Source organism: Gammaproteobacteria bacterium (assembly GCA_036381015.1).
Taxonomy (GTDB): domain Bacteria; phylum Pseudomonadota; class Gammaproteobacteria; order Steroidobacterales; family Rariloculaceae; genus ZC4RG20.
Map to the genome: position 1 here is coordinate 1 of DASVDR010000013.1, position 52,665 is coordinate 52,665.

Annotated in this window: 58 protein-coding genes and 1 riboswitch; of the genes, 25 read left to right on the top strand and 33 right to left on the bottom strand. The window is 67.8% G+C overall.

Annotated features, from left to right (window positions below):
* The first annotated feature begins 472 nt into the window (after positions 1-472).
* Entirely contained in the window at positions 473-910 is a 438-nt protein-coding gene (locus VF329_05125; GenBank protein ID HEX7080374.1) for a GFA family protein, read from the top strand.
* 190 nt (positions 911-1,100) lie between these two features.
* On the opposite strand, the gene VF329_05130 is transcribed toward VF329_05125, so the two are convergent.
* Both VF329_05130 and VF329_05135 read right to left on the bottom strand, forming a co-directional pair.
* Entirely contained in the window at positions 1,101-2,456 is a 1,356-nt protein-coding gene (locus VF329_05130) for a PQQ-dependent sugar dehydrogenase (protein HEX7080375.1), read from the bottom strand.
* 85 nt (positions 2,457-2,541) lie between these two features.
* Positions 2,542-2,721, bottom strand: coding sequence for a hypothetical protein (locus tag VF329_05135; protein HEX7080376.1), 180 nt, complete (start codon positions 2,719-2,721; stop codon positions 2,542-2,544).
* Between the two features lie 375 nt (positions 2,722-3,096).
* Between VF329_05135 and VF329_05140 the strand changes: the two genes are divergently transcribed.
* Complete coding sequence (locus tag VF329_05140; GenBank protein HEX7080377.1) at positions 3,097-3,762, top strand: class I SAM-dependent methyltransferase; 666 nt, start codon at positions 3,097-3,099, stop codon at positions 3,760-3,762.
* Between the two features lie 133 nt (positions 3,763-3,895).
* Here the strand turns inward: VF329_05140 and VF329_05145 are convergent, their stop codons facing one another.
* Entirely contained in the window at positions 3,896-5,101 is a 1,206-nt protein-coding gene (locus tag VF329_05145) for an amidohydrolase family protein (GenBank protein ID HEX7080378.1), read from the bottom strand.
* Positions 5,102-5,355: 254 nt separating this feature from the next.
* On the opposite strand from VF329_05145, the gene VF329_05150 reads away from it, so the two are divergent.
* Positions 5,356-5,901, top strand: coding sequence for a CHRD domain-containing protein (locus tag VF329_05150; GenBank protein ID HEX7080379.1), 546 nt, complete (start codon positions 5,356-5,358; stop codon positions 5,899-5,901).
* 115 nt (positions 5,902-6,016) lie between these two features.
* Here the strand turns inward: VF329_05150 and VF329_05155 are convergent, their stop codons facing one another.
* A complete protein-coding gene (locus tag VF329_05155) occupies positions 6,017-6,871 on the bottom strand; it encodes an MBL fold metallo-hydrolase (GenBank protein HEX7080380.1) in 855 nt (284 codons plus the stop codon).
* Between the two features lie 157 nt (positions 6,872-7,028).
* Here VF329_05155 and VF329_05160 point away from each other — a divergent pair, with 157 nt between their 5' ends.
* Positions 7,029-8,903 (top strand): alpha/beta hydrolase-fold protein, encoded by a 1,875-nt coding sequence (locus tag VF329_05160; protein ID HEX7080381.1) that lies wholly within the window; start codon positions 7,029-7,031, stop codon positions 8,901-8,903.
* A gap of 28 nt (positions 8,904-8,931) precedes the next feature.
* Here VF329_05160 and VF329_05165 read toward each other — a convergent pair whose 3' ends face one another.
* Entirely contained in the window at positions 8,932-9,759 is an 828-nt protein-coding gene (locus tag VF329_05165) for a GNAT family N-acetyltransferase (protein ID HEX7080382.1), read from the bottom strand.
* Positions 9,760-9,858: 99 nt separating this feature from the next.
* Positions 9,859-10,761, bottom strand: coding sequence for a hypothetical protein (locus VF329_05170; protein ID HEX7080383.1), 903 nt, complete (start codon positions 10,759-10,761; stop codon positions 9,859-9,861).
* Between the two features lie 141 nt (positions 10,762-10,902).
* Between VF329_05170 and VF329_05175 the strand changes: the two genes are divergently transcribed.
* From VF329_05175 to VF329_05195, 5 genes are all read left to right on the top strand, one after another.
* Positions 10,903-11,559, top strand: a complete 657-nt coding sequence (locus VF329_05175; GenBank protein ID HEX7080384.1) for a TetR/AcrR family transcriptional regulator — start codon at positions 10,903-10,905, stop codon at positions 11,557-11,559.
* Positions 11,560-11,679: 120 nt separating this feature from the next.
* Complete coding sequence (locus VF329_05180) at positions 11,680-13,749, top strand: FAD-dependent oxidoreductase (protein HEX7080385.1); 2,070 nt, start codon at positions 11,680-11,682, stop codon at positions 13,747-13,749.
* 73 nt (positions 13,750-13,822) lie between these two features.
* Positions 13,823-14,191: a hypothetical protein gene (locus VF329_05185; GenBank protein HEX7080386.1), complete on the top strand. Its 369-nt coding sequence runs from the start codon at positions 13,823-13,825 to the stop codon at positions 14,189-14,191.
* Positions 14,188-14,442 (top strand): hypothetical protein, encoded by a 255-nt coding sequence (locus tag VF329_05190; protein HEX7080387.1) that lies wholly within the window; start codon positions 14,188-14,190, stop codon positions 14,440-14,442. The genes VF329_05185 and VF329_05190 overlap by 4 nt, the downstream gene beginning before the upstream one ends.
* A 50-nt stretch (positions 14,443-14,492) precedes the next feature.
* Positions 14,493-14,978, top strand: a complete 486-nt coding sequence (locus tag VF329_05195; protein HEX7080388.1) for a cytochrome c — start codon at positions 14,493-14,495, stop codon at positions 14,976-14,978.
* Between the two features lie 16 nt (positions 14,979-14,994).
* Here the strand turns inward: VF329_05195 and VF329_05200 are convergent, their stop codons facing one another.
* Entirely contained in the window at positions 14,995-15,123 is a 129-nt protein-coding gene (locus tag VF329_05200) for a hypothetical protein (GenBank protein ID HEX7080389.1), read from the bottom strand.
* Positions 15,124-15,513: 390 nt separating this feature from the next.
* Between VF329_05200 and VF329_05205 the strand changes: the two genes are divergently transcribed.
* Positions 15,514-15,888 carry a DUF2237 domain-containing protein gene (locus VF329_05205; GenBank protein ID HEX7080390.1) on the top strand — a complete coding sequence of 125 codons (375 nt, stop codon included), beginning with the start codon at positions 15,514-15,516 and terminating at the stop codon, positions 15,886-15,888.
* Positions 15,889-15,960: 72 nt separating this feature from the next.
* On the opposite strand, the gene VF329_05210 is transcribed toward VF329_05205, so the two are convergent.
* Positions 15,961-16,785 carry a hypothetical protein gene (locus VF329_05210; GenBank protein ID HEX7080391.1) on the bottom strand — a complete coding sequence of 275 codons (825 nt, stop codon included), beginning with the start codon at positions 16,783-16,785 and terminating at the stop codon, positions 15,961-15,963.
* A gap of 237 nt (positions 16,786-17,022) precedes the next feature.
* Here VF329_05210 and VF329_05215 point away from each other — a divergent pair, with 237 nt between their 5' ends.
* Complete coding sequence (locus tag VF329_05215) at positions 17,023-17,418, top strand: RidA family protein (protein ID HEX7080392.1); 396 nt, start codon at positions 17,023-17,025, stop codon at positions 17,416-17,418.
* Between the two features lie 10 nt (positions 17,419-17,428).
* Here VF329_05215 and VF329_05220 read toward each other — a convergent pair whose 3' ends face one another.
* Positions 17,429-18,142: a cupin domain-containing protein gene (locus VF329_05220; GenBank protein HEX7080393.1), complete on the bottom strand. Its 714-nt coding sequence runs from the start codon at positions 18,140-18,142 to the stop codon at positions 17,429-17,431.
* An 89-nt stretch (positions 18,143-18,231) separates the two neighbouring features.
* On the opposite strand from VF329_05220, the gene VF329_05225 reads away from it, so the two are divergent.
* Positions 18,232-18,597, top strand: a complete 366-nt coding sequence (locus tag VF329_05225; GenBank protein HEX7080394.1) for a DUF6164 family protein — start codon at positions 18,232-18,234, stop codon at positions 18,595-18,597.
* Positions 18,598-18,785: 188 nt separating this feature from the next.
* Here VF329_05225 and VF329_05230 read toward each other — a convergent pair whose 3' ends face one another.
* The 4 genes from VF329_05230 to VF329_05245 form a co-directional block, all read right to left on the bottom strand.
* Positions 18,786-20,597 (bottom strand): putative Ig domain-containing protein, encoded by a 1,812-nt coding sequence (locus VF329_05230; protein HEX7080395.1) that lies wholly within the window; start codon positions 20,595-20,597, stop codon positions 18,786-18,788.
* 120 nt (positions 20,598-20,717) lie between these two features.
* A riboswitch (cyclic di-GMP riboswitch) is annotated at positions 20,718-20,795 on the bottom strand.
* A 183-nt stretch (positions 20,796-20,978) separates the two neighbouring features.
* Positions 20,979-21,416 carry a DUF6152 family protein gene (locus VF329_05235; GenBank protein HEX7080396.1) on the bottom strand — a complete coding sequence of 146 codons (438 nt, stop codon included), beginning with the start codon at positions 21,414-21,416 and terminating at the stop codon, positions 20,979-20,981.
* Positions 21,417-21,486: 70 nt separating this feature from the next.
* Positions 21,487-22,290, bottom strand: coding sequence for a hypothetical protein (locus tag VF329_05240; GenBank protein ID HEX7080397.1), 804 nt, complete (start codon positions 22,288-22,290; stop codon positions 21,487-21,489).
* Positions 22,291-22,415: 125 nt separating this feature from the next.
* On the bottom strand, positions 22,416-23,225 hold the full coding sequence (locus VF329_05245; protein HEX7080398.1) for an RMD1 family protein: 810 nt from the start codon (positions 23,223-23,225) through the stop codon (positions 22,416-22,418).
* A gap of 249 nt (positions 23,226-23,474) precedes the next feature.
* On the opposite strand from VF329_05245, the gene VF329_05250 reads away from it, so the two are divergent.
* Genes VF329_05250 through VF329_05260 form a run of 3 tightly spaced genes read left to right on the top strand, consistent with a single transcriptional unit; the run spans position 23,475 to position 26,184 of the window.
* Complete coding sequence (locus VF329_05250) at positions 23,475-25,061, top strand: FAD-binding oxidoreductase (GenBank protein HEX7080399.1); 1,587 nt, start codon at positions 23,475-23,477, stop codon at positions 25,059-25,061.
* Positions 25,058-25,516: a cytochrome c gene (locus VF329_05255; protein HEX7080400.1), complete on the top strand. Its 459-nt coding sequence runs from the start codon at positions 25,058-25,060 to the stop codon at positions 25,514-25,516. The genes VF329_05250 and VF329_05255 overlap by 4 nt, the downstream gene beginning before the upstream one ends.
* A 56-nt stretch (positions 25,517-25,572) precedes the next feature.
* Entirely contained in the window at positions 25,573-26,184 is a 612-nt protein-coding gene (locus tag VF329_05260; GenBank protein HEX7080401.1) for a VTT domain-containing protein, read from the top strand.
* A 76-nt stretch (positions 26,185-26,260) separates the two neighbouring features.
* Here VF329_05260 and VF329_05265 read toward each other — a convergent pair whose 3' ends face one another.
* The 9 genes from VF329_05265 to VF329_05305 form a co-directional block, all read right to left on the bottom strand.
* The gene (locus VF329_05265) at positions 26,261-27,772 is read right to left on the bottom strand and encodes a 4-hydroxyphenylacetate 3-hydroxylase N-terminal domain-containing protein (GenBank protein ID HEX7080402.1); all 1,512 of its coding nucleotides are present in this window, start codon (positions 27,770-27,772) and stop codon (positions 26,261-26,263) included.
* Between the two features lie 83 nt (positions 27,773-27,855).
* Positions 27,856-28,683: a metallophosphoesterase gene (locus VF329_05270; protein HEX7080403.1), complete on the bottom strand. Its 828-nt coding sequence runs from the start codon at positions 28,681-28,683 to the stop codon at positions 27,856-27,858.
* Entirely contained in the window at positions 28,635-28,883 is a 249-nt protein-coding gene (locus VF329_05275) for a BON domain-containing protein (protein ID HEX7080404.1), read from the bottom strand. Before VF329_05275 ends, VF329_05270 begins: the two co-directional genes overlap by 49 nt.
* Before the next feature lie 21 nt (positions 28,884-28,904).
* Complete coding sequence (locus VF329_05280; protein HEX7080405.1) at positions 28,905-29,576, bottom strand: nucleotidyltransferase; 672 nt, start codon at positions 29,574-29,576, stop codon at positions 28,905-28,907.
* Positions 29,577-29,681: 105 nt separating this feature from the next.
* Positions 29,682-30,104 (bottom strand): cupin domain-containing protein, encoded by a 423-nt coding sequence (locus VF329_05285; GenBank protein HEX7080406.1) that lies wholly within the window; start codon positions 30,102-30,104, stop codon positions 29,682-29,684.
* A 77-nt stretch (positions 30,105-30,181) separates the two neighbouring features.
* Positions 30,182-30,769, bottom strand: coding sequence for a nuclear transport factor 2 family protein (locus VF329_05290; GenBank protein ID HEX7080407.1), 588 nt, complete (start codon positions 30,767-30,769; stop codon positions 30,182-30,184).
* An 81-nt stretch (positions 30,770-30,850) separates the two neighbouring features.
* Positions 30,851-31,429: a nuclear transport factor 2 family protein gene (locus VF329_05295; GenBank protein ID HEX7080408.1), complete on the bottom strand. Its 579-nt coding sequence runs from the start codon at positions 31,427-31,429 to the stop codon at positions 30,851-30,853.
* Between the two features lie 110 nt (positions 31,430-31,539).
* Positions 31,540-32,712 (bottom strand): hypothetical protein, encoded by a 1,173-nt coding sequence (locus tag VF329_05300; GenBank protein HEX7080409.1) that lies wholly within the window; start codon positions 32,710-32,712, stop codon positions 31,540-31,542.
* 5 nt (positions 32,713-32,717) lie between these two features.
* On the bottom strand, positions 32,718-34,253 hold the full coding sequence (locus VF329_05305; GenBank protein ID HEX7080410.1) for a hypothetical protein: 1,536 nt from the start codon (positions 34,251-34,253) through the stop codon (positions 32,718-32,720).
* A 336-nt stretch (positions 34,254-34,589) separates the two neighbouring features.
* Between VF329_05305 and VF329_05310 the strand changes: the two genes are divergently transcribed.
* The 3 genes from VF329_05310 to VF329_05320 all read left to right on the top strand — a co-directional run bounded on the left by VF329_05310 (position 34,590) and on the right by VF329_05320 (position 36,924).
* Complete coding sequence (locus tag VF329_05310; protein HEX7080411.1) at positions 34,590-34,970, top strand: DUF6152 family protein; 381 nt, start codon at positions 34,590-34,592, stop codon at positions 34,968-34,970.
* 33 nt (positions 34,971-35,003) lie between these two features.
* Positions 35,004-35,981, top strand: coding sequence for a hypothetical protein (locus VF329_05315; protein ID HEX7080412.1), 978 nt, complete (start codon positions 35,004-35,006; stop codon positions 35,979-35,981).
* Between the two features lie 64 nt (positions 35,982-36,045).
* Positions 36,046-36,924 carry a hypothetical protein gene (locus VF329_05320; GenBank protein ID HEX7080413.1) on the top strand — a complete coding sequence of 293 codons (879 nt, stop codon included), beginning with the start codon at positions 36,046-36,048 and terminating at the stop codon, positions 36,922-36,924.
* 9 nt (positions 36,925-36,933) lie between these two features.
* Here the strand turns inward: VF329_05320 and VF329_05325 are convergent, their stop codons facing one another.
* Positions 36,934-38,196 (bottom strand): DUF6152 family protein, encoded by a 1,263-nt coding sequence (locus tag VF329_05325; protein HEX7080414.1) that lies wholly within the window; start codon positions 38,194-38,196, stop codon positions 36,934-36,936.
* 180 nt (positions 38,197-38,376) lie between these two features.
* On the opposite strand from VF329_05325, the gene VF329_05330 reads away from it, so the two are divergent.
* Positions 38,377-38,991, top strand: coding sequence for a DUF1080 domain-containing protein (locus VF329_05330; protein HEX7080415.1), 615 nt, complete (start codon positions 38,377-38,379; stop codon positions 38,989-38,991).
* Here the strand turns inward: VF329_05330 and VF329_05335 are convergent.
* Positions 38,988-40,031, bottom strand: coding sequence for an aldo/keto reductase (locus VF329_05335; GenBank protein HEX7080416.1), 1,044 nt, complete (start codon positions 40,029-40,031; stop codon positions 38,988-38,990). The genes VF329_05330 and VF329_05335 overlap by 4 nt on opposite strands.
* Positions 40,032-40,135: 104 nt before the next feature.
* On the opposite strand from VF329_05335, the gene VF329_05340 reads away from it, so the two are divergent.
* On the top strand, positions 40,136-41,074 hold the full coding sequence (locus tag VF329_05340; protein HEX7080417.1) for a LysR family transcriptional regulator: 939 nt from the start codon (positions 40,136-40,138) through the stop codon (positions 41,072-41,074).
* Positions 41,075-41,144: 70 nt separating this feature from the next.
* Here the strand turns inward: VF329_05340 and VF329_05345 are convergent, their stop codons facing one another.
* Positions 41,145-41,771 (bottom strand): amidohydrolase family protein, encoded by a 627-nt coding sequence (locus VF329_05345; protein HEX7080418.1) that lies wholly within the window; start codon positions 41,769-41,771, stop codon positions 41,145-41,147.
* 89 nt (positions 41,772-41,860) lie between these two features.
* Here VF329_05345 and VF329_05350 point away from each other — a divergent pair, with 89 nt between their 5' ends.
* Positions 41,861-42,721 carry an alpha/beta hydrolase-fold protein gene (locus VF329_05350; GenBank protein ID HEX7080419.1) on the top strand — a complete coding sequence of 287 codons (861 nt, stop codon included), beginning with the start codon at positions 41,861-41,863 and terminating at the stop codon, positions 42,719-42,721.
* A gap of 15 nt (positions 42,722-42,736) precedes the next feature.
* Here the strand turns inward: VF329_05350 and VF329_05355 are convergent, their stop codons facing one another.
* From VF329_05355 to VF329_05370, 4 genes are all read right to left on the bottom strand, one after another.
* Entirely contained in the window at positions 42,737-43,981 is a 1,245-nt protein-coding gene (locus VF329_05355) for a PQQ-dependent sugar dehydrogenase (GenBank protein HEX7080420.1), read from the bottom strand.
* A 95-nt stretch (positions 43,982-44,076) separates the two neighbouring features.
* Positions 44,077-44,700, bottom strand: a complete 624-nt coding sequence (locus tag VF329_05360; protein ID HEX7080421.1) for a Uma2 family endonuclease — start codon at positions 44,698-44,700, stop codon at positions 44,077-44,079.
* Between the two features lie 154 nt (positions 44,701-44,854).
* Complete coding sequence (locus tag VF329_05365) at positions 44,855-45,115, bottom strand: hypothetical protein (GenBank protein HEX7080422.1); 261 nt, start codon at positions 45,113-45,115, stop codon at positions 44,855-44,857.
* Complete coding sequence (locus tag VF329_05370) at positions 45,116-46,126, bottom strand: DUF6152 family protein (protein HEX7080423.1); 1,011 nt, start codon at positions 46,124-46,126, stop codon at positions 45,116-45,118. It lies immediately after the preceding gene.
* Between the two features lie 189 nt (positions 46,127-46,315).
* On the opposite strand from VF329_05370, the gene VF329_05375 reads away from it, so the two are divergent.
* The 4 genes from VF329_05375 (at position 46,316) to VF329_05390 (ending at position 50,042) form a co-directional block, all read left to right on the top strand.
* Complete coding sequence (locus tag VF329_05375) at positions 46,316-46,735, top strand: GntR family transcriptional regulator (GenBank protein HEX7080424.1); 420 nt, start codon at positions 46,316-46,318, stop codon at positions 46,733-46,735.
* Positions 46,689-47,567 (top strand): ABC transporter ATP-binding protein, encoded by an 879-nt coding sequence (locus VF329_05380; protein HEX7080425.1) that lies wholly within the window; start codon positions 46,689-46,691, stop codon positions 47,565-47,567. The genes VF329_05375 and VF329_05380 overlap by 47 nt, the downstream gene beginning before the upstream one ends.
* Positions 47,564-48,904 carry a hypothetical protein gene (locus tag VF329_05385; GenBank protein ID HEX7080426.1) on the top strand — a complete coding sequence of 447 codons (1,341 nt, stop codon included), beginning with the start codon at positions 47,564-47,566 and terminating at the stop codon, positions 48,902-48,904. Before VF329_05380 ends, VF329_05385 begins: the two co-directional genes overlap by 4 nt.
* 115 nt (positions 48,905-49,019) lie before the next feature.
* Entirely contained in the window at positions 49,020-50,042 is a 1,023-nt protein-coding gene (locus tag VF329_05390) for an LLM class flavin-dependent oxidoreductase (GenBank protein HEX7080427.1), read from the top strand.
* A 243-nt stretch (positions 50,043-50,285) separates the two neighbouring features.
* Here VF329_05390 and VF329_05395 read toward each other — a convergent pair whose 3' ends face one another.
* The 4 genes from VF329_05395 to VF329_05410 form a co-directional block, all read right to left on the bottom strand.
* Complete coding sequence (locus tag VF329_05395) at positions 50,286-50,657, bottom strand: DUF6152 family protein (protein ID HEX7080428.1); 372 nt, start codon at positions 50,655-50,657, stop codon at positions 50,286-50,288.
* A gap of 97 nt (positions 50,658-50,754) precedes the next feature.
* Positions 50,755-51,501: a nucleotidyl transferase AbiEii/AbiGii toxin family protein gene (locus tag VF329_05400; GenBank protein ID HEX7080429.1), complete on the bottom strand. Its 747-nt coding sequence runs from the start codon at positions 51,499-51,501 to the stop codon at positions 50,755-50,757.
* Positions 51,476-51,949 carry a hypothetical protein gene (locus tag VF329_05405; protein HEX7080430.1) on the bottom strand — a complete coding sequence of 158 codons (474 nt, stop codon included), beginning with the start codon at positions 51,947-51,949 and terminating at the stop codon, positions 51,476-51,478. The genes VF329_05400 and VF329_05405 overlap by 26 nt, the downstream gene beginning before the upstream one ends.
* Before the next feature lie 174 nt (positions 51,950-52,123).
* A complete protein-coding gene (locus VF329_05410) occupies positions 52,124-52,624 on the bottom strand; it encodes a VOC family protein (protein ID HEX7080431.1) in 501 nt (166 codons plus the stop codon).
* Between the last annotated feature and the right edge of the window lie 41 nt (positions 52,625-52,665).

Consider the following 52,665-nt stretch of genomic DNA (forward strand, 5'->3'; position numbering starts at 1 on the left):
CGGGCGGACGACGCTGCGCGAGCTCAACCGCCGTGCGGGTCTCTCGATCGATGCGGACACGGCGCGCTGCCGGTGGACCGGCGAGCGCATGGACTATCACTTCGCCGTCGGCTTGCTCTGCGACCGGATCGACGAGGCGCGGAGAAGGACGGCGCTGCCGCAAGCCTGACACACCCGCGGAGGCGTGACACTCCGGCGGAGTCGGTGACGCACTCGCAGGGACGGAGTGCACCGGCCGAGACGGCATTCTCGGGAAGCACCGGCGGGGGACGGAAGCACCGGCGGAGTCGGTGAACGCACCGGCAGAGTCAGACCGGCGGGGGACGGCGTGCATCCGCGCATCGGTGAACGCACCCGCGGGGGCAGTCGACGCGCCGCTGTCCGTCCCCTATATAATCGAGGCGCCAGGGTGCATTCCGTCGTCGGCCCATGGCCGGCGGAATCGACAACGACAAGACAAGGACAACCAACGATGGCACATAGATATGCTGGGGGTTGCGATCACGTTCACACCCACTCGGACAGCGAGCCGATCGACAACCACATTTGCCACTGCTCGGTCTGCAAGCGCGTCACGGGCCAGGAATCGACCCATGTCGTCTTCTTCAAGCATGGCGATCTGCAGGTCGACAACGGCGCGAGCCTGAAGCGCCAGCCGTTCAACGATCAGAACCCGAACGGGCCGCTCGAGCTTTGCACGTGCGCGACCTGCGGGGCGCCGATCATGCTCGACGACAAGCAGCGGCGGATCCGCGTGATCGTGCCGAACCTGATGGGGTACGACTCGGCTCGGCTGCAGCCGACGTATCACGCGTTCTTCGACGCGTCCTCAGGCGGTCAACGCCCGAACGACGGCCGCCCGGTCTACGAGGGCCTGCGCCCCGACTTCGTCTGGCCGGCTTCCGCCTGACCGTTCTCGTCTTCGGGCCGGGGCCGCGCGCGACGCCGAGCGGCCCCGGCGCCGAGCGACTCTGACGTGGAGACTCTGACGCCCCAGCGGCCCGGGCGCCGCGACTCCGCGCGTAGCGGCCCCCGCGTCGAGCAGCCCTCGGGTCGCCCTTGAGAGCCGGCCCCGGCTCCGAGGCGGCTCAGCGCGTACGTCAGCGCGTGTACGCGATCCGGTAAATCACGTCTCCGTCGTCGTCGCTCAAGAGCAGCGAGCCGTCGCTCGCCTGCACGAGGCTCGAAGGCCGCGCCCAGGGTGCGCCGTCCTCGGTGATGAAGCCGACCAGGAAGTCGACGTACTCGCCGGTCGGCACGCCGTTCTCGATCGGGACGCGCACGACCTTGTGGCCGGTGCGGTCCTCGCGGTTCCAGGAGCCGTGGAACACCGCGAAGGCATCGCCGACGTACTCGTCGGGAAACGCCGCGGGGCCCGAGCTCTCGGTGTAGAACGTGAACCCGACCGCGGCGGAATGCGCCTGATACGGCACGTCCGGCGTGATCGTCTTGCCGGCAAGGTCCGGCCGCTCGCCTTCGTGCCGCGGGTCCTCGTTGTCGCCCATGTAGTACCACGGCCAGCCGTAGAAGCCGCCTTCTCGTACTCGCGTGGAGTAGTCCGGGACGAGGTTGTCGCCGAGGCCGTCCCGCTCGTTCACGGTGCACCAGAGATCGCCGGTGTCGGGCTGAATCGCGAGCGCCACGCAGTTGCGGATGCCTGTGGCGAACATCTTGCCCGGCTCGTCGGAGCCGACCTCGAACACGAGCACGCCGGCCCGATTGGTCTCGTCGCCCCATGCGGCGCCGAGCCCGTGCTCGGCTTCCCACGCCTGGATCTCCTCCGGCGTCTTCTTCGGCATGTCCTCGGCCACGTTCGATTCCGACCCGACCGAGACGAACATGCGCTCGCCGTCCGGCGAAAAGACGAGATCGCGCGTGTAGTGCCCCTCCGTGGTCTCCGCGAGCTGCGGCACGACGACCTCCGGCTCGCCTGACGCCTCCGTGTCGCCGGCGTCGTAGGCGTATCGAACGACGCGGTTGTTCTCGGCGACGTACAGCCACTCGGGCTCGTCCGCGGGGTAGAACTGCATGCCGAACGGCCGCGTCAGGCCTTCCGCGAACGTCGTGGTGCTCGCGACGCTCGCCCCGTCGGCCGAAGGACGCAGCACCTTGATGCGCCCGGCGCGCGTCTCGGCCACGAAGATGTCGCCGTTCGGCGCGACGCGCATCGTGCGCGGACCGTCGACGTCGCGCGTGAAGACGTCGATCGTGAACCCGGACGGGAGCTCGAGGGAGGCGCTATCGGGCTTCGGCACGACGCGCGGAAAGTTCACGTTCGAAGGCGTCGCGAAGGGCTCGGGCAGCGCGGCGACGTCGATGCGGTGGACGCGGCCGGGCGCGTCGTTCGTCCAGTCGGGTGCGTTCTGCGAGCTTTGTGCCGAGGCGGGGCTCGAAAGGAGCATCGGCGCGATCAGCACGACGGCGGCGCCGGCGAGGGCGAAGCGTGGAATCAGCATGTCATCCCCCGATCGATTCGGAATTCGTGTTCGCGGAGCATTTTGACACAATCGGCCGGGTGGGGGATTCGCCGGCCCGCGTGGGTCACCGGCTTCGCAGCACGTCGACCGCATTCGCCCGGGCCGCCCGCCTGGCCGGCAGGAACGCGGCAAAAGCCGCCGCGGCCAGCAACAAGGCGACGCTGCCCGCGAACGTGACTCCGTCGAGTGGAGCGACGCCGAACAGCAAGCTTTCGAGCCCTCGCGCCGCGAGCACGGCCAGCACCAGGCCTCGAGGATCTCGGCGAGCGCTTCGCGGATCGCGATCTCACCGCTGCGGGAGATGCCGCGCGCCAGCAGGAGGTTCGCGAGATTGCTGCATGAGGAACGAGTACATGAGCGCAGCCTTCTCGAAGCGGTTTTCGACGCCGATCGTGTGACGTGCCCGCTCCGAGACGCAACGACCGTGCCAGCCCGCGGGCGCCCTCCAGGCCGTTGATTGTTCGCGATTCTCCGCGCCCACCGCGGCCGCCGCGCTCGGGCCGTCCCAGGAGCGGGCGCTGCCGTCCCGCATGCGGGACGAGGGGCCGTGTCTGCGTGCGGGGTCCCGGTCGAGCATCCCATATGGATATTTGCGGACCGCGCGACTAGAGTGCCGCGCATGGCGAAGCGAACCCGTTTGACCCACGGAGAGGTCTACGATTACGTGCTCCAGGCGTCGTCACGGGAGCCGGAGGTGCTCGCGCGGCTGCGCGAAGCCACGGCCCCCGTCGCGCAGAGCGAGATGCAAATCGGCCCGGATCAGGGGCAGCTGATGGCGCTGCTCGTGAGGCTGATCGGCGCGCGCCGCTGCCTCGAGATCGGGACGTACACGGGCTATTCGGCGCTGGCCGTTGCGCTCGCGCTGCCCGCCGACGGCGAGGTGATCACGTGCGACGTGAACGCCGAATGGACGGCGATCGGCCGGCGGTTCTGGCGCGAGGCGGGCGTCGAGTCGCGGATCGACCTGCGTCTCCGGCCGGCGCTCGAGACGCTCGACGAGCTGCTCGCGGCCGGCGAGGCCGGGCGGTTCGACTTCGCGTTCCTCGACGCCGACAAGCCGAACTATCTCGTGTACCACGAGAAGCTTCTGCAGCTGATCCGGCCCGGCGGACTGATCGCCGTCGACAACACGCTCGCGATCTCCGGCGCGCCGATCATTTCGCAGGAGACGGTGAACGCGAAGGCGCTGCGCGAGTTCAACGACTTCGTGCGCACGGACGAGCGCGTGGATCTCGCGATGCTCACCGTCGGCGAAGGCCTGACCCTGTTCCGCAAGCGCGGGTAGGCGCCGATCGGCCGGCGCCGCGGCCCGACGCCGCATGGCTGGCGCCGCGATTACCGCGGGCGCGCGCACTCGGTCGAGGTCAGAGGCGGCCGCGGGAGGATAGAGGCGCCCGCGGGCTCGGCCCGCGCGCCGGTCAGCGCTTGTCGACGACGACGACCCCTTCCTTCAGAACGACCTTCGCGTTCAGCATGTTCCAGTAGCCTTCCATCGGGTTGCCGTCGACGAGCACGATGTCGGCGAGCTTGCCGGCCTCGAGCGTGCCGAGCTCGTCCGCCATGTTGATGTAGGCGGCCGTGTTCGGCCCCATCAGCCGGACGATGTCCTGCATCGAGAACATCACGTTGTAGGACTCGAGCTCATGCCGAAGCCCCGCGAGCGGGTCGTAGCGCGAGTCCGTGCAGTAGCCGAGCACGGCGCCCTCGTCCCAGACGGTTCTCGCGTTGACGATCGTGTAGCCGATCTCCGTGCCGAGCGCGCGGCCCTGCGCGTCGCGATTCGCGCCGGCAATCGATTCCGGCCACGGCTCCCCGTTGCGAAAGCGCGGCTCGTTGTCCTCGGCGAACACGCCGAAGATCGGCGCGCCGAAGCCGATCGTCGCGAGGATCAGCGTGTCGGTGTCGGCGAGCATCCTGGCCGCGTCGCGGTCGACGAAGTCCTTGTTCGGGAGGTGGACCAGGCGCCGCACGCCCGCCTCGACGGCCGCGACCATCGCGGCCGTGCTGACCGCGTGCACCTGCACCGTGACGCCGGCCTTCGCGGCCTCGTCGACGACCGCCTGGAGCACCTCGATCTCGTGCAGGCTCGGGCGCGGCAACGGCGTGAGCGCGATCTCGCCGGTGAACTTCACGCCCATGGCCGCCATCTCGCGAACGGCCGCCCGGGCCGATTCCGGCGTCTCGTCCGCGAGCCGGATCCGCCCCGACGGGATGATCCGCGGCCCGTTGATCTCGCCGCTCTCGATCCGGTCGCGCAGCACGATGTTGCCGTCGGCCGGCCCGCCGCCGGAGAGGATGGTCGTGTAGCCCGCTTCGAGCAGCGCCTGCATTTCCTCCTTCTCGTTCGGGCCGGTGTTGATGTGGCGGTGCGCATCGATGAAGCCGGGCATCGCCGTCATGCCGCGCGCGTCGATCGTCGTCAACCCTCCGGTGTCGGTCCCGCCGCTCGCGACCTCGGCGATTCTCCCGTCGCGGACGACGATCGTTCCGGACTCGATCACACTGCCGTTGCCGACGATGATCCGCGCGTTCGTGATCGCGACGTCCTGCGCGGCCGCGAAGCTCGGGCAGAGCGCGAAGAGGAAGGCGGCGACGGCGAGCGGGGCTTGGGGCGTGCTCTTCATTATTTCTCTCCCCCGAGAGTCGAGTTGAGGCTCCGCGAGCCCTCGCGTATCAAAGCCGGAGCGCCGGGGGGGCGTCAAGTCGCGCGCCGGCGAGAGCGCCGCGACGCGCGAGGTGCGCCCGCGGAGCGCAAGGCGCACCCGCGAAGCGCGAGCACACCCGCGAAGCGCCAGGCGCACCGATGAACCTATTCGCCCGCGGAGGGCACATACGACCGCCGTTCGATGCCAAAGAACAAGAGGGGAGGATCGGAAACATGTGCAGACGGCTCGTCGTGCTCGCTCTCGGCCTCGGCTTGGCCGGCGTCGCCGCCGGGGCGCCCCCGCAGCGCTTCTCGGCCCAGCTCTTCGGCTTCGACCTGAACGGCCGGCCGGTGACCACCAACGCGGTCGGCCACGCGGTCGTCGAGGTGATCGACGGCGGCACGGCGCTGTCCTTTCGAGTGGAGGTTGCGGGGATCGAGAATCTCCTGATGGCGCACATTCACGTGGCCCCCGAGCCGGTCGAGGTCACCGATCCGGCCGGCCCGATCGCCTACTGGATCACCGGCGGGCCGCCGCCGGAGACGACGGTGACGGAGCGCGTGAACGGCAGCCTCGGCGCCGGCTTCGTCATCACGGACGGCCAGGTCGACGACTGGAACCCGCTCGAAGAAGGCAGCGGCACCGTGCAAGGGCTGATCGACGCGATCTTGCAGGGACGCGCGTCCGTGGTCGTGCATACCGACGACCTCGACCCGTCGACGCCCACGGGCAGGGCCGGCGATTCGCGCGCGGGGGAGATCCGCGGCACGCTGCGGTAACGCGCGCCGCGCTCGTCCCTCGCGGCCGTTTTCTTGCCTTTCGCGCTTGCGTCGGCGCCAGCCTCGGCGCCGGCGCTGGCCTTCGCGTCGGCGCCGGCCTCGACGCGATTCGCGATCAACGGAACTCGTCGATCAGGCCGTCGAGCGACATCTGCACGTGAAAGTCTTCCCAGTCGAATTCCGAGCGCACGACGGCTTCGACGTCCTCGCGCGACTTGCCCTGGCTCACGAGCTCCGAAAGCGTCTCGCTGAAACGCTTCGCGCGCTCGAGATACGCCTCGAGATCCGCCCGGGTCGAGACCAGCCCGTGGCCCGGGACGACCGTCTCGAAGTCGAGCTCGAGCGCCGCTTCGATCGCCTTCGGCCACTCCTTCGCGCTGCCGCCGCCCGCATAGTCGACGAGCTGCGCGGAGGTGCCCTCGCCGTTCGCGAAGATGTCGCCGGTGGCGAGCACGCCGTGATCCGGGAAGAGCACGACGAGGTCGCCGTCGGTGTGTGCCCGGCCCACCTTGTGGAGCTCGACGGTCTTCCCGCCGATGTAGATCGTCGCGCGGTCGCTCACCGTCATGTCCGGCAGCCCGGGCTGATTCAGCGCGACCATCCGCGCCCGTGCTTCGTCGGACGCGACCGCGATGGCGTCGAGCGCCTGGAGCTTGGCGTTGCCGCCGCTGTGATCCGCATGGTGGTGCGTATTGATCACATACACGACCGGCTGATCCGTCACCGTTCGCAGCATCGCCATGATGTTGTCGTGATCGATCTCGAACTTGTCGTCGACGAGCAGCACCCCTTCGTCGGTGATCAGCGCGGTGACGAGACCCGGCACCGCCGGGTTGCTGATGACGTACATGTCGTCGCGCAGCTCGATCAGCTCGAGCGGCGCGGGCTCGGTGCCGAATTGCGCCAGCGCGAGCTGCGAGGCCAGCAGCGCTGGAGCAGCGCTGCACCATCGCCGAACGTTCTCGTTCATGGTTCCTCCCACGGCCGACCGCTCGCCGGCCCGAGCGGCGATGGTACTACAGGGGACGGAATCCACGGCCGCCGCGCGAAGCTGCCAAGTCTTGCGTCCGGCCGAGATGCTGGACGATGATGGGGCCGGGATCGATCCAGGCGGGGGAGCTTCAGTCATGCCTAGAACGTCGCTGATCCTTGGTTGCGTCGCGTCCCTCGGGTTTGCCGCCGCGGCGAGCGCTCAGCCGCCCGGCATCACGCCCGAGATGATCGCCACGGCCCTGCCCCTCGAGGGTGCGCCGAAAGCGGTGCCCGGGCCTTACGACGTCGTCTCGGAGCCGGCCTTCGGCTCGCCGGGCCACGTCGTCTTCCGCCCCGCCGATCTCGACGCGTTTCCCGAGCAGGACACGCTGCCGGTGATGGCGTGGGGGAACGGGGGCTGCGCGATCAACAGCCGCCGCTACTCCGGGTATCTGACGACGATCGCCTCGCACGGCTTCCTCGTGATCGCCACGGCCGCCGAGGAAGGCGCGGAGCGCCGGCGCGCCACCGACGACGACCTCCGCGCGGCGCTCGATTGGGCGGAAGCCGAGAACGCGCGTGACGGGTCGCCGCTCGAAGGCAAGATCGCCACCGATCGCATGGCCGTGATGGGCCAGTCCTGCGGCGGCTTCCTCGCGATCAGCCTCGGCGCCGATCCCCGCGTCGACACGATCGGCGTCTTCAACTCCGGCGTTCAGGCCGCGCGCCCCGACGCGCCGCCGTCGGCGTTTCCGACGGCCGACGCGCTTCCCGCTCTGCACGGGCCGGTGCTGCTCGTGAACGGCCACGAGCGCGACTTCATGATGGAAGCCTCGGCCGCGACCTTCGACGCGATCGACCACGTGCCCGCCTTCTACGGCGCCCGGCACAACGCCGGCCACACGGCGACCGTCGATCACCCGGGCGGCGGCGAGTTCGCGAACGTCGCGTCGAGCTGGCTGCGCTACACGCTGAAGGGCGACGCGGAGGCCGCCGCGATGTTCGTCGGCGAGAACTGCGAGCTCTGCACGAATCCGAACTGGGACACCCGCTCGAAGGGGCTGAGCGCGCCGACGGCGGCGACTGCACCGGCGAAGGGCACGCTCGAGCGGATCACCGTGCACGGCGCCTCGCTCGAAGGCAACCTCGAAGGCGACGATCCGAACCGCGAGGTGTTCGTCTATCTGCCGCCGAGCTACGCGTCGTCGCCGGCGCGCCGTTATCCGGTCGTCTATTTCCTGCACGGCTACGGCGTCGGCGCCGAAAGGTACGTCGATCTTCTCGGCTGGCCCGAGTCGCTCGACGCGGCGATCGCAGACGGTGCGCGCGAGATGATCGTCGTGCTGCCGGACGCGTACACGCGCTACAACGGCAGCATGTACTCGAGCTCGCCGACCACCGGGGATTGGGAATCGTTCGTCACGAAGGATCTCGTCGCGTATGTCGACGAGCATTACCGGACGGTCGCGAGCCCCGGGAGCCGGGGCCTTTCGGGGCACTCGATGGGCGGCTACGGCACGATGCGGATCGGCATGAAGCACCCGGGCGTCTTCGGCGCGCTGTATGCGATGAGCTCGTGCTGTCTGATGAACCGCGCGCCGTCCGAGGAGGCCGTGCAGGCGCAGCTCGAGCGCACGGCCGACGGCACTCCGTCCTCCGGCGGCGGCTTCGGCAACGTCCTGCTCGCGCAGGCGGCTGCGTGGGCGCCGAACCCGCAAAACCCGCCGCTCTATCTCGACTGGCCGTACGTGGACGGCGAGCCGCAGCCGATCGTGCAGGCCAAATGGGCAGCCAACTCGCCGCTGGTGCTCGTCGATCAGTACGTGACGAGCTTGAACGGCTACCGCGCGATCGCGCTCGACGTCGGCAACGAGGACCGGCTCAGCGAGAGCAACGAGCAGCTGGACGAAGCGCTCACGCGCCTCGGCATCGAGCACACGTTCGAGATCTACGAAGGCAACCACGGCAATCGCGTCGCGCAGCGCTTCCGCGAGAACGTGCTGCCGTTCTTCGCGCGCTATCTCGATTAGCCGAGGCAGGCGGCGCGGGCGGACTACCTCATCCGAAATCGATGTCGACCTCGTCGTGCCGCGCTTCGTAGCCGATGCGGCGGTAAATGGCGTTGGAGGTCGCATTGCTTAGGTCGGTGTAGAGGCAGCAGAAGCGATAACCGTCGGCGAGCAGCAATCGGCTCAGCACCGCCACGGCGACGGTCGCATAGCCCCGCCGCCTCTCCTCGCGAGGCGTGTACACGGCGTTGACGCACACGCCGCTCGGCGTATCGCGCGCCGCCGCCACCATGCATCGCGGTCCGCCGTCGTCCCAGAAATAGAGCCGGCCGGACGCGAGAAGCCGTAACGCGAGCCTCTCCGGGTCTTCGAGGACGTCGACGTCGCGCACGAAATTGCGCGTCCATTCGAGAACGAGCGGCAATTCCTCGGCAGCCGCCGGGCGAAGCTCGCCGTCGGGCGGATGCTCGGGGAAGATCACGCGCGTCAGGACGTGAAGCCTGAGGCGCATTCGCACCCTCCACTCCGCACGGAAGCGAAGCGCCCACTCTTCGGCGAACCGCTCCGCCTCGGCGACCGGACCGCCGACGCCCGTAACGCGGCCGCAAGCCTCGTGCACGTCTTCGACGAGGCAGGCAGCCGCGTCCGGCGGTAGCGTGGTGATTCTGACGCGGTGCGGCGGCGTCCGAAACGCGCAGCCGACGACGTCGCCGTTGCGCTCGACCGTCGCCCAGTAGATGCTCGATGCGTCGTCCGCCTCGGCGCGGACGCGCCGCGCGATGCCGAGCGCCACGTTGTTCTCGGCCTCGGCGCGCAACAGCCAGGGCTCCGCCGCGCCGAGAAACGCCGACGCGCTCGAGTATCTTCGTATTCGCACAGTCGGCATGATCGGATGCTTGCGGCGACGAGAGAAACCAAGTCTACGCTGCGGCCGCGGCGCCGGCGATTCCGGCCGGCGCCGCGGCCGAGGTCTCGGCTACAGCGCCAGGAAAGGCACGCCGCGCAGCGCCTGCACGAACGTGTAGCCGACGAGGGCCACCCAGCCGAGCGCACCGAGCAGGACCGCGCCACACGCGCGCGGCCGGCCGAGCGCGACGGCGAGCAGACCGAGCGCGGGCATGGCCTGCTGCGCATGCAGCGCGAAGAAGTGCGCGACGCGAAGGTCGCCGCCCGTGCGCGACCAGCCGAGCAGCGGCAGACCCTGCGCGTCGGACGCCACGCCGCCGACCCAGTGCGCGCCGCTCGTCGACATGTAGCCGGCGGTGATCAGCGTCGCGCCGAACGCGATCACCGCGCCGGCGACGATCCCCCAGCGCAGCGCCGGCGCGATCGGCACGGCGCGCTGGCGCGCGATCATGACGCCCTGCACGAGAATCGCGCCGATCAGCACGAGCGAGGCGAGACCGCCGACGGCGTACGCCGCCTGTGAGAGCAGCGACGACGTGTTGAAGTGCGACGTCGTGCCGTTCGCGGCGGCGGCCACGATCCAGGTCATCTCGTAGACCGCGGCCGCGATCGCGCCGCGGATCACGAGCTTACCGGCAAGGGTGCGCTGCGCGGCGCGCGGCAGGTAGCCGAACGCCCACGCGAGCGTCGCGAAGTAGACGGTCAGCGACACGAAGAACTTCGTCGGCTTGATCCACACATCCACTCCGTTGACGGTGCGCGCATCGACGAGCATCGCAAGAAGGCACGGGACGGCGCCTAGCAGCGCGATCGCGGCCGCGGCCGCGAGCGCCGGCTGGCGCCGGTGCAGGATGCGGAACGAGTGTGCGGCCGCGCGCAGGCGCGCGACCGGCGCACGAGCTTCGACACGGCTGTCGGCGACGCGGGGCGCGGCGTCGGCGGCGGAGAACGGCGTTTCGCAGACGGATGACATGCTCGGGCCTCTCCATGTAGACAATGTCTAGTTTGTGAGAGGCCACGGTAGACGCTAAACTAGACAATGTCAAGTTAGAGCGGTGGACGAGAGGGCGGGCCGCCGCTCGGAACGGAAACCTGCCGCCCGGATCGGGGACTCATGGCCGAATCGAAGAAGCGGGCGCCGGCGCGGAAGAACGCGAAGCGCCATTACCACCACGGCGACCTGCGCCGCGCGCTGCTCGGGGCCACCGAGGCGCTGCTCGAATCCTCGGGCGTCGAAGGCTTCACGCTGCGCGAGGTCGCCCGGCGGGCGGGCGTCTCTCACGGTGCTCCCGCGCATCATTTCGGCGACGTGCGCGGTCTCTTGTCCGAATTCACGGCCGAGTCGTTCGCGCAGCTTTCGGAGTCGATGCGCCGGCGGCGCGCCGAGGCGGCCTCCGGCGCCTTCGAGCAGCTCGTCGCGAGCGGGATCGGCTACGTCGAGTACGCGCTGGCGCATCCGGCCCGCTTCCAGCTCATGTTCCGCAGCGAGCGGCTCGATTCGAACCGTGCGTCGTTGGCCGCGGCCGGCGCCGGTGCCTTCGGTCAGCTCGTCGAGTGCATCGATCGGGTGAGCCGCGAAGCCGGCGCGCCGCCCGACCTGGACACGGACAAGATCGCGCTCGCTTGGTCGATCGTGCACGGCTTCGCGACGCTCGCGATCGACAACCGAAACTTCGCCGAACGCGTCTCCGGCGGATCGCGCGCCCGCGCGCTCGCAACGGTGCGGCGGCTGCTCGAATCGAGCAGAGCCGCGTTCGAGCGGCGCGGCTAGCACGCCCGCCCCGACGCTCGCCGCGTCGCTCGGCGGGTTGCGCTCCGGTGCGCGATCGGGGGTGCCCGCGGCGGCCTTTGTCTGCTAACGTCGCGAGAAGGTCGCTCCGGGGGGAATATCATGACCGATCGGAAACGAGACGAGCGGCGAGCCGATCCCACGCGCGAGAAGGGCCTGAGCCGGCGAGAGTTCGTCACGGGAAGCGCCGCGGGCCTCGGCGCGGCCGCGCTCTTCGAAGCGGGCGGCGCCGCCGCGCAACGCGCCTCGGGCGTCGACGGCATCGAGTGGCACTACGAGTTCGACGTGGTCGTCGCCGGCGCGGGGTGCGCCGGGCTCACGGCGGCGATCCGCGCGCGCGATCTCGGCGCGAGCGTCCTCGTCGTCGAGCAGAACTTCGACGTCGGCGGCCGGATGCTGCATAGCGGGTCGTTCGTCTCCCTCGGCGGCGGCGACCCGGTTCAGCTCCGGGACATGAAGGGCGAAAGCGACAAGGAAGGCTTCGTCACGATGGCGCCGGTGGAAGCGCCGGAAGAGCTCGACGACGACGTGGAGCTCTTGTTCAAGGACATCACCGACTGGTCGATCGTCGATCATCGGGGCGCGGCGCCCTACCGCTACAACGAGCCCGAGCTCGTCCGCGCCTGGGCGGAGAACTGTCCCGCGACGCGCCAGTTCCTGATGGAGAACTACGTCCGTTTCGGGCGGATCAACGGCACGCACGTGGGCGGCGGCATGTCGCGCGCGAGGGGAGCCGTCTGCTTCCTGATGCTCGGCGACGAGACGGACATCAAGGCGGGCACGATCACGAAGGAAGATGCGGGGCTCGCCGATCCGGAGCGCACGAGCCCGTTTGCGCCGGTGCAGATGAACAACGCGACGCGCTTCGTCGCCCCGAACGCGGTCAGCAACGGCGTCGCGCTCGCGCGCCCGCTCGAGTTCTCCGCGCGCGAGAAGGGCGTGCGGTTCATGTTGAACCGCCGCTTCGCCGAGCTCGTGCGCGAGCAGCCGTTCGCGGGCAGGGTGATCGGCATCCGCGCGCACTACTCGCCGCGCTTTCATCCGGAGACCGGCGAGCGCCTCGAAAGCTACTGGCGCAACGGCAACATCGACGAGCGGCGCGACGTCGTGCACATCCGGGCGCGCAAGGCCGTGATCCTCGCGAGCGGCGGGCATGCCGGGAATCCCGAAGTGCGCAGCATGTTCTACCCGGCGCTGCGGGAGCCCGCGTTCCCGACGAGCGGCTTCGCGCTGCTCGGCCCGCACAGCCAGGACGCGAGCGCGCTGATCGCGGGGCTGAGGATCGGCGCGAACCTCGCCGGGATGCAGCAAAATCTCTGCGGCCTCACTTATCACATCTCGACGCGCCTCGGCACGCGCGATGCGTACACCGGCATGATGCCGGGACACCCGACGTTCGGCTTTCGCGGCTCCGCCGGGCTCAACGTCGGCAGCGCGGGCTTCGAGGAGCTGATCGCCGTGAATCAGGTCGGCAAGCGCTTCTTCAACGAGGTGCGCCTGCCGCGAAGAGCCGGCGGCGGCCAGTATCCGGGCGGCGGCGTCGCGCCGCACGCCGGGATCGAGCACAAGCCGACGGACTGGCGCAACTGCCGGCACGAGTGGCTCCAGCAGACGTACAGCTACGACCACGGCCTCGAAGCGGCGCTCGCGCTGAACGAGGGCTCGCAGCCGCCGCACTATTACTCGGGGCCGCTTTGGGCGATCTTCGACCAGGCCGCGGTCGATCGAAACGAGTGGACGCTCCGCTATCCGTACGTCGCGGACAACGGCTATTTCTTCAAGGCCGACACGATCGAGGAGCTCGCGCGGAAGATCGAAGCCGGCCACGAGTTCCAGCGCGTGCCGCTGAAGTATCTGGCCGAGACCGTGGCCAAGTGGAACGGCTACGTGGACGCGGGCGCCGATCCCGACTTCGAGCGCGAGGCCGATGCGCCGATGCAGCGCATCGACACGCCGCCGTTCTACGCGCTCTCGATCATGGTCATCTGGCACGACTCTTACGGCGGCTTGCGCTGCAACGGCAAGCAGCAGGTCATCGATTTGCAAGGGCAGCCGATCCCGGGCCTGTACGCGGGCGGCGAGGCGGTCGGCGGCTTCAACAAGCACGGGCTCGGCAAGGGACACGTGCACGGATTCATCGCCGGCACGAACGCGGCGCAGGAGCCCGCCTGACGGCGCGCGCCGGCGGAAGCGCCGGCGCGCTCGAAGCTTCGCGATCCGGATCATCGATGCGGAGGGCCCGAAAATGACCGCAGAGAGCCATCGTCGAACTCTCGTCGTGTGGGACGTGCCGAGCGCGATCGAGCGCGGCGCGACGTTCAACGTCAAGGTCGGCCTGAAGTGCGCCGCGGAGTGCGAGCCGGACACGTGGGTGATCGGGATTCGCGACGCCGACGGCCGCGTGCTCGCCTCGAGAAGGGTCGGCAGCGAGCCGTGGCTCGGTACCGCGCTCTATTACGCCGAAGCCGAGCTCACGGCCCCGACGCCGAGGGGCTTCACGCCTGGGAAGCGATCGCGCCGGCCGTCGAGGGCGGCGGCGAAGACGACGGCGGACACGACGAGGCGCGTGCGGGCTTCAACGTCCGAGTCGTGCCGGCGCCAGAGTGCCGCTTGACCGTCGTCGCCGTCGACAGGCAGAGCGGGTTACCCGTGAAGGGCGCCCGCGTCGTCGCTCACCCGTACCGCGCGGTGACGGACGAGCGCGGCGTCGCGGAGCTGCACGTACCGAAGGGCGCTTATCGGCTCTTCGTCTCCAGCCGCGCCTACTTTCCGTTCCGCCGCGACGCCGAGGCCACGGCGGACGCGACGATCAGGGCGGAGCTCGAGGCGGATTCGGGGCCGAGCGACGCGGAGCTCTGGCCCTGATTCCGCCGCGAGCGGCACGCCTGCCGACGACCGCGAGGCGGCTCGGCGCCGTGACCGCCGCGTGGCTCGCCGCGGCCGCGGCGCTCGGCATGGATGCGCGCCCCGCCGGAGCCGACGAGCCGGCCGCGCAGGCCCATGCCGCGGAGCGCCGGCGCGAGCGCGGCGCTCGCGCCTCGATATGGGACGGCGTCTACACCGAGGCGCAGGCGAGGAGGGGCGAGTACGTGTACCCGGGCCCGTGCGGCCGCTGTCACGGCGTGCGCTTGAACGGCGCGCCCGACGACCCGGACATGCTCCCGGCGCCGCCGATCGCGGGCCGGAAGTTCTTGCGCAAGTGGGACGGACGATCGCTCGCCGCGTTGCTCGAGTACGTCCGCACGACGATGCCCGAGAACAATCCGCGCTCGCTTTCCGACGGCGAGTACGCGGACCTCGTCGCCTACATGCTTCTCGTCAGCGGCGCACCGGCCGGAACCGCGGAGCTGCGGCCCGAGCCCGGCGCGCTGTCGGGAATCGAAATACGCAACGCCCCGTAGGCGGCGACGCTGCGCGTCAACTGACGTCGTGCCTCGGTGCGGGCGTCGAGCGGCGGACGGTCGTGAGCCGCTGTGCGCGCCTGACCGCCTTGACCTCTTTGCCCTCGATGCGCAGCCGCTGCCGCGCTTCCTCGATGCGTCTCATCAGTGATTCGTCGACCGGATTCACGGGACGACGAAGCTCTCGGTGACCGCCGATGAACAACCGGGTCATGGTCGTTACCCCCTTTGTTGTTTTCGCAAGCTCGCTTTTGCAATCGGCATGCCACGCTGCAGCGAGCCGCACGAGCTCGCCCCTCCGTTCTCGGTCCGGGTAATGTGCCTGTAATGAGCCCGTCCCAAGGCCGGAAATCATCCGGTAAGCCCGCCCCTCCTCGGCGGCCGCCGCGGCTTTCCAAGATTTTGGTTCTGTCTCTGCAATTTTTGCGTACCCGGACGGGGCCGAGGCGGAAGAACCCGGCGGCTCCGCCGGCCGCGCCCATCGCCGGGGGCCGCATCCGGGCGTAACCGCGTCGTGATATGGTTAGGACCGAGGATGATGGACGAATCGGTCAACGTATTCGGCGAGCCGCTCGAAAGCTGCAGCGAGCGTCCGCGCACCGGCTTCTTCCGCGACGGGTGCTGCAACACCGGCGCGCAGGACATCGGCTCGCATACCGTCTGCGTCGAGGTGACGAAGGAGTTTCTCGAGTTCTCCCGCTTCCGCGGCAACGATCTTTCGACCCCGATGCCCCAGTTCGATTTCCCGGGCCTACGTCCCGGCGACCGCTGGTGCCTGTGCGCCGCCCGCTGGCTCGAGGCCTACGAGCACGGCATGGCGCCTCGCGTTCTGTTGAAGAGCACGCATGCGCGTGCGCTCGAGATCGTGCCGCTCGCCGTGCTGAAGCAGTTCGCCGTGGACCTGAGCTGACGCCGTCCGCGACGCGTGCGGCCATTCGGAACGCTCGTCGATCGGAGCCGAGGCTCACGCTCCTGCGGCGGGCTACTCGAACTCGTACAAGGCGAAGGTCGTGCCCCGCTCGGCGTCGACCTCGAGCGTGCACGAGCCCCAGTCCTCGGGAATCGTCCACTCCGCGCCGACTTCCCACTGAAGCTGCTCCTCGTGCCCGTCGCAGTGGACCGCGATCTCGCGGATCGTGCCGTAGACCCGTGCAATCGTGAACGTGCGCTCGGTGAGCTCGTGCGTCCACGGCTCGCGTTCGATGCGCACCTCCGCCATCAGCGACGCGCCGTAAGGCAGCGTGTGGTCTCCGGCCGTGCTGACGCGTGCCGCCGTGACTCGAGGCACGCGGCCCCCGTCGAGCGCGATCTTGAGGTTCGCGAGGCGAAGCAGCGCCTTCAAAAGCTGATCGTCCTCTCGGGCCAGCCGCCGCATCTCGTCCTCGAGAAGCTCGCCTTTGTACATCGCTTCGCCGAGAACGGCGGCAACCGGCGTCGACGGCGAACCCTGCATCGCGCGAACCGTCTCTTCGGCTGCCCGGGCCTGCGCATTGCGCCAAAACTCGGGCTGACAGACGCGGCGAAGGATTCGGGAGCCGGTCACCGGCTCCCGCAGGCAATGGATGTCGAATTCGTCGCTGCTGTTGATCTCGTTGAAGCGCGCGTACACGGCCTCTTCGGCGAGCTGCATCTGCAGCCTGAGCTCCGCTCGGCTGCGCCCGCGCACGACGACCTCGTCGTCGACGGTGCTCGGCGGCTCGCGGCGGGCTGCATCCGGCGCGCTTTCCTGGCCCGTGGCCGCTCCGGCGAGCAACGCGATGCAGCAAAGAACGGCGACCGTGGCGACTTCTTTCGTTGCAGCGTGCATACAGGGCCGAACGCGAGAAGACCTCGCGGATCGTACCGGAGGCGTCCGCATCGCGGAAGGGTGTCGGGCGGCCCGCCTCGGCAGGCTCGCCGGTCGTCGCTTGCGCACGCATGCGTTCCGGCGGGCGCCGCGGATCGAGACGCCGCCGCGATCGCGGGCGTCCTCGCGCCGGTTGACGCCCGGTCGGCCCGACGTTATCAGTGGCTCGGGCACTCGAGCCGCGGTGAGGGCTTCACGATGGACATGAAAGCGGTCAACCCTTGGACCTGGCAGAACCGGTTCGATTTCTCGCACGCGATCGACGTCCGGGGGGCGGGGCGCGTGCTTTTTTGCGCCGGTCAGACTTCCGTGGACGCGGAAGGACGCGTGCTTCATCCCGGCGACATGGCCGCGCAGCTCGACCGCGCGTTCGACAACCTGGAGACGGTGCTGTCGCGCGCGGGCCTCGGGCTCGAGAACGTCGTTCGGTTGAACTACTACGTCACGGACATGGAGGCCTTCGCCGGCGCGCGGCAGACGGTCGCGGCGCGTCTCGCGTCGTTGCCCGTGAAGCCCTCCGGCACGCTGCTCGGCATCACGCGCCTCGCTCAGCCCGAGCTTCTCGTCGAGATCGAAGCGACGGCGGTGGCGTGAAGCGGCGGCCTCAGCCGCTCGAATCGTCGCGCTTGCTCGCGTCGCGGCCGTCGCGGAGGTACGCGAGGCCGCCGCGCTTGACATAGAGCGTGCAGCCGGTCGCCGTGAACGGCGTGTGCGTGGCGCCGGCCGGCAGCCGCAGCCACGCATACCGGCCGTGCTCGCCCGTCTCGTCGACGAAGTCCCCGTCGAGGACGAATATCTCGGCGCCCTGCGGATAGGTCGTCGGGCCGAGCGCCGCGCCGTGCTGCCAGCGCTCGAGATGGACCGAGTCGCTGAAGCCCTGCTGTGCGTAAAGCAGCTTCACGTCGACGTCGGGGCTCGCTCCGGGCTGCCACTCGAGCTCGCCGGTGTCGATCGCGACGTGCTCGCGGTCGCGCCCCGGGAACTGCCGGAGCTTCACGAACAGCACGCAGCCCTCCCGCGAGAACGGCGCGTGCCGAAAACCCTCCGGGTTCAACAGAAACGTGCCGGCCGGCCAGTCCCCGTGCTCGTCCGAGAACACGCCCTCGAGAACGAGAATCTCCTCGCCCTCCGGGTGGTCGTGCGCCGGGAAGGTCGCCCCGGGCTCGTAGCGAACGATCGACGTGACCTGACCGGACTCGGGCGGGCCGACGAGATGCACGCGCTTGCGCCAGACCGTCCGACTCGGGCTCGGCGTCCAGTCCATCGCGCGCGTGTCGGCCGTGGCGATCACGCTCAAGTCGCCGTTGATCGATTCCATCCCGCGCCTCCGTGGCGGCGATCGAGAGGTCGAGTCTACCGCGCGCGCCCCGGCGCGCGTACCTCACGCCGTCCGCTATCATCTCGGGCATGCCCAAGCTGCTGATGAATCTGCGCAACGTCCCCGACGACGAGGCGGACGAGATTCGCGCGCTGCTCGAGGCGCGGCAGATCCCGTATTACGAAACCGAGCCGAGCTTCTGGGGCGTCTCGGGCGGCGGCATCTGGATCCGCCGTCGAGAGGACTTCGCGGAGGCCGAGCGGGTGCTGATCGAGTACCACCACGAACGCTGGTCGAAGGCGCGTGCCGAGCACCGTGCGGCGCTGCGCGAAGGCAAGGTCGGGACGGTGTGGGCCGCGGTGCGCGAGAGTCCGTTGCGAGCAGCCGTGGTGCTGCTCGGCATCGCCTTTGCGGTGCTGCTGCTGGTGCTTCCTTTGCTGATGTTGGCCGGGTGACGCGGCGGGCGAGGATCGTCTCCCGCAAACACCGATACATGATGCTGCCGGGAACGCCGTGTGTTGGTTACCTCGCGCGCGTCCCTGGCCGGGGTCCGCAGCGCAAACGGAGTGAGCGCTGGGCTGGCGTGCGCGAGCGTCCCGGCAAGCACCATGTATAGGCACTTGCCGGGACGCCGCCATTGGCGTCACTCGATCGTCTTCGACGCCTCGTTCGAGTACTCGCTTTCGAGGCCGTTCGAGTCGACAGCGGTCATCACGAAATAGTACGTGCCCGGGCCCAGGTTCTCGACGACGTGCGTCGTGACGCCGGGACTCATGACCTCCACCGACTCCGTGTAGTTCCCGGACTCGGTCCCCCAATACACGCGATAGCCGGCCAGGTCGGTCAGCGGACTGCCGTCCGTCCGCTCCGTCGGCGCGGTCCAGCTCAACGTCGCCGCGCCGTTCGCAACCGCTTCGACGCTGATCGCGAACGGTTCGAGCTCGGCCGTCGCCTCGCCGTCGCTCACGCTGATCACGATGTCCGAATACGTGCCGACGTGCCCGTCGTCGGGCGTGCCGGTCAACGCGCCGGTGGCCGTGTCGAACTCGGCCCACTCCGGAAGGTTTTGGATCTCGAACGTCAGCGAGTCGCCGTCGTCGTCGCTCGCGCTCGGCTCGAACCGATAGGACGAGCCGATGACGACGGACGTGGCCGGCGCGCCCGAGATGACCGGCGGCGTATTCGTCTCGGGGTCGGGGTTCGAGCCGTCATCCGACGAGCCGTCGTCCTGCGAGCCGTCGTCCGTCGAGCCGTCATCCGCCGAGCCGTCGTCCTGCGAGCCGTCGTCCGACGAGCCGTCGTCCGACGAGCCGTCGTCTTCCGACGAGCCCCCGTCCTGCGACGCCCACGCGGCAATCGCCGCGGCCGTCGTCGTGTCCGAGGCGCTCGCCATCGCGGCAAGCGCGGGATCGAGCGCGGCGGGCGCGTCTTCGGGCAACACGTCGGCTGCTTCGCTCGCCGGCGTGCCGGCGTCGAGCGCGTCGAGCGCGGAGGCGAGCGTCTCGAGCGACGCGGAGTCCGCCACGGCACGCGCGGCGGCGACGCCCGTCCGCGCGTGCGCGATCATCGGCGCGGTCACGGGCTGTGCGTCCGTGAGCTCCGGAGCGTCGCCGGACGCGAGCCGGGCGACGACGTCGTCGAGCACCGGCGTCACGACTCGACCGTCGACGCGAAGCTCGTTCGTCATCGCTTCGATCATGACCTGAGCGCTCGCGACCATCGCGGTCGCCGCGATCTGCGGGCTGCTGCCGTCCGCGCCTTCGCCGTCGAGCGCGCCGTCGACGAGATCCGCCGCGAGCGCCGCGACGACGCCGTCGACCGTGAGCTCGGGATCGGCCGCGAGCGCGATGGTCTGCGTGCGGCGCAGGATCTCGGCGAGAGTCTCCGACGCCTTCACGATCATCGCGAGATCGTCGTCGTCGACGGGCGTCTTCATCGGGTTGAACACCGAGAGCGGCCGAAGGCCGGTATCGAGCTCCGCGACGACCGTTTCGAGGGCGATGGACAGCGTCGACTCGCTGAGACCGTCGCTCATCCGCTGCGCCGTCGCTACCGCGAGGGTGCTGAACGGATTGAGGTTCGCGACCGACTTCCTGCCCGGGCTCGCCGAGGCGGTGTAGAGCACGAAGTCGGGCGCGCGGTTCGTGACGAGATCGGTGCCGCCGCGCGCTTCGACGACGAGCGGGTAGTGCTTGCCTTTCGCCTTGAGCCGGATGTTGTAGCCGGCGTTCTGGTCGCTGACCGCGTTCTCGAGCGTCGCGCCGCTTCGAGACATCACGGTAAGCTCGGCGTCGACGATCGGCCCGTCGCCGACGCTGCCGCTCAGTGCCGTCTCGATCTCCGTTTCCGGCCCGATCGAGGCCGACGAGTCGTCTTCATCCGAGCCGCAGCTCGAGAGGGTTGCCGCGAGAAAAAGAGGGGCGGCGAAGCGCAGAAAGGACCTTCCCAGGTTCATGCCGGTATCTCCTTTTTCGTTGTCGGCAAACCGGAACGAAGAGGGCCGGCAGTGGGAGTCGCAAAGCCTGCACCGGGCGGTGCCCGGGCGCGATCGGATGAGGCCGAAGCCTTCTGCTCGACCGGCAGCCCCGCTGTCTTCCCCAAAAGACCGGAGGCTTTGCGTCCCGACCTCGCGATCGGTTTGCCTTTAGCAGTCGCTGAACGAGCCGTCGATCACGTTGTAGCAGTCGACGAGAGAACGTTCCAACTGTCGCGAGAGCGAGACGGAGAGGCGGGATGAGAGAAGCGCGGCGCGCGCGATGCGGCGTGAAAGCTTCGCGCGCGCCGCGAAGACTAGGAACCGGACGATCGAGCCGGTTCTAGCGTGTGCTCGCGGAGATCAGTCGCCGGACTTCGAAGCGGCGCCGGCGCCCGACGCGCCGTCGACGCGCTCGCCCGTTTCGGGCGACAGCCCGCCGAAGCCCACGGTGCGTCCGTTCACGGTGAACGCCTGGATGAAGCCGCCGTCCTTACCGTCGCCGCGCGGCGCGATCAGAATCGCGATCTTGTCGCCGGCCTTCACCATGTCGCGCGTGTAGCCCGCACGATAGAAGTGGCTTGCGCTGTGGCCTTCGTATTCCACGTCGCGAGTGCCTTTCTCGTCGGTGACCTCGACGATGGCCGACGTGTGCGGATTCCTGACGTTGAATTCCTTGACCACGCCTTCGATCGTCACCCGCTTGCTGAAGTCGAACTGCGCCGCGGAGTGATGCGCGGCCGCGGCGACGGCCCAAAGCAAGAGCGCGGGAGCGCTGACTGCAACGACGATTGTTCTCATGGCTGCCGACAACATGGGAGTCTCCTCGTTTTATGCGCGCGATCCGATCGTGCGCCGCAGAAATACCGGGTCATTCCTTCGCTTCGCGGGCTTCATAGACGTCGCTCATCCGGGCGTCGACCGGCTCGCCCGCTCGCAATTGCTCGCGCCGCATCTCGATCAGCTCGTACCAGAACTCGTCCGGGCAGCGGTACGGGAGGATGAAGCCGTCCTCGAGCGGCTGATACTTGCGTTCGATCCTGACCGGCTCCGTGTAGTAGATAGGATCGACGATCGCGGCCTCGTACGTGATGATCTTCGTGCCGTTCGCGTCCGTTCCGAGCGAGAAGCGCTCGTGGATCGTGGCCTGGTCGCTGTGCGGATGCGCGGCCTGATCTTGGCCATCGAGCAAGTCCGTGGTCTCGACGACGAGCACGTCGCCTTCCCAGTGCCCCTGCGAGTACCCGGCGCGGCTCGGGATTCGCCGATCCGGCGGCAGCTGCCGGTCGCCGATGTAGATTCGGCGCGTTTCGTTCTCGACCTCGTAGATGATCGTGAGCTGATCGGGTTTTTGGATGAATTCGATCGGATAGCCGCCGGGCAGCTCCATCATCGTCGGCACGCCGTAGTCGACACAGTAGGCGGCCGGGTTCGCCCTCTCGGGGCCGAGAAGCTTCTGGTATTCCTCGATTCGGCGCCGGCCCTCCTCCGTGAGCGGCAGATCGGCCCGCGGGCCGCCGAACCCGGACGTGCGCTGCTGGCCCGGCTCCCGGTAAGCCGTCCAGAGGCCGGTGAAGTCGGGATGCTCGGGCTCCGCGGCCGAGGCGGCGGCGCAGGCCAGGATGGCGGCGGCGGAAGGGACGGCTTTGCAGATCGCGCGTAGCTTTGGCGGCATTACTCTGGTTCCCCCGGGGTTCGGCACGATGCACTCTACAACTTCGGGCCCATTAAGGGTAACCGGTCGCGCCGGGCAATGGGAGCGGGGCTCGGGGGGCGGAAGAGCGAGGCCCCGCCCCGGGCTCAACGCAGGAACAGCTGGTACAGCGTCAGCACGATCTCGACGAGGATCAGAATCACGATGTACCACTCGACCCGCAGCGAATGCTTGCTCGAGAGGAGCTGCATCACGGTCTGCGCCGTTTGGGCGATCAGGTTCAGCTTCCGCTCGAGCGCCGCATGCCGCGCCGAAATCTCGAACTCGTCCTCGACCTTCACGAACAGCGCTTCCAGGGACGGGTTGTCCCACAGGATCTCGGGCTTGTCCGCGATCTCCGCGCGGCCGACCATCCGCTGCTCGACGAGCACCATCGAGCCGATCATCTTCAGCAGCTCCTTGCTGTGCCGGGGGATACGGCCGGAGCTGCCGAGCTCGGCGGCGAGGGGCTCGATGCGGTCGAACTCGCCGGCCACCTTTCGCTCGTAGAGCGAAAGCAAGACGCTCTTGCTCAGCACGTCCGCGAGCACTTGCAGGCGCTCGACTCCGGCGTCGGCCAGCAGCACGACGCCGCCGGCGAGGCCTTCCCGCTCCGCGCCCTCGATGCGCGCATCGAGCTCCTCGATCTCCGGCTGCGGGTAAGGATGGATCACGAACGGCTCGAGCTGCGCGAGGAACGCCGCCTCCTCCGCGCCGTGAACGCCGAACAGCACGACGACCCCGTGGCGGTACAGCGTGGCGACGCCGCCTCCTCGGACCTTCACGGTCAGCGGATTGGTCGTCAGAGCGTCCACGGCCTTCCACGCGCGGAGATCCAGCCGCTCGCCCAAGAGGAGCGCACGCGCCTTGAACGTCGAATCGGCGATCGGCGAGAGCTCGCGTTCGGCGGCTTGCATGGCCGTGATGATACCCGGGAGCCTGTCCGAGTAATGATGCGCCAACTGCGGCCGCCCCACAGCGGCATGTTGCGGAGCAGGATCGGGAGAACGCAATGCGCAAGGGAACAGCGGGTTACGACGCGCCGGCACGCTCGAGTTCTCGATCGACGCCTGTGCGCTTGAGGCGGCACCGGCCCCCTTATAGCATCCGAGCATCGCCGAGCGGCGCAACCGTGCTCCGCGGCGAGGAGTAGGGGGGAACGAGCGATGGCCACACCGCCGGGAGTCAGCGCGGCCGATTTCGAAGCCGCGATCTCGGAGTTCGCCGACGTGGTCGGCACGGAGTGGGTGTTCACGGACGAAGAGACGATGGACACCTACCGCGACGCGTATTCTCCGCTGCGCGGCGAGGAAGAGGAGAAATACGCGTCGGCCGCGGTCGCACCGACGACCGTCGAGCAGGTGCAGAAGATCGTGCGCATCGCGAATCGCTACTCGATTCCGCTCTACACGATCTCGACCGGCCGCAATCTCGCTTACGGCGGCTCCGCGCCGGTGTACTCGGGCAGCGTCGTGCTCGACTTGAAGCGCATGAACCGGATCATCGAGGTCAACGAGGATCTCGCCTATGCGCTCGTCGAGCCGGGCGTGAGCTACTTCGATCTCTACCGCTACATCCGCGAGCGCGGCATGAAGCTCTGGATCGACTGCCCGGACCCGGGGTGGGGCAGCCCGATCGGCAATGCCCTCGACCGCGGCGCCGGGCGCACGCCGCTGCCGTACCGCGACCACTTCGGCGCGCACTGCGGCATGGAGGTCGTGCTCGCGAACGGCGACGTGCTGCGCACGGGGATGGGCGCGCTGCCGAACGCGGGCCCGAACTGGCAGGCGTTTCCGTACGGCGCCGGCCCGCTCGCCGACGGGCTGTTCGCGCAGTCGAACTACGGCATCGTCACGAAGATGGGCTTTTGGCTCATGCCCGAGCCCGAAGCTTCGATGACGGGATCGATCCGCGCTCGGCGCCACGATGACGTCATTCCGCTCGTGCGGACCCTCGCGCACCTTCAGTACTCGGGGATCGTGAATTGCCTGTTCTCGCTGAACAGCCCCGTGTTCACGGGCCCGATGGACGAGAGGAAGTCGGCGCTGCTCGACCGCCCGAACGGCGGCTCGGCCGCCGAGTGGGACGACTACGCGGCCTCGCTCGGAACGCATTTCTGGCAAACGGAGCTGCGGTTCTACGGTCCGCTCAGCGTGATTCAGGCGCAATGGGCATACGTGAAGGAACGGTTGCGTGCCATCGAAGGTATCGAGCTCGACGACGGCGACGTGATCCGCTTTCCGCTCACGGACGATCAGATCCGCCGCCTCGGCGATCCCGGCTCCTTCGGTGTGCCGAGCTTGAGCGTTTTCTCGAGCCAGCAGGGCAGCACCGGGCATCTCGATACCTCGCCGATGCTGCCGCACTCGGGTGAAGCCCTGCTCGAGGCACACAAGGTGTACCTGCGCGAGTACCGCGACGCCGGCATCCCGCTGTCGCTCGGCTTCGCGATGAGCTACCACACGCGCGCGTTCATCATGTTCCAGGGCATCAGCTTGACATCGGACAAGGAAGAGAACGCCCGGGCTCGGGAGTTCTACGCACGCTTGATCCGGATCTCCGGCGAGCGCGGGTGGGGCGTCTACCGCGCCCATGCCGCGTTCATGGACCAGCTGATGGCGACCTATTCGTACAACAACAACGCGCTGATGCGGTTCAACGAGACGCTGAAGGATGCGCTCGACCCGAACGGCATTCTCTCGGCCGGCCGCTACGGCATATGGCCGCGGCATCTGCGGGGGAACCGCGCATGAGCGCGCGCCGCCCGTTGCTCGCGATCGCCGCGATCGGGTTCCTCGGGCGGCTCGGCGTGACGGCCGTCTCGGCGGACCCCGCTTCGTCGGCCGACTCCGCCTGGTCGCCGCTGCCGGCCGAGCGCGACGGGGCGCCGAGCGATCCGCTCGAGCGCCGCGGCCGGGAAGTCTTCGACCAGCGGTGCGCCGCATGCCACGGAGAGATTCCCGAGGAGACCTTCGGCCCGCGATTCCTGCCGTCGATGCCCGGGACGCAGGCGCTGCGCGACCGCTACGGCGATGCGCTGCCCGCCGCGCTCGAGAGGCGCACGGATCTCACGCCGGAGTACATCGAAGCCGTCGTGCGCGACGGCCTGCGCTCGATGCCGTTCTTCCGCCCGACCGAGGTCAGCGACGAGGATCTCGAGGCGCTCGCGGCGTACCTGACGAGGGACCGAGCCGGGGCCGGGGAGTGATCGATGCGCGATCACGGTTACAATGCCGCGCTGCTCGAGGGTGACGAGACCATTGAATGGACGCGGAGCGAGTCGATGCAAAGAGGGCGAAGCCGGGAAGTGCCAATGTTTACGGCGTTTGCACGTGGGCAGCCTTCGTCGCCGTGTGCCTGTCCTTCTACCTCTTCGCGCCCGAGCTCTTCGACCCGCGTCGGCTCCGCGAGCTCTTCGCCGGAAATCTCGAGACCGGGCTGCTCGTCTACTTCGTCATCGCCACGCTGCGCGGCTTCACGTTCATTCCGCTGACGCCGATCTTGCTGGCCGGCGTGCTGGTCTTTCCGCCGCTCCCGCTGTTCCTCGTGAACCAAGCGGCGGTGGGTACCTCCTCCGCGATCGTTTACGGGATGGCCCGCATCGTCGGCTCGGATCGATTTGCAAGGAACCATTATCCGGAGCAGGTCGAGCGCCTGGCCGGGTTGCTCGAGAAGCGCGAGCTGCCGGTGATCGGCCTGTGGGGCGCCGCGCCGTTCACGCCGTCGGACCTGATCGTCTACGTCTGCAGCGTCTTGCGCATCTCGCTGTGGAAGACGTTGCTCGGCATCTCGATCGGCGAGGGACTCGTCTGCGCGATCTACATTTTCGGCGGCGCATCGGTCCTCGAGGCCGCCCTCGATCTCTTCGGCCGCTGAGCGCGGCCGAGAGGTGTGGAGCGGGGGTGCCGCGGCGGCCGACGCCCGGCGGTGCTCGCCGAGCGCGCAGGCCGAATCACGTGCGCCAGGTGTCCGCGCTCCAGCCGTCGAGATCGTAGTCGGCGAGGCACCGGTCGACGAGCTCGATGCATCGGTCGAGCGCGCCGGTGCGGCGCGCGAACTTCAGCGCGTCCATTCGCACTTGCTCGTGGTTGCCGGCGTAGTTCCGCTCGTAGAGCTCGTGGCGCCCGCCGAACTCCGTGCCGATCGCGTCCCATACGAGCTTGAACAGCTTCACGCGATCGAGCGCGGAGGCCCCGGTGCCGCGGTAGTAGCGGTCGATCAGCGGCCGCAGCGACGGGTCGAGGAGATCCTCGCACCCCGACGGCGTGACGAGCGGCGCGCCGCCCAGCACGTTCTCGAAAATCGCCTTCACGGCCGGCCACGCCGAGGTCGAGAAGACGCGCATCGTCGCGGCATAGTCCGCGCGCGGGATCGCGGAGCCGCCGGGGCCCTCCTGCGGCTCCGTGCACATCGCGGTCGTCATCGCCCAGAGCATCGTCCGCCACGCGACGACCTCGCCGAGCGCGGCCTGCACGCCGCGGAACTGGTCCGTGCCGTTCATCTCGAGGCCGCGTGCGAGGAGCCCCGTCATGAACTCGAGCTTCACGGCGAGCCGGGTGCCCGCCTGGAGGTTGTAGCGGTTGAAGAACCCGGACGCCGGATAAAACGCGTTGGCGCGCTCGACGTCGCGGTAAACGAGAAAATTCTCCCAGGGGATCAGCGCCTCGTCGAAGATCAGCACCGCGTCGTTCTCGTCGAAGCGGCTCGAGAGCGGATGATCGAACGGGCTGTGCGCGTTCTGCTCGTAGGAGGCGCGGCACAGCAGCCGCGTGCCGGGCGTGTCGAGCGGTGCGATGAAGACGAGCGCGTAGTCCTCCGCCTTGCCCGCCTCGAGCGTCACGGAGCTGTTCTGCGCGACGAACGTCGCATGCGTCAGCGCGGAGCCGGTGGCGAGCATCTTGGCGCCGCTCACGATCGCGCCCGCATCCGTCTCCCTGACCACGTGCAAATACACGTCGGCGACCTCGTGCACGGGCTTGTTGCGGTCGACCGGAGGATTGACGAGCACGTGGTTCAGGAAGAGACCCTGCGAGGCGTAGCGGCGATACCACCGCCGCGCGTTCTCGTCGAACGGCGCGTAGAACTCGGGATTCGCGCCGAGCGTCGCCATGAAGGAGGCCTTGTAGTCGGGCGTGCGGCCCATGAAGCCGTAGGTGAGGCGCGACCACGCGGCGATCGCTTCGCGCGCCGCGAGCAGCTCCTCCGCGGAGTAGCTCGGCGTGAAGAAGCGGTGCGTGCGGATGCCGAAGCGGTCGACCGTCGTCAGCCGCTCGCGCTCGGCCGGGTCGTGCAGCGCGTCGTAAAGCCGCGCGAGCGAGCGCGCGGAGTTGCGGAACGCCGGATGCGCGGCGACGTCGTCGACGCGCTCGCCATAGAGATAGACCTCTCGCGCATCGCGAAGGCTCGCGAGGTAGGCCTCGCCCGTCATGAGCTCGTCGCTCGACGCGTGTGGCTCTGCTTTCATCTCCGTTCGCGGATGATCCTAACCCCGATAGGCCGGCTTCGCGAGCAGTTTACAACCGAGATCGCGAGTTGGGGGACGCTACACTAGACGGGAGTGGACGTCAGCTCGTCATCGCTGACCGAAGCCCGCGCCGAGGCGGCCTCCCGATCTTCGTGCGTGCGCACCGCGTAGAGCTGATAGGCGCTGCGGATCAGCGGCTTCGCGACGTTGCGGACCGGCACGCCGCCCGGCGTGATGCCGCGCTCCGAGCCGTGATGGGCGTGGCCGTGCAGGGCGAGATCGCATTTGCCCTCGTCGACGGCCTCGCCGAGCAGGTGGGAACCGAGGAACGGGTAGATTTCGAGCTTCTCGCCGAGCAGGGTGTCCTTGGTCGGCGCGTAATGCGTCAACGCCACGCGGACGTCGCACTGAATCGCCTTCAGACAGTGCAGCAGCTGGCGGGCCTTGTCCTTGGTGTGGCGGATGAACGCCTTCATCTCGAGCTCGCCGAACTCCGAGCCGCAGGCGCCGGCGAAACCGCCGCCGAAGCCTTTCACCCCGGCGATGCCGACGCGGTGCCCCGCGAGCTCGAGCACGACGCTCTCGCCCTCGAGGACGGTCACCCCCACCGCTTCCAGGTCCGCACGAATGGCGTCCTGCGCATCCTGGTGGTAGTCGTGATTGCCCAGCACGGCGACCGTGGGTATGCCGACCTCCGCCACCTCTTCGGCCACCAGCCTCCCTTCCTCTCGGGAGCCGTGCTGCGTCAGGTCGCCGGCGAGCAGCAGCACGTCGGCATGCCGGCCGAGCGCGGAGAACGAGCGGCGCAGCTCGCCGCGCATGTCGAGGCCGACGTGCACGTCGCCGACGGCGGCGATCCGCACTAGCCCAGCGTCTCCGGTCTTCCCGGTTCGTCGTACTTCGCGATCCATAGCTCGTCGACCAGCTCGATATCCGGGGGCAGCACCTCGGTGACGACTTTCCGCGCCGCCTGCTTGCGCTCGTCCGACGTCACCTCGCCGATGATGAAGGCCTTGCCGCCCGCGACCTTGATCGTGACGTCCAGCACGTTGGTCCGCGGGTCGGTCGCCAACGCCTCGCGGATGCGGCCTACCAGGTGCTTCGCTTCCATCGTGCGCGGCTCCTGTCGCCCTCAGCTTTCATAAATCTCTCGGTACAGCTCGCGCACGATCTGGTTCGGGACGTTCATGTCCAGCGAGTGCGCGTACACCAAGAGGCTCAGCACGCGGCGCGGCGCCTTTCGGGCGCGCCGGAGGAGATAGTCCCAGTCGAGACGGCTCACGCCGATGACGCCGAGCGCGTCGTGCCAGTGCCGCGGTCCCTGCTCGTCGTGCACGGCCGCCTTGATGACCAGCAGATCCTCGGGTGAGATCAGCCGCACGCGATGCCCGAGGAACTCGCGCTCGACCGACCGCGCGATCATTTCGTCGTCGAGGTAAAAGCCCCCGGTCGAGCGAAAGATCACGTCCACGAGCACGCCGTGCTTGAAACCCTTGAACAACCACGTAGGATCGGTGCGTTCGGTCTCGAAGCCCGCCTGCGCGAGGGCATCGAGCGCGGCATCGGCGCCGGCGGGACGCACGAAGACGTCGATGTCGTGCGTCCAGCGCGGTCTGCCGAGCCCGGTCGACGCGATGCCGCCCATCAGCACGTACTGGACGCCGGCCCGCTCGATCGCTGCGACGACCTCTCCGAGCACCTGCTCGAACGCGCCGTTCTGCGTGCAGCGCAGCTGCTCCTCGCTCTCGGGATCCCAGCCGGCCAGACGCTCGAGCGGAATGCCGACCGCGTGCTTGCGTTCCATGGCGCGTACCTCGGCACGCAGTCTTGCAAAGCGCGTGCCGGAAGGCGCGCCGCCGGCCTATCCACTTGATTTGCCGGCGTATCCGCTTACAGAGGGATCGCGCGATCAGCCTGCGGCGAGCGGCCGGTGCTGCGTGCCGAGCCCGTCGGTCAGCGCAAGCAGCACGCACGGCTTGCTCAGGCGCGCGGTATGCCACACGCCTTTCGGCACGATCGCGAGCTTGCCGGCCGTGAGCTCGACGCAGCGCTCGTTGCCGTCTTCGTCGAGCACGAGCGTGAGCTCGCCGCTGACCAGAAACAGAATCTCGTCGCCCGCGGGATGCATCTCCCAGCTCGTCCAGGTCGTGTCCATCGACAACAGCGAGAGCAGCCGTCCGTGGACGGCATTCATGAGGCGCTGCACGCCCGGATCGGTGGGGCGGCCGGACATCAACTGCTTCCAGAACGTCTCGCCGCCCGGCAGCGTCACGGCCGTGCCGTCCGTTTCGAGCAGCAGGTAGTTTTGCATCGGGTCGAGCGGCTGCGGCATGGCTACCTTCCTTTCAAGAGGACTGCGAGCGGGCTGTCGATCGCGCGGTCCTCCCAGAGGAGAGGACCGCCGGCCGGCTATCGGTCGCCCAGCGGGTTGTCGCGCGGCTTGTAGGTGGCGTCGAAACGGTCCGGCAAGCCGCTGTCCGAGCTGATGTAGCGGCGGCTGATGAGCCACTTGCCGTCGCGCTTGACGAGCTCGGTGTCCTCACGGCCTTGCTCGTAGAGCCGGGGCGGCTTCCCGACGCCCTCGTTCATGACACCCGTCCAGATCACGTGGGCAATGGCGATATCGCCATGCACTTCGATGACCGGGTTCGTGAGGAGCATGTGGTTGTGCGGGCGCGGCTCGTCGCTCGCGCTGTCCTCGTCCGAGTCGGGCCGCTCGTACAGCGCGGCAATCTCTTCACGGCCTCTCGCGATCGTGCCGTCGACGTCGAGCAGCGCATCCTCGGTGAAGTATTCGGAGAGGGCGTGGCTCTCGCCCTGCGCGAGATCGTAGTAGTAGCGCGTGAGGAGATCCTCGATCTGGATGCGGTCCAGGAGCGTCTCCATCGTCACCTGCTGTGCCGGCGCCGGCGCACTCGACAGTGACAGGGCCGCTGCGGCCGCGAAAGCGCGCACGGCCGCGCCGGCTACCTTGGATGCCGATGAACGACTCGACATGGCGATTCTCCTCCCGTTATTCGAACGGCTGCAGCCGGTTTTACCCCGTTTGCCGACGCTCGCACAAGCTCGGCACGCCCGTCACTCGTCGAGTTGCCTCACGGGGTTGTCTTGCCCGGCCGTGAAGGTTCTCGGATTGCCCTCGTTGTGAATCCTGTGGAGGCTGAAGAACCACTCGCCGTCGATCTTCACGAATTCGTCGTACCAGGAGCCGAACAGCATCCACTCCACCTTCCGGCGGTCTGCGTTGTTGTTGAACTGTATCCAGTACGTCACCGCCCTGGCGGTGTCGCCGTCGACGTCGATGACCTGGTTCGTGATGAGGTGGCGCACGGTGGAAGGCCAGTTCCGCCCGTCGGGTGTCTTCGCTTCGGCGGCGCCGCGGGTGAGATCGTAGGTGCCGTTCGCCATGAACTCGCGGATGGCCTCCCGGCCTTCCACGATGCCGCGGGCCCAGTCGAGCACGCCGTCTTCCGCGAACACGGCGGCGTAGCCGTCGGCGTCGAAATAATCCATGGCCATCACGTAGCGAGCCTGCAGGTCGACGATGGCGGCGCGGTCGTCGGCATAGCCTTCCGGGTAGCGCGCGGCCTGGGCGCCGACGGCAACGAGCAACAGCGGGAGCAGCGCGAGCGTCTTCATGCGTGGTAAACGAGCCATGGTCGTATCCTCCCGAATCCGGATGTGCTCCTCCAGATCATAAACGAAGTGGCCGAGGCTCGGCGCGTCCCGCCTGGCGGCGAGCCGCGCGTAAGATGCTGGATGCGAAGCTATTGAAGCGCGCTGTGCAGATGGACCGCCGGCTCTATGACCAGCCCGAACCCGTTCACTGCATAGACGTATTCGTCGGTCGCGAAGACATCTTTGACGACGCCGCTGATCGGGTACTGTCCCACCAGCGTAGGGTGCGTCTTGTCGAGAATGTCGTACACCTCGACCATGCCGAATTCGTTGGCGACGTATGCGACATCGCCCGCCACCGAAACGGCGTTGCCGATACCGAGGCTCAGGGTACCGCCGAACAAGACCGGGTCTCTCGCGTCCGCGACGTTCAATATCGATAAGCCCGCCGTGTCCGACGTCGTGTAGACGTAGCTCCCCTCGAGCTCCAAGGCCCTCGCGAGCAGGTCCATGGTCGCCAAGTGTTCCGGCCCGTTTTCGGCGGCGATCGTGTAGAAGGCCCGGCTTTCCGGCCCCGTAGCCACTCCATAGAGCGTGGTGCCATTGATGGCGATGTCTTCAAGCGGGAAAGGATAGGGCGCGTCGTGCACGACGCTCGGCGCCGTTTGATCGGCGACATCGAATACGCCGATCGTCACGTCGGGGAACCCGCCTATGACCGTGTAGGCCGTCGAATCCTGCACGGCTATCGCCACCATTTCTCGGACAACTTCTTGTCCGTCCACCTCCAAACGAATCAGCTCGGCATTGCTGCCGACGATCCGGAGATCCGCGGGGTCGCTGATATCGACGATCTTGATGCCTTCGGTCGCGTTCGCCAGGTACGCGTAGCCGTCGACGATCTGCATGTCGTTGATCCAGTCGATCACGTCCACGCCGTCGAGGATCGCCGGCGCGCCGGCAGGATCGGCGACATCGATCGCCAGCAATTCGGTGTCGTTGGCCACATAGGCGACGCCGTCGACGACCTCGACGAGATTCGCGGACTTGTCGGTGGCGACGAAGGCCAAATGGTCCGTCTTGTTGTTCAGCGCGTCTGCGTCGTATGCGGTGAGCTGGAGGCTGCTGGCCAAATACACTCTGCCGTCTTCGTATTGCAGATGGAACGCGACCGGCGAAGATCGAGAATCGATCACCTGCAGCTTGCCGTCGGTGCCGATTTCGAAGGAAACGAGCATGTAGCTGAAATCGGAGCCGGAGCCGGTAGAAGCCGTGGCATAAAGCGTCTGCTCGTGAACGGCGATCTCCGTGATGAAGCCCATGCCCGCTACGTCGTCGATACGCTGCGGGTTTGCGGGTCGCGCACGTCGACGATCGTCATTCCCTGGAGGTCCGCGGCGGTATCGCTGATAGGGGCGTAAATGAAGCCGTTGCTGTAGGCGATATTCCTGTCGCTGACGGTAGGAAACGAAATATTGCCCATGGGCAAAAGGTCGGCGGCCGACGAGGCGTCGAGCACGGCGATGCCGGGGCCGTAGACGTACAAAATGCCCTCTTCGTAGAGCATATCGAACGCCGGCGCGCTACCGATCGTCTTCACGATCTCGGGGTTCGCAGGATCGCTGATATCGGCGACATGAATCCCTGTCGCGGAACCGCTCTCGTCGGAGTAGCCGATGTACATCGTGGAGCCGTCTCCGGCGGCGAGCGCCGTGAAGCGGCTTCCTTCGAACAGCAAAGAGCCGTCCGGCGCGGCGGGATCCGAAACGTCGATAACGAAAAGCCCGTTACCCGGAGAGGCCACGTAGAGGAAGTCGCCGACCTTCAGCATGTCGAGCCCCGCGCTTTGCGGGTTGGCCGCCAGGCTCTCGTTGGAATACGTTCCGACGAGCGACACGGCGGAGAAATCCGCGGCATCGAAGACGAATATTTTCAAGTCGTTCTCGGGCGAATCGGCCTCGTAGCCCGCCGCATAGATCAATTGATTCTCGACGATGAAGTCGGCGATCAGCAGGTTCTGATAGGCCTCCTCGAGCAGATCCACGAAGTCGTATTCGCCGAGGGTGGAAAGCAGCAGCTCTCGTGACAACTTCGTCAGCTCGTGGCCGTTGCCGGACAGAATCGCGGCCAGAATCTCGTCCAAAAGCGGCTCGTATGCGCCTGCAAGGAAGTCTTCGTGGACGACCGGAGAAAAGCCGAGGAGATCGTCGTTGTCGACGATGCCGTCGCCGTCGAGATCTTCGCTCAACAGCTGCTTCGCCACTCCGTCGAGGCGACGGACGATTTCCTCTTGGTCCGCCCCTCCGAGCAGAGCGTCGGAAACGCTTTGATAGGCGATCTCCGTGACGATGTTGATGCGAAAATTTCCGGCAAGAATGTCTTGCCCGGAGATGATGGCTCGTAACGAGCCTTCCTTCGGTGTCGGAGTCGAGTCGACGATCTCGTCGTCGTCGGCGTCGATATCCACTCCGCCTTCGACGACCAGGAAGTAGACCGAGCTTTCGTCGATGGGGCAGGAGCCGAGGTCGATGACGCCCGGCCCCTCCGGCGCGTCTTCGGACGAGGTCGTTACGCTGCAGACCGAGACGCCGTCGAAATGCTCGGCGTCATAGACTTCGACCGTCGCATCGACGATCGGCCCCAACAGCGCCTGGCCGAGGCTCGGACCGAGCTGCGCCGGAGCGACGACGTTGCCGCCCGAAGAGCCGCCCCCCGAGCCGCCGCCGGAACCGCCGCCTCCCGAGCCGCCGCCCGTCGAACCGCCGGACGAGCCTCCGCCGCCGCCTCCGCCGCACGCGGCGAGGCTCAGAATCGACGCCGTAAGGAGTATTCGAGCAAAAAAGGAGGCCTTCTCGATAAACATATCCACCCCCCTCTTTTTATCGTTGTTATAGGAGCACAAGTTTCCATCGGCGGCTCGGCAATGGAAAGGTCGCCTCGAGCCCGCACGGCCTTTTCGAACCCGCAGTGTTGTCAAATCAAAGAGCTACGCAATTCCGAGAACGCAAAGTCGAGATCGGAATGCGTTCTCCATCGGCCGGCGAGTCGCGGGCGGCCGGCTGATTTTCGCTGTTATGTCGGATGATTGCCGCCTCGGTCGCTCCTTGGGCACAGCCGTCCCGAATGCAACAAATTCTTGCCGCTTCATGGGCCCATTGCTACGATCGGGGCGCGCAACCTCAACATGGGATGAGCTGCCATGAATAGATGGGCTGTTCGGTGGGCCGCGCTGGGCGGGTTCCTGATGGTCGGCGCCGAAGTGCACGCGCATCATGCCGTGGCGAGCGTGTACGACCTCAACAAAGAGGTGGTCCTGGAGGGCACGCTCACGAACTTGAACTTCAGGAATCCGCACTCGAACCTCGAGCTCGCGGTGCCGAACCCGGACGGCACGACCACGACCTGGGTGCTGACCACGGCCTCCATCCAGGTGCTGACGCGGGCGGGCGTGAACCGGGACTCGATCAAGCCCGGCGAGGACCTCAAGATCACGATCCTTCCGGCGAGGAACGGCAACCCTGCCGGGTTCATCAGGCGTCTCGAGCTCGCAGATCGCGAGTTCAATCTCGAAATCGACTGACCGCCGGAGCTCGCCGGCGCCTTGGGGGGAGTGATGTCCTTTAGAGGAACGACCGCGGCGTGCGCGCTCGCCGTCGCCGTCGCGGTGACCGGCGCGTCGCCCGTCGGCGCGCAGGGCTTCGGGCGCGGGGAGCCGCTCTACACGCCGGAGCCCGGCGCCCGCGACATGAAGGCGGTGCTCTTCAACTGGACCTGGCACATGGGGATGCTCCGCGGCCAGGCCGAGCACGAGCTCGTCGAGACGCTCGAGTACCGCGCCGAGGGCACGGTTCAGGTGGACGGGCAGCCCTGCACGCTGACGAATTACGTCGAAGCCGAGCCCGGCGTGCTCGGCAAGGCGGGATATCGCATCAGCGCGAACTACCGGATTCCCGGTTACCGGGCGCAGATCGAGTGCACGCTCCCCGACGGCCGGACGTATTCCAACATCGAGACCCTCAGCGCGGAGTACGCCTGGGACGAGGACATCCCCGGCGCGGAAATCATCCCGGGCGAGGGCAAGGCCATGCCCCGGCCGGAATCGTACGAGGAGCGGCTGATTCGCCTCTGGGCGAGCCCGCACGGCGCGCCGAAGGCTGCGATCGCCGCGGCGGCGGGCGTGCCGGTCTCGGAGTCGTTCAACGAGAACCCGGCCGTGCTGCTCGACCGCCAAGCGGAGGCCGGAGTGAAGGGGTCGGCCACGCTGTCATGGGAGGGCGACCGGCCCACCGTCACGTTCCCGATCCCGGGTGTGCCCGGGGCCGTGGCGACGGCCACGCTCAGCGAGGAGTTCTTGCCGGAGCGCGTCGTCGTGACGCACGGATCGGACACCACCGAGTTCGTCTACGGCGACTTCAGGGACTTCAACAATCCGCTGCACAGGATCGAAGCCCTCTATGCCGGCACGATCGTCGAGCGCCGCAACGGCGAGGTCGTGCGCGACCTTCGAACCGTCGTGACCGAAATCGGTCAGGTGTACGTCGTCGTCCCCGTTCCGGCGAGCGTGCGGGCGGCGGGCCCGGCGAAGAACTGACGCAACGCCGGCCGGAGGCCCCGCCCGGGCGCGCCGGCCGAGCTCGAGTAGAGGATCTCGGCCCATGTGGAAACAGCGATTCGTCAAGACGCCGCTCGTCGCGTCGTTCGGCGCGCTCTTGTGTCTCATCGCGACGTCGTCGCAAGGGCAGTTCGGCTTCCGCGGTCCGGACCCGGACGCGGCGAAGGCGCCGACCCCGAGGCTGGAGAACGGCAAGCCCGATCTCTCGGGCTCCTGGCGAACGGTCGCCGGCGGTCCGGAGCGCGTTGCGGGCGGCATGTTCCGGCGGTGCACTCCGTTCCAGGACAACTGCATGGAGTGGACCAACCAGAGCGCGGACTACACGTTCATGGCGTCATCGCGGCTCGACATGAACAAGCCGCTGTACAAGCCCGCGCTCTGGGACAAGGTCCAGGCGCTCGACATGTGGACGAACCGGGAGGATCCGGTCATGACCTGCCTGCCGCTCGGCATCCCGAGGCACGGGCCGCCTGCGCGGATCGTCCACAGCGACGACGACATCATCATGTTCTACCGCGGCGGGCTCGACGGCGGCGGCGGATACTCCGAGTTCCGGATGGTCCGTCTCGACGGGAGCGCGCACGAGCCGGACGACCGTTACGCGTACTCGTACTACGGGCGCACGGTCGGCAGCTGGGAAGGCGACACGCTCGTCCTCGACTCGATCGGGTTCACCGACGAGACGTGGTTCGGGCGGGGCGGCTTCTTCCACTCCACCGAGATGCGGGTGATCGAGCGGTTCACTCGCACCGGCAACGAGATGCTCTACGAAGTGACGGTCGAGGATCCGGAGGTGCTCGTCGAGCCTTGGGTTTTGCACCCGCGGACCCTGCAGCTCTCCGACAACCCGACGATCATCTCGGAGCGCGGGAGCTGCACGGACACCGAGCTGAAGGAGGTCACCACGCAGATTCGGCACTAGGCGCCTTTCTCAGGCGCGCGGGCCGAGCTCCGCGTCCTCGTCGATCGTCAGATCCTCGCAACGTGCCGAGAAATACGGGACATTCGAGGTGTTCACGGCGTTCGATCCCGTTTCCTCCTCGGTCCAGTAGAGCGGATCGTTCGCCACGAAGCTCCGTCGAAGCTGCCGCGTCTCGGTGTCGAACGTGAATTCCTCGACGACGTGCAGCTGATCGCTGTGCGGCGTTCGGCTGTTGAACAGGCCCGGTGCGAAGCCGACCGTATCGACGATCAGCGTGTCCCCTTCCCAGCGCCCTATCGAGTGACCGGCGAGGCTCGGCTCGATGTTTTGCGGATGCTCGCTCATGTTCATGTGAATCGTGCGCTCGACGCCCATTCGGCCGTATTGGATCGTGATCGTGTCGCCGCGCTGGGTCACGCGGTTGACGACCTCGCCGGAGTCCCCGCTCCATTCCGTCACGACGCTCGTGAACACGCAGGACATCGCGTAACGGTCGCCGAGATCGATTGCGTCGAGCGCGGCCTGGCCCGCTTCGGTCAATTCGGGACCGCCGAACCCGAAACGACGGCCTTCGCCGCCCCCGTTTTCCGCATTCCGTGCCCGGAGGGCCGCCTCGGCTTCCGCTGCGGTTTCGAACTCGCCCTCTTCGGCAAGACGCAGCGCCTCGGCGCGGAGGGCGGCCTGCTCGGTTCCGCGCGCGCCGCCGATGACGCCTGCGGCCTCCGGATCGTCGGCGTATTGCGCGGCCTGGCTCAGCGGCACGAGCGTTCCGCGTTGCCCGCGCGGATCGGTCATGACGCGCTGCTCCTGCGCCCAGTCGCCCGAGATGTTCGGCTCGCCGCTCGCGAGCCGCAGCGGCCGCTCGCCCTGACCGATCTCGGCCGGCGCCTTGATCTGGCCGTAGCGGTCGAGGCTCGAGCCGTCGTCGAAGATCAGAGTGCTGACGTAACACGAATACGGGTCGTCGCGGTCCGGCGAGCCCGTGATCGTGATCTTCTTGCCGACCGGGAACAGATCGGGGGTCCAGCCCGAGCGGCGCAGCGTATTGGCGGAGCGCATCTCGCAGCGCATCGCGACCGTCTCGCCGTTCTCGTCGACGACGTCGAGATAGAGCCAGGAATGCGGATTGACGAAATCGAGGCCGGTGACGGTGCCCGTGATCCGGATGTCCTTGTCCATCACGAACGTGCCGAAGCCGTGGTGCGCGAGCGCCGCCTCCGCGATCACGGCGCCGATCAGGAACGCGAGCGGGGTCCGAATGAATGGCCGCATGGGTCCTCCCCCCTTTGGTGGTATGCCGCAATATTACCGCGTACGGGGCGTTTCGAGGACGCCGCCGCGGCCGGCACGCGCAGCCCGCAGCGGCAACCGTCGCGCCCTCCGGCGGCCGCGGGTCGATTCGACAGCCGGGTCCTCTATAATTGCGCCACAACGCAAGCATGGAAGATTTTTATGCGCACTACGACTATTGCCTTCCGGCGCCGCTGCCGCGTGGTTCTCGGCTCGATCACCCTGGCGCTGCTCGGCGCTTGCGGCGGCGGGGGGCCGCAGCCCGACGCGGAAGGCTGGCTGACGCTCTTCAACGGCACCGACCTGTCCAACTGGAGCGTCGTGGGCGACGGCAACTGGCGCGTCGAGGACGGCGCAATCGCGGCTGACGAGAGCACGGGCAGCTTTCTCGTCAGCAACATGAGCTTCGGCGACTTCGAGCTCGAGCTCGAGTTCTGGGTCAACACCGAAGCCAATAGCGGCGTCTTCCTGCGTTGCATGAACCCTCAGTCCATCGACGAGACGTCGTGCTACGAGGTCAACATCTACGACACCCGGCCGGACCAGACCTACCGGACCGGAGCCATCGTGAATCTCGCCGAGCCGTCCCAGTTCGTTTACACGGGCGGGCAGTGGAATCGGTACCAGATCAGCGCCGTCGGCAATCGCCTGAAGGTCACGTTGAACGGCCGCGACCTGGTCGACGTCGAGGATGCGCGCCTGACCGCGGGCCCGATCGCGCTGCAGCACGGCTCGGGCACGGTCAAGTTCCGCAACGTGCGGATTCGAGAGCTTTAAGCGCGGGAAGGCACCGGCGGAGGCGTGCGCTCCGCGAATTGCCCATTCCAGTACGGGTAGTAGGGATAGGGCGGCGTCACGTAGCTCGCCTCGTCGAGGCGCGCCATTTGCTCCGGATCGAGCGCCCACCCGACGGCGCCGAGGTTCTCGCGCAGCTGTTGCTCGTCTCGTGCGCCGATCAGCACCGTGGCGACGGTCGGACGCTGCAGCAGCCAGTTGATCGCAATCTGCGGGATCGACTTGCCCGTCTCCTCGGCGACGGACTCGAGCGCGTCCACGACGCGGAACAACCGCTCGTCGTCCACCGGCGGCGCGGCCCACGCCGTCTCGAGCAGCCGCCGCGACGGGGGCTCGGGCCGGTTGCGCCGTATGCGGCCGGTCAGCCGTCCCCAGCCGAGCGGGCTCCAGACGATCGCGCCGATGCCCTCGGCGAGCCCTAGCGGCATGAGCTCCCACTCGTAGTCGCGGCCGATCAGCGAGTAGTAGACCTGCTGCGCGACGACTCGGGCACGGCCGCGGCGATCCGCCGCGGCGAGCGCTTTCATGACCTGCCAGCCGGAGAAGTTCGACACGCCCGCGTAGCGCACTTTGCCCGCGCGCACGAGGTCGTCGAGAGTGGACATCGCGTCGTCCACCGGCGTGAGCGAATCGAAATGGTGAAGCTGCAGCACGTCGATGTAGTCCGTGCGCAGCCGCTCGAGCGCGCGATCCACCGTTCGCAGCACGTGACTTCGCGACGCGCCGACCGCGTTCGGATCGTCGCTCGAGCGCAGGCTCACCTTCGTGGAAATGATCGCGCGGTCGCGCCGGCCGTCGAGCGCAGCGCCCAGAATCGACTCGGATGCGCCGTCCGAGTACACGTCGGCGGAATCGAACAGCGTGACGCCCGCGTCGAAGCAGATGTCGATCAGGCGGCGCGCCTCCGCGACGCCGATGTTGCCCCAGGCGGAGAACACGGGGCCCTTGCCGCCGAACGTGCCCGTCCCGAGACCCAAGACCGGGACCTTGAAGCCGGACGCTCCGAGCAAGCGATATTCCATGGCGACCTCCAAAGAATGGTGACGAGGCGTGCAACGCTACTCTCGACAGAGCGGCCGAAAAACCCGCAACATGGGAAGACATTCTTTTCAAATCGCGAAGAATCATGGATCGGCTCGACGACTTGAGCTTGTTCGTGCGCATTGCGGAGATGGGCTCCATCACCGCCGCGGCGCGCAGCCTCGACGTGTCGTTGTCCGTCGCGAGCCAGCGCTTGAAGCGTCTCGAGCAGAGGCTCGGCGTGCGGCTCCTGCACCGCACGACGCGGCGGCTCAAGCTCACGCCGGAAGGTGCCGCGCTGCTCGAGCAGGGCCGCCCGCTGCTCGAGGATCTCGACGCGCTCACGGCCGGCCTCGGCCGCGCGGGACGCGAGATCTCGGGCACGCTGCGGGTGACGATGTCGGCGGCATTCGGCAGGCTTTACGTGTCTCCGCGGCTGCCGCGATTCCTGGCCCGGCATCCGGCGCTGAACGTCCACATGGTCGTGGCGGACCAGATGCTCGATCTCGCCCGCGAAGGGCTCGACCTCGCGATTCGCGTCGGCACGCTCGAGGACTCGAGCCTCGTGTCGCGCAAGATCGCGTCGAACCGCCGCGTGCTCTGCGCATCGCCCGGCTATCTGCGCCGGCACGGCACGCCGAAGACGCCCGATGCGCTCGCACGCCATACCTGCCTCGTGCTGGTCGGCAGCAAGGGGCCGATCGACCGCTGGACGCTGCGCGACGCGGACGGGCGCGAGCACGTCGTCCAAGTGCGGGGGCGCCTGCAAAGCAACTTCGGCGAAGTGATCCGCGACGCGGCGCTCGCGGGTGAAGGCATCGCGCTGCTCTCCACGTGGCATGTCTGCGACGACCTGCGCACGGGGCGCCTTCGCATCGTGCTGCCGGGATATTCGCTCCCCGAAAGCGGCATCTACGCCGTGATGCCGCAACGCCGGCTCGTGCTGCCGCGCGTGCGCGCGTTCGTCGATTACCTTGCCAAGGAGCTCGCGGGCACGCCGCCGTGGGAGCGAATCTTGCGCACGAAACCGGCCGGGCGCCGATGAGCGGCGCCGGCAGCGGATCGTGAGGCGGACCCTTGGGGCGGACCCTCGAGCGGACCTTTGACCGTCCCGGCTAGACGAACGGCGCAGCGGCGTGCACGACGCGCCCGTTCGTGACCGCCCCGGCGCCGCGGCCCGTGGCGGACAGATAGACGGCGTGATCCGGCGCCGCCGCGTCGAGCTCCGCGCGCGTCGGGCGCCTCGATTCGCGAAACTGAAGCGGGTTCCAGCCGCCGATGCAGGTGATGAATTCGCCGCGCGGGACGCTTGCCGCGCGCGCGGCGATCGTTTCCTGCAGCTCGGCGATGCTGAATGCGCGCTCGACACGGCGTTCCTGATGGCCCGGATTCACGCCCGCGCGCGTGTAATGGACGTGCGCATCCACGAATCCCGGGATCGCCGTGCGGCCGCCGAGGTCGACCGTGGGAACCGCGGGGCCCGGACCGATGTTGGACCCGACCGAGCGAATGCGGCCGTTCGCGAGCAGCAGCGTGTCGCCGACGACGCCGCGGTAGTCGACGAAGCGGCCGTTGATCAGCGCGAGATCCGGCGCGGTGAGGGCGCCGGCGATGACCTCGGACGGGCTGCGTTGGGCTGCGGCCGTGCCGGCGAGCGCGTGCAGGCCGATCGCGGCGCCGGCCGCGATGAGCCTGCGCCGATTCAGGGCCGGCCCGGGGCCGGAATGCCTAATTTCACTCATCGATCTGCGAACGAGCTTAGCGAAAACGGCGGGCGCGCGCACCGCGGCCGCGTATACTTTTCGAGCCGCGCCCGAATGAGGAACATCCCATGAGAAAAACAAGTCTCGGTTCTTGGCCTCTTGCAGCGGTGCTCTTCGCGCTGCCCGCTTCGAGCGCACTCCCGCAGCAGACCGCGACGCCTGCGTATCTCGAGACGCGCGACGTCGCCCACGGTGCCGTTCAGACCTTCAATTACCATTCCGAATCGCTCGACCGCGAGCGCGAAGTCGTCGTCTACATGCCGCCCGGCTACGAGAGCGGCAGCGAGCGCTATCCGGTGCTGTACCTTCTGCACGGCGCGGGCGGCGACGAGCGGACGTGGATCGACCGCCAGCAGGCGAACGTGATTCTCGACAACTCGATCGCCGACGGCCGGCTCGAGCCGCTCGTCGTCGTGATGCCTTACGGCTACACGCGCCGGCTCCCCGAGGGGCAGCGGCGCCGCGGTGCCGCGGCCTACAAGACCGACATGGAAGAGTTCGCCGTCGACTTCATCGAGGACCTGATCCCGCAGGTCGAGTCACGCTACCGCGTGCTGGCGGACGCGGAGCATCGCGCGATCGCCGGCTTGTCGATGGGCGGCGGGCAGTCGCTCGCGATCGGGCTCAGTCACCCCGAGATGTTCACCGCCGTCGCCGGATTCAGCTCCGCGATGCAGATCGCGAACAATCCCGACTGGGGCGGGGTCGACATGGAAGCCGTGCTCGCGAACGACGAGACGATCAACGAGCACCTCGACCTGCTCTGGGTCGGCTGCGGAACCGAGGACGGTCTCTTCGACGCGAACAAGGCGTTCTCCGAGCAGCTGACCGAGCACGGCGTCGAGCACACGTTCCGCGTCACGCTCGGCGGGCACACGGCCGAGGTCTGGAGCCGGTATTTGTACGAGGTGGCGCCGCAGCTGTTCTGACACGCGCCGACTGCGTCACTCGCCCGGCTCGAGAACCAGGATCGCGCCGGGCGACGCGAACGCCGAGGCCTCGGTCAGCACGAAGATTCGTCCGTCGGGCGCTTCGACGACGTCGCGCATCCGCTGGCCGAGCTGCGTCAGCATGCGCTCCTCGCGGACGAATTTGCCTTGCTCGTCGAGGATCACGCGGACGAGCGCGCCCGGGCGCGACATCGCGGCCACGAGCACGTTGCCCTGCCACTCGGGGAAGAGATCGCCTCGGTAGACGATCAGGTTGCCCGGGTTGCCCGACGGAGGCCAGAAGGTCACCGGATCCACGTAGCCCTCGATCCCGCGAGAGCCGAGCGCCTTCTCGGCGCCGTCGTAATGCTCGCCGTTGGTGATCAGGATCCAGCCGTAGTTCTTGCCGGCTTCGATGAGATTGAGCTCGTCGCCGCCGCGCGGACCGAACTCCGTCGACCAGAGCTCGCCCGTCTCGGGGTCGAACCGCAGCCCGGTGGGATTGCGGTGGCCGATCGTGTAGAGCTCGGGCAGATAGCCCTCCATGCCGACGAACGGATTGTCGTCGGGGACCGAGCCGTCGTCGTTCACGCGGATGATCTTGCCGAGATGCGATTGCGGATCTTGCGCCTTCTCGCCCCAGTTCCGGTCGCCGCTCGTGATGTAAAGGCGATTCTCGTCGTCGAAGGCAATGCGCGCGCCGTAGCTCCCCGACGCGGGGCCTTGGCCGCAGCAGCGGTGGTTCTCGGCGGCCATCGCCGAGCCGTACCAGTCCTTGGCGACGAACACGTCCTCGACGTCGGCCAGCGAGGAGCCGCCGTCCCAGCGGGCGCGCGCGACGGCCAGCGACGTCAGGTTGCTGTCGTCCGGATGGGGCTTCGTGTACGCGAAGTAGATCAGCCGGTTGTCCTCGAAATCCGGATGCAGCGCGAGGCCCATCAGGCCGCCGATGCTCACGTTGATGAGCGCGGGCAGCCCTTCGATGGGGGTCGGATCGAGCTTCCCGTCGCGGATCACGCGCAGCCGCCCCGGCCGCTCGGTCAGCAGCATGTCGCCGTTCGGCAGGAGCGCGAGGCTCCACGGCGACTCCAGATCCCGAGTCAATACAGATACATGAACGGTTCCGGCCTCGGTTTCGAGGTCCCACGGGCCCTCGCCGAGCGGCGTCGGCTGGGGGCGCTGAGCGACGGCGGAGGCGGAAGCGCCGATCGTGAGGACCGCAACGGCGGCGAGTCGGGACGCGGTGAGGACGGGCTTCATCGGCCAAGCTCCTTCGAGATTCGGGGCGGTACCAAGGCAGGGATGGTATGCGAAAGGATTTGCGTCAGGCCAGCTTTCGGCTCGCGACCTAACGTTCAGCGGGGCGTTCTCCGATCGTTAGCCAGCGCCGCCCGGTAGTCGCGGATCGCCCGGCTGGTCGTCTCCCGGTCCAGGAAGCTCGCGAGCTGCTCGAGATCGATGCCGGGCAGGGCCTCGCTGCGCTCGGTCTGCTCGTAGCGAGTGCCGCGCAGCACGTGCACCTCGATGCGTCCGTCTCGAAAGTACCAGACCTCGGGCACGCCGAGCCTGCGGTACACGCCGAGCTTGTCGAGCCCGCCGTGAGTCCAGACGACCTCGATGGCGAGCTCCGGACGCTCGCGGTTGCCGACCGGGCCGAAGATGTAGCACTCGTCGGGCTCCGCGCCCGCCTCTTCGCGCTTGTCCTTGATCGTCCAGGAGCCCGCGGCCGAGAACTCGACGCCGTGCTCGAGGCACCAGACCTCGACGAGGCGTCCGATCGTCGACTTGATCGACTCGTGCGGCAGCGACGGGCTCATGATCTCGAGCGTTCCTTCGAGATAGGTGATCCGCGGCACCGCCGATTCGTCGCGAATGACGAGCAGCCGCTCGTAGTCCGCCCATGTCGCGCCGTGCAAATGCACGTAATGGTCCTCGCGGGCGCTCCCGGCGGGGAGCAGGCGATCGGCGAGTGCGGCCATGAGTGGATTGTCCTGTGGGAAACGCGTAGTCATGAAGGTCCCAAATCGGGCCGATGACTCCATTTCTAGCGCGACTCGCCGCTCCGTGCCAGTCCGTCTCGACTCGCCCGAGAGCCGTCCCGCACTCCTTGCGGGTGCCGCGACCGTGCACGCGTCAGGCTCGAATAATCTCCACGTGTCGCCCCGAGAGCACCGCAAGAGGCTCGAGGTCCTTCGGATCGGAAGTGACGATGTGGTCTCCGTCCTCGGCGAGCAGCACGAGCGCCGCGTCGACCACGTCGTGCGTGCGCGCAGCGGCCAAGAGCTCGCCGGCGGCTCGCCCCAATCCTGCGTCGAGCGCATGCACGTAGATCCCATCGAGCGCCTTCGCCAACAGCGCTTGACGCGGACCGCGGCCCCGCCAGGTCTCGCGCACCTACTCCGGGACGTGATCGCGATACCGTGCCGCGACATCGTCGTCGCAGGCCTGCGACGGCGGCGAGAACTCGAGGTCCGGACGGTGATCCCACTGCTGCGTCAACGTGGCCGGCCGCTCGAGATACACCGGGTCTTCGACGGTGATCTCGTAGCGCAGCCGCAGGCGGTCATCCGTGAGTGACAGCCGTTCGACGGTGTGCTTGGCGGGGCTCGACGGCACGTTCCCGCCGAGGCCGGAGGGGTTCGGCTCGTAGGCGATCGTATCGATGACGAGCGTGTCTCCTTCCCACCAGCCGACCGAGTGCCCGTGGCGCGAGGGTTGGACGTCGGCCGGGTGCTCGGCGTTCATATATACCGTGCGTATGACATGGTCGCCCGAGTTCTCGAAGTGAATCACGACCTCGTCTTCTCCGATCGTGATCGAGCGCAGCTCGTCGAGCGCCGCGAGGAACGGGACGGGCTCTACGAAGCAGAGCCCGTCGGCGGCCATCTTCGCCTGCGCGGCACGGGCTTCCGCCGTGAGCGGGAAGCGCGCCATCGCGCCGAAAGCGGCGGTCAGCGCCTGGCGGGACGGCGCCCATTTGCCCTCGAGGCTTTCGGCCGGCGTCAGCGTGCGATTCCGCCTGCTCGCCGCATAAAACGGATGTATTTCGCCGTCCTCCGTCGTGACGTCGAGAATGCGGACTTGCTTGCCCCAGCCGCCGCGATTGGGGTTGGCGCGCATCACGACGTGCGTGCCGGGCTGGAGCGCCTCCCGGCGCAGGCCGTCGACTCGCGCCTGCGTGATCGCGAGGCCTTCGCCTTCGACGAGCGCCGGCTTGCCGTCCGGGCCTATGGTCTCGACGATCAGGTACATGTGTGGGTTCACCCAGTCGAACCGCGCGACGGTCCCTTCGATCAGTATCTCCTTCGACTGATCGAACATCGCCTGGCTGTGATGAGCGAACGCGGGCGTGAAGAAAGGCACGGCCGCCGCGAGGATACCGAGAGCCGCGGATTGGAGTTTCATGGCGAACCCTCTACCGGACAGTTTCGAAAATGATAATGACTTCCCTGGCGACCCGGCAAACTCATCGCAGTCGGCTCAGGGGCATACCGGCCGGCAGGTGGGCAGTGCCGAATCGTGACGCAGTTCCGTTGAACCCGCGCCGCACGAGTGCATTATTGCAATAATGCAGACGGCCACGAGGCGCACGATTTGTTCACCCTGAAGCCGCACTCCGGGGTACCGATCTATCGGCAGCTGCTCGAGCAGATTCGCCGCATGGTTGCGAGCGGGCAGCTCGAGCCCGGGACGGAGCTGCCGTCCATCCGGGAGCTTGCCCTCAAGCATACGATCAATCCGATGACGGTCTCGAAGGTGTACACGCTGCTCGAGGCCGAGGGCGTGCTCGAGCGCCACCGCGGCAAGCCGATGACCGTCGCCGCGCAGCGCAAGAGCCAGGTGCCGCTCGCGGCACGGCTGAAGCAGCTCGACCCGCAGCTCGACGCGCTGGTGCTTGCGGCGCGTCAGCTCGAGATCGGCGTGGAAGAGGCCGTCGAGGCGCTCAAAGCCAAGTGGGAGGTGAACGATGACCGGGCAGCACGTAGCCGCGCGCGGCCTAAGCAAGTCCTTTAGCGGCAAGGCCGTCCTCGAGGACGTGTCGTTCGAGATCGAGCCCGGCGACGTCGTCGGCGTGCTCGGCAAGAACGGCGCGGGCAAGACGACGTTGCTCGAGCTGATCCTCGGCTTCACGCCGGCGAGCGCCGGCACCGTCACGGTCTTCGGCCACGAGAGCTACCGGATGCCGGCCTCGGTCAAGGCACGCGTCGGGTTCGTTCCGCAGCAGGACGAGCTCGTGAATCAGCTCACGGCTGCGGACCAGGTGCGGGTCATTCGTTCCTTCTACGAGCATTGGGACGACGAGCTCATCGGCCGGCTCATGGCGAAGTGGGAGATCGATCCCGCCGAGCGCATCAAGCGCATGTCGATCGGGCAGCGGCAGAAGCTTTCGATCCTGCTCGCGCTCGGGCATCGTCCGGATCTGCTCTTGCTCGACGAGCCGGTCGCGAGTCTCGACCCGATCGCGCGGCGGCACTTTCTCGAGCAGATCGTCGATATCGCGGCCGACGGCACGCGCTCGGTCGTGTTTTCGTCGCACATCGTTTCCGACATCGAGCGGCTCGCGAACAAGATCTGGATTCTCAAGGATCGCCGCCTCCGTTGGCGCGGCGACTTCGACGATCTCAAGGACTCGATCGTGCGGTTGCACGTGAGGAGCTCGCAACCGATTGCGCGCTCATGGGCGATTCCCAATGCGTTACACGTCGAGTACGCGGAGCACCACGCGACGGCGATCGTGTACGACTGGAGCGACGACCTCCACGACGAGATTGCGCGGCTTACCGGCGCCGCGCTCGAGCCCGAGCCGCTGACGCTCGAGGACATCTTTCTGGAGCTGCATCGATGACGGCCATCGTGCGACTCGTCTGGACTTACTTCACCGGCACCCGGCTCGGCCGCTGGCTTTCACTCGCCGGGCTCTCGGCCATGATGGTCGGCAACATCGGTGCGGCGCTCGCGCCGAGCTGGACGCTCGACCCCACCGGCCGGTTGGACGCGCAAGGTAGCTTCTTCGTCTTTCTACCGTGGCCCGCGGTGATCGCCGTGCTCTTCGCGAGCGCGCTGATGCCGGTCATGCTCGATCGCATGATGCGCGGGCGGAGGCTTGGCGTGCTGCCGCACGGCAGGCTGCGGCTGCTCGCGAGCGCCGTCGGCACGGCCGCGTCGATCTCGCTCGCGACGGCCGGCACGGCCGTGCTCGCGTTCTACCGGTTCCCGATCGAGATCTCCTTCGCGGCGGTCTTCGTGCGAACCTTTGCGGTGGCCTTCACGACGTTCGGGTTCACGTATCTCGCGTTGTGGATGCTCGGCAAGATGCGCGGCGGCACGGGCCTGCTCGCGGCCGCGCTGCTCGTGATGCTGAGCATCGGCCTGCCGCTCACATACATGGACGAGCCGACGGATGCGTTACCGTGGCCGGTGAAGCTCGGCTTCATCGGCTGGATCGCCTTCGGCGCGGTACTGCTGGCCGGGCATCGTGCGGCTTCCGTGCGCGCGGCCGTGCACGGGTGGCTCACCGCGACGCTGCGGCGGCTGCCGTCGCTCGCCTATGCCGAAGGGATGGAAGCATCGCTCCTGCTCGGCACGAGCCGCCCGTGGATACTCGCGATCGGCCAGGCCGTTCCGATCGGCATCGCAGCAGCGTATATCGCCGTGCCGAGCGTGTGGCTCTTTTTCTTCACGCTCTTCGGTGCGATAACCGCCGCCGTCACGAGCCATGCGGCGGCGCGAAGCCGCACGCTGTGGCTCCGGGCAGGGCTCACGCGCGCGGAGCTCTTCAGGCGGGTCGAACGAGCGTACTGGCGGTACAACGGCTACGCGCTCGGCGTGTTGCTGGCGTTGCTCGTCGGCTTCGGTGCGTTGTACGAGTATCCGGCGCGCCTCGTGGTTTTCGGTCCGCCGCTGGTGGTGCTCGGTGCGGCGGCGAGCTTCTATCTCGGTATGATCATGACGAAGGGGCTCGGCCTCATCGAAGGCGTGCTGGGGGTGTCGACGATGGGTTTGCTGATGGCGGCGAGCGTCGCGACGGCACGTGCGGACGTCGACATCGCCGTCGTCATCGCGCTCGGAGCCGCGATTGCGCTGCTCGCGCTCGTCTATCGCGCCTGCGCGGCGGCGCGCTGGAATGGGCTCGATTGGATGCTGTGTCGTGGCGAAACCTTTATGCGCGGGCGGGCTGCATGAGCTTCTTTCGCGGGAATTGCGGCGCCGGTCGTTTGCGAAGGGAGTGGTGAACGATTCGCCAAGGAAGCCTCCTGGAGGCTAGGATTGTCATCAGAAAGCCAGCCAAGGACGAGCCGTGAAGAAAATCGGATTCCTGTCGTTCGGGCACTGGTCGCCCTCGCCCCACTCGCAGGTTCGAACGGCGTCGGATTCGCTTCTCCAGTCGATCGAGCTTGCCGTTGCCGCCGAGGAGCTCGGCGCGGACGGCGCATACTTCCGCGTGCACCACTTCGCGCGCCAGCTCGGCTCGCCGTTCCCGCTGCTCGCGGCCGTCGGCGCGCGCACTCGCAGGATCGAGATCGGCACGGCCGTCATCGACATGCGCTACGAGAACCCGCTGTACATGGCGGAGGATGCCGGCGCGGCGGACGTCATCTCGGGCGGGCGGCTGCAGCTCGGCATCAGCCGCGGATCGCCGGAGCAGGTCATCGACGGCTGGCGCTACTTCGGCTACGCGCCGCAAGAGGGCGAGACCGACGCGGACATGGCTCGCCGGCATGCCATGGTGTTCCTCGAGGTGCTGAAGGGGCATGGGTTCGCGCAGCCGAACCCGCGGCCGATGTTCCCGAATCCTCCGGGGCTCTTGCGCGTCGAGCCGTATTCGGAGGGGCTTCGCGAGCGGATCTGGTGGGGCTCGAGCACGAACGACACGGCCCGATGGGCGGCGAAGCTCGGGATGAACCTGCAAAGCTCCACGCTCAAGACCGACGAGACCGGCGAGCCGCTGCACGTGCAGCAGCGCAAGCAGATCGAGGCCTACCGCGAAGCGTGGAAGGAGGCCGGGCACACGCGCGAGCCGCGCGTCTCGGTGAGCCGCAGCATCTTCGCGCTCGTCGACGATCGCGACCGCGCCTATTTCGGGGGCAGGGACGACGACCAGGACACGATCGGCTACATCGACGCGAACACCCGCGCGATCTTCGGCCGCTCGTACGCCGCCGAGCCCGACGTGCTCGTGAAGCAGCTCGCGGAAGACGAGGCGATCGCGGCGGCCGACACGTTGCTGCTCACGGTGCCGAACCAGCTCGGCGTCGAGTACAACGCGCACGTCATCGAGAGCATATTGAAGTACGTGGCGCCGGAGCTCGGCTGGCGGTGAGCCGCCGCGGCGTTCTCGAACCCTGACATCCCCGTTGCTTTCGATGCGTCGGTCTCGAGCCGACGCCGGAGGGGGCCCCTCCCGCGGCTACTTCTCTGCCAGCGGCGGGCAGGGGTCGTCCATTCGACGATCGACCTCGTCAATGAACGCCTGAGGCGCAAGCGTCGGAAAATTCACGAAGGCTCGGCACACAGTTCACGAGCTTGCCGTAGCCGCCGAAGATCCGCATGTGCCCATCCGACATCACGAGAACGTGCCCGTGAAGCCTCGGCCGAGCCCTGCCGCGCGCGTCCCGGCCGGAGTTTCGAGCCGAACTTCTTCCTTTAGATCGAACCTGCAAACCTCGACGACTTCGCCGGGCTGCAAACGGTCGCCGCCCATCAGTGTAAACGCGCGCAGACCCGAACCTTCGACGGTCCACCGTTCGACCTGTCCGTCGCCAAGCTCGCGCTCCAGCGTGAACAGGACGTGAGGGTTCACGGCGTCGAAACGAACGACCGTGCCCTCTATCCAGATCGGCTTGCCGATATCGAACATGATTGAATGATGCGCCTCGACCGAACCGACAAAGGCGAGCGCTACGAGCGCCGTTGCCCATGCTGTGGTCGTTCTCATGCGGCTCACCTATATCTACATTCGTAGAGATATAATAGCGACAAATGTAGAGATGTCAAATGCGGGCATCCGCAATAGCGGCGGCGCGCCGGGGCGATCACGTGCGCCGCCGGGGCTTCTTTTTGCTGCGTGGCTTCGTGACGTGCGCTTCCGCCTGAGCTTGCTCGATTCGGTCGACGAGGTCCGCAAAATAGGCTTTGAGCTGCGCGAACGTCGGTGGCGCGCCGGCCGGGAGCTCGATGCCCGGGTCGTCGCGGCGCGGGGCGGCGCCGAGTAGCCGCGTTTTCAGGACGTCTGGACTGTATCCGAAGCGATCCGCGGCCTCGAACAGCTCGGCCTCCGGGCATCCGTGCTGCTCGATCAACGTGTAAACATCGAACAGGTCGCGCGTCGTCATCCTGCTATTCAGGGCTACGGCCTTCATCAGGAACAGCGAGCGCAGAGTTGCTACGGCGATTCTGTTCAACCCTGCGACGCTCCGTTCGGCCTGGATCTCTTCGGAGAGCCGCGCCGGGTCCGGGACGAAGAACGAGACCTTGATCCGATCGATGCTGTAGTCCTGCTGGTAGTCGACGAGCTCGAGCCCGCTATCGAGGAACTCCTGCTCGGCAGCCAGATTCGGGAAAGGCTCGACCGAATGTGATCGACCAAGCTCGTCGAGGAGCCGCGCGACGCGCTTTCGGGGGAGGCGTTCTGCCGGGAACACGAAGTCGAGGTCTGCGCTCAGCCTGTGCGCTATGCGAAGCGCGAGCGCGGTCCCGCCGGCAAGTATCAAACCTTCAGCATGCCGCGATGCATCGATGGCTCGAAGCAGCCTCTCAGTGCCTGCCGGCAGCGCGTGCACGCCCGATCTCGATGTTCTTCAGCATTCGGCCGCTTGCCTCGGCGGCGCCCGGTGAGAGCTCGAACGCGCGGAGCATCGCCGCTCGAGCTCTTTGCACGCGCTCGAGCCCGTAGTGCTCGACGCAGGCGAGCAGGTCGTTGAAGGTGGGACGAGCGAGCACCTGCGCGATGACGGTCTCTTCGTCTACTCCGCCGCGCGGTCTGCTCCAGGCTCGGTTGAAGGAGAGCTTCGGCTCGCGGGGCGGGAGCGGCCGGACCCGGAGGGCGGTTCGAGGTCCGACGGATGCCCGTTCGAGACGCACGAGACCCTCGGCGGCCAAGCGCTTGACCTGGTCGTGCACGCGTCGGTAGGGCCGGCCCGCGGCGGCCGCCAAGGCATAAATGCCGTCCTCCCCTGCGCCGCGATGGATGAGCGCGAGGAGCTCCTGCGTTTTGCGGGTACGGGCCATTGTAATCGTCCTATATAGGACGATTATGCGCCTGGTCGGGCGGGCGTGAATAGGGCAAGCGGCCGAAAGATTGGACGAGCAGCGAACACGGGGCGTTCGTGCCCGCCCACCCCCTGCGCGCCCCGGTGATGCTCACGCCGGCGGGCCAGGGGGCAGGCGCCAAGCGCCAAGCGCTTACGCAGGAACCGCCTCACCTTTGACCGCTGCCTCGATCGTGGCGATATCGATCTTCCGCATGGGCATCATCGCTTCGAAAGCGCGTTTGGCCGCTGCGCGGTCGGGATTGCTCACCGCTTCGAGCAGCACACGCGGAGTGATCTGCCAGGAGAAGCCCCACTTGTCCTTGCACCAGCCGCAGGCGCTTTCCTCGCCGCCGTTCTTGGTGATGGCGTCCCAGTAACGATCGGTTTCCTCCTGGTTCTCGGTGATGACCATGAAGCTGACCGCCTCGTTCGCTTTGAAATTGGGACCGCCGTTGAGCCCGACGAACGGCTGGCCGAGCACCGTGAACTCCACGGTCAGCTCCTCGCCTGCCTCACCGCTCGGAGAATCGGACGGCGCCATGAGGCTCGCGCCCACCTTCGAGTCGGGAAAAACGGAGGCATAGAACTCGGCCGCTTTGCGGGCTTCGCCTTTGTCGAACCAAAGGCAGGTCGTGAGCTTAGCGTTTGCCATTTTTCTCTCTCCGCGGAAAGTAGGTTTAACGGCGACAGGTC

Coding starts and splice junctions, on each gene's coding strand:
- VF329_05125 (HEX7080374.1), top strand. CDS start 473: ATGGCACATAGATATGCTGGGGGTTGCGATCACGTTCACACCCACTCG.
- VF329_05130 (HEX7080375.1), bottom strand. CDS start 2,456: ATGCTGATTCCACGCTTCGCCCTCGCCGGCGCCGCCGTCGTGCTGATC.
- VF329_05140 (HEX7080377.1), top strand. CDS start 3,097: ATGGCGAAGCGAACCCGTTTGACCCACGGAGAGGTCTACGATTACGTG.
- VF329_05145 (HEX7080378.1), bottom strand. CDS start 5,101: ATGAAGAGCACGCCCCAAGCCCCGCTCGCCGTCGCCGCCTTCCTCTTC.
- VF329_05150 (HEX7080379.1), top strand. CDS start 5,356: ATGTGCAGACGGCTCGTCGTGCTCGCTCTCGGCCTCGGCTTGGCCGGC.
- VF329_05155 (HEX7080380.1), bottom strand. CDS start 6,871: ATGAACGAGAACGTTCGGCGATGGTGCAGCGCTGCTCCAGCGCTGCTG.
- VF329_05160 (HEX7080381.1), top strand. CDS start 7,029: ATGCCTAGAACGTCGCTGATCCTTGGTTGCGTCGCGTCCCTCGGGTTT.
- VF329_05170 (HEX7080383.1), bottom strand. CDS start 10,761: ATGTCATCCGTCTGCGAAACGCCGTTCTCCGCCGCCGACGCCGCGCCC.
- VF329_05175 (HEX7080384.1), top strand. CDS start 10,903: ATGGCCGAATCGAAGAAGCGGGCGCCGGCGCGGAAGAACGCGAAGCGC.
- VF329_05180 (HEX7080385.1), top strand. CDS start 11,680: ATGACCGATCGGAAACGAGACGAGCGGCGAGCCGATCCCACGCGCGAG.
- VF329_05185 (HEX7080386.1), top strand. CDS start 13,823: ATGACCGCAGAGAGCCATCGTCGAACTCTCGTCGTGTGGGACGTGCCG.
- VF329_05200 (HEX7080389.1), bottom strand. CDS start 15,123: ATGAGACGCATCGAGGAAGCGCGGCAGCGGCTGCGCATCGAGGGCAAA.
- VF329_05205 (HEX7080390.1), top strand. CDS start 15,514: ATGATGGACGAATCGGTCAACGTATTCGGCGAGCCGCTCGAAAGCTGC.
- VF329_05210 (HEX7080391.1), bottom strand. CDS start 16,785: ATGCACGCTGCAACGAAAGAAGTCGCCACGGTCGCCGTTCTTTGCTGC.
- VF329_05215 (HEX7080392.1), top strand. CDS start 17,023: ATGGACATGAAAGCGGTCAACCCTTGGACCTGGCAGAACCGGTTCGAT.
- VF329_05220 (HEX7080393.1), bottom strand. CDS start 18,142: ATGGAATCGATCAACGGCGACTTGAGCGTGATCGCCACGGCCGACACG.
- VF329_05225 (HEX7080394.1), top strand. CDS start 18,232: ATGCCCAAGCTGCTGATGAATCTGCGCAACGTCCCCGACGACGAGGCG.
- VF329_05230 (HEX7080395.1), bottom strand. CDS start 20,597: ATGAACCTGGGAAGGTCCTTTCTGCGCTTCGCCGCCCCTCTTTTTCTC.
- VF329_05235 (HEX7080396.1), bottom strand. CDS start 21,416: ATGAGAACAATCGTCGTTGCAGTCAGCGCTCCCGCGCTCTTGCTTTGG.
- VF329_05240 (HEX7080397.1), bottom strand. CDS start 22,290: ATGCCGCCAAAGCTACGCGCGATCTGCAAAGCCGTCCCTTCCGCCGCC.
- VF329_05245 (HEX7080398.1), bottom strand. CDS start 23,225: ATGCAAGCCGCCGAACGCGAGCTCTCGCCGATCGCCGATTCGACGTTC.
- VF329_05250 (HEX7080399.1), top strand. CDS start 23,475: ATGGCCACACCGCCGGGAGTCAGCGCGGCCGATTTCGAAGCCGCGATC.
- VF329_05255 (HEX7080400.1), top strand. CDS start 25,058: ATGAGCGCGCGCCGCCCGTTGCTCGCGATCGCCGCGATCGGGTTCCTC.
- VF329_05260 (HEX7080401.1), top strand. CDS start 25,573: ATGGACGCGGAGCGAGTCGATGCAAAGAGGGCGAAGCCGGGAAGTGCC.
- VF329_05265 (HEX7080402.1), bottom strand. CDS start 27,772: ATGAAAGCAGAGCCACACGCGTCGAGCGACGAGCTCATGACGGGCGAG.
- VF329_05270 (HEX7080403.1), bottom strand. CDS start 28,683: ATGGATCGCGAAGTACGACGAACCGGGAAGACCGGAGACGCTGGGCTA.
- VF329_05275 (HEX7080404.1), bottom strand. CDS start 28,883: ATGGAAGCGAAGCACCTGGTAGGCCGCATCCGCGAGGCGTTGGCGACC.
- VF329_05280 (HEX7080405.1), bottom strand. CDS start 29,576: ATGGAACGCAAGCACGCGGTCGGCATTCCGCTCGAGCGTCTGGCCGGC.
- VF329_05285 (HEX7080406.1), bottom strand. CDS start 30,104: ATGCCGCAGCCGCTCGACCCGATGCAAAACTACCTGCTGCTCGAAACG.
- VF329_05290 (HEX7080407.1), bottom strand. CDS start 30,769: ATGTCGAGTCGTTCATCGGCATCCAAGGTAGCCGGCGCGGCCGTGCGC.
- VF329_05295 (HEX7080408.1), bottom strand. CDS start 31,429: ATGGCTCGTTTACCACGCATGAAGACGCTCGCGCTGCTCCCGCTGTTG.
- VF329_05300 (HEX7080409.1), bottom strand. CDS start 32,712: ATGGGCTTCATCACGGAGATCGCCGTTCACGAGCAGACGCTTTATGCC.
- VF329_05305 (HEX7080410.1), bottom strand. CDS start 34,253: ATGTTTATCGAGAAGGCCTCCTTTTTTGCTCGAATACTCCTTACGGCG.
- VF329_05310 (HEX7080411.1), top strand. CDS start 34,590: ATGAATAGATGGGCTGTTCGGTGGGCCGCGCTGGGCGGGTTCCTGATG.
- VF329_05315 (HEX7080412.1), top strand. CDS start 35,004: ATGTCCTTTAGAGGAACGACCGCGGCGTGCGCGCTCGCCGTCGCCGTC.
- VF329_05320 (HEX7080413.1), top strand. CDS start 36,046: ATGTGGAAACAGCGATTCGTCAAGACGCCGCTCGTCGCGTCGTTCGGC.
- VF329_05325 (HEX7080414.1), bottom strand. CDS start 38,196: ATGCGGCCATTCATTCGGACCCCGCTCGCGTTCCTGATCGGCGCCGTG.
- VF329_05330 (HEX7080415.1), top strand. CDS start 38,377: ATGCGCACTACGACTATTGCCTTCCGGCGCCGCTGCCGCGTGGTTCTC.
- VF329_05335 (HEX7080416.1), bottom strand. CDS start 40,031: ATGGAATATCGCTTGCTCGGAGCGTCCGGCTTCAAGGTCCCGGTCTTG.
- VF329_05340 (HEX7080417.1), top strand. CDS start 40,136: ATGGATCGGCTCGACGACTTGAGCTTGTTCGTGCGCATTGCGGAGATG.
- VF329_05345 (HEX7080418.1), bottom strand. CDS start 41,771: ATGAGTGAAATTAGGCATTCCGGCCCCGGGCCGGCCCTGAATCGGCGC.
- VF329_05350 (HEX7080419.1), top strand. CDS start 41,861: ATGAGAAAAACAAGTCTCGGTTCTTGGCCTCTTGCAGCGGTGCTCTTC.
- VF329_05355 (HEX7080420.1), bottom strand. CDS start 43,981: ATGAAGCCCGTCCTCACCGCGTCCCGACTCGCCGCCGTTGCGGTCCTC.
- VF329_05360 (HEX7080421.1), bottom strand. CDS start 44,700: ATGGCCGCACTCGCCGATCGCCTGCTCCCCGCCGGGAGCGCCCGCGAG.
- VF329_05370 (HEX7080423.1), bottom strand. CDS start 46,126: ATGAAACTCCAATCCGCGGCTCTCGGTATCCTCGCGGCGGCCGTGCCT.
- VF329_05380 (HEX7080425.1), top strand. CDS start 46,689: ATGACCGGGCAGCACGTAGCCGCGCGCGGCCTAAGCAAGTCCTTTAGC.
- VF329_05385 (HEX7080426.1), top strand. CDS start 47,564: ATGACGGCCATCGTGCGACTCGTCTGGACTTACTTCACCGGCACCCGG.
- VF329_05395 (HEX7080428.1), bottom strand. CDS start 50,657: ATGAGAACGACCACAGCATGGGCAACGGCGCTCGTAGCGCTCGCCTTT.
- VF329_05405 (HEX7080430.1), bottom strand. CDS start 51,949: ATGGCCCGTACCCGCAAAACGCAGGAGCTCCTCGCGCTCATCCATCGC.
- VF329_05410 (HEX7080431.1), bottom strand. CDS start 52,624: ATGGCAAACGCTAAGCTCACGACCTGCCTTTGGTTCGACAAAGGCGAA.